The organism is Microbacterium sp. Ag1, from assembly GCF_001005635.1.
Taxonomy (GTDB): Bacteria; Actinomycetota; Actinomycetes; order Actinomycetales; family Microbacteriaceae; genus Microbacterium; species Microbacterium oxydans.
In genome coordinates, this window is sequence record NZ_LBCR01000033.1 from 280826 (window position 1) to 337930 (window position 57105).

Annotated in this window: 53 protein-coding genes (2 of these 53 only partly in view); 13 read left to right on the top strand and 40 right to left on the bottom strand. The window is 68.2% G+C overall.

Features of this window, described 5'->3' with window-relative positions; translation table 11 throughout:
* The 21 genes from AAY78_RS16250 to AAY78_RS16350 form a co-directional block, all read right to left on the bottom strand.
* On the bottom strand, positions 1-369 hold the 5' portion of the coding sequence (locus AAY78_RS16250; protein WP_046749312.1) for an RNA polymerase sigma factor. Its footprint begins 222 nt before the window's first position; only the first 369 of its 591 coding nucleotides appear in the window; it begins with the start codon at positions 367-369; its stop codon lies off the left edge, out of view.
* A gap of 31 nt (positions 370-400) precedes the next feature.
* Positions 401-1000, bottom strand: a complete 600-nt coding sequence (locus AAY78_RS16255; protein WP_046749313.1) for a GNAT family N-acetyltransferase — start codon at positions 998-1000, stop codon at positions 401-403.
* A gap of 50 nt (positions 1001-1050) precedes the next feature.
* On the bottom strand, positions 1051-1971 hold the full coding sequence (locus AAY78_RS16260; protein WP_046749314.1) for an RluA family pseudouridine synthase: 921 nt from the start codon (positions 1969-1971) through the stop codon (positions 1051-1053).
* A 2-nt stretch (positions 1972-1973) separates the two neighbouring features.
* The gene (gene lspA / locus AAY78_RS16265) at positions 1974-2648 is read right to left on the bottom strand and encodes a signal peptidase II (RefSeq protein ID WP_046749315.1); all 675 of its coding nucleotides are present in this window, start codon (positions 2646-2648) and stop codon (positions 1974-1976) included.
* Between the two features lie 9 nt (positions 2649-2657).
* Positions 2658-3248, bottom strand: coding sequence for a DivIVA domain-containing protein (locus AAY78_RS16270; protein ID WP_046749316.1), 591 nt, complete (start codon positions 3246-3248; stop codon positions 2658-2660).
* Between the two features lie 181 nt (positions 3249-3429).
* The gene (locus AAY78_RS16275; protein WP_046749317.1) at positions 3430-3729 is read right to left on the bottom strand and encodes a YggT family protein; all 300 of its coding nucleotides are present in this window, start codon (positions 3727-3729) and stop codon (positions 3430-3432) included.
* A gap of 3 nt (positions 3730-3732) precedes the next feature.
* Entirely contained in the window at positions 3733-4206 is a 474-nt protein-coding gene (locus AAY78_RS16280; RefSeq protein ID WP_046749318.1) for a cell division protein SepF, read from the bottom strand.
* 43 nt (positions 4207-4249) lie between these two features.
* Positions 4250-4957 carry a YggS family pyridoxal phosphate-dependent enzyme gene (locus tag AAY78_RS16285; protein WP_082108726.1) on the bottom strand — a complete coding sequence of 236 codons (708 nt, stop codon included), beginning with the start codon at positions 4955-4957 and terminating at the stop codon, positions 4250-4252.
* Positions 4954-6096: a cell division protein FtsZ gene (gene ftsZ / locus AAY78_RS16290; protein ID WP_046749319.1), complete on the bottom strand. Its 1143-nt coding sequence runs from the start codon at positions 6094-6096 to the stop codon at positions 4954-4956. The genes AAY78_RS16285 and ftsZ overlap by 4 nt, the downstream gene beginning before the upstream one ends.
* A 164-nt stretch (positions 6097-6260) precedes the next feature.
* Positions 6261-7193 carry an FtsQ-type POTRA domain-containing protein gene (locus AAY78_RS16295; protein ID WP_046749320.1) on the bottom strand — a complete coding sequence of 311 codons (933 nt, stop codon included), beginning with the start codon at positions 7191-7193 and terminating at the stop codon, positions 6261-6263.
* A 3-nt stretch (positions 7194-7196) separates the two neighbouring features.
* Positions 7197-8597 carry a UDP-N-acetylmuramate--L-alanine ligase gene (gene murC, locus AAY78_RS16300; RefSeq protein WP_046749321.1) on the bottom strand — a complete coding sequence of 467 codons (1401 nt, stop codon included), beginning with the start codon at positions 8595-8597 and terminating at the stop codon, positions 7197-7199.
* A 39-nt stretch (positions 8598-8636) separates the two neighbouring features.
* Positions 8637-9713, bottom strand: coding sequence for a UDP-N-acetylglucosamine--N-acetylmuramyl-(pentapeptide) pyrophosphoryl-undecaprenol N-acetylglucosamine transferase (locus tag AAY78_RS16305; protein ID WP_046749322.1), 1077 nt, complete (start codon positions 9711-9713; stop codon positions 8637-8639).
* The gene (ftsW, locus tag AAY78_RS16310) at positions 9710-10915 is read right to left on the bottom strand and encodes a putative lipid II flippase FtsW (protein WP_046749429.1); all 1206 of its coding nucleotides are present in this window, start codon (positions 10913-10915) and stop codon (positions 9710-9712) included. Before ftsW ends, AAY78_RS16305 begins: the two co-directional genes overlap by 4 nt.
* On the bottom strand, positions 10884-12419 hold the full coding sequence (gene murD, locus AAY78_RS16315) for a UDP-N-acetylmuramoyl-L-alanine--D-glutamate ligase (protein ID WP_046749323.1): 1536 nt from the start codon (positions 12417-12419) through the stop codon (positions 10884-10886). Before murD ends, ftsW begins: the two co-directional genes overlap by 32 nt.
* Positions 12409-13515, bottom strand: a complete 1107-nt coding sequence (mraY, locus tag AAY78_RS16320) for a phospho-N-acetylmuramoyl-pentapeptide-transferase (protein WP_046749324.1) — start codon at positions 13513-13515, stop codon at positions 12409-12411. Before mraY ends, murD begins: the two co-directional genes overlap by 11 nt.
* On the bottom strand, positions 13512-14924 hold the full coding sequence (locus AAY78_RS16325; protein WP_046749325.1) for a UDP-N-acetylmuramoyl-tripeptide--D-alanyl-D-alanine ligase: 1413 nt from the start codon (positions 14922-14924) through the stop codon (positions 13512-13514). Before AAY78_RS16325 ends, mraY begins: the two co-directional genes overlap by 4 nt.
* A 27-nt stretch (positions 14925-14951) precedes the next feature.
* Entirely contained in the window at positions 14952-16721 is a 1770-nt protein-coding gene (locus tag AAY78_RS16330; RefSeq protein WP_046749326.1) for a peptidoglycan D,D-transpeptidase FtsI family protein, read from the bottom strand.
* Positions 16722-16746: 25 nt separating this feature from the next.
* Complete coding sequence (locus AAY78_RS16335; protein ID WP_046749327.1) at positions 16747-17313, bottom strand: hypothetical protein; 567 nt, start codon at positions 17311-17313, stop codon at positions 16747-16749.
* The gene (gene rsmH, locus AAY78_RS16340; RefSeq protein ID WP_046749328.1) at positions 17310-18248 is read right to left on the bottom strand and encodes a 16S rRNA (cytosine(1402)-N(4))-methyltransferase RsmH; all 939 of its coding nucleotides are present in this window, start codon (positions 18246-18248) and stop codon (positions 17310-17312) included. The genes AAY78_RS16335 and rsmH overlap by 4 nt, the downstream gene beginning before the upstream one ends.
* A gap of 102 nt (positions 18249-18350) precedes the next feature.
* Positions 18351-18782, bottom strand: coding sequence for a division/cell wall cluster transcriptional repressor MraZ (gene mraZ, locus AAY78_RS16345; RefSeq protein WP_017830220.1), 432 nt, complete (start codon positions 18780-18782; stop codon positions 18351-18353).
* A gap of 265 nt (positions 18783-19047) precedes the next feature.
* Complete coding sequence (locus AAY78_RS16350; protein ID WP_046749329.1) at positions 19048-19422, bottom strand: DUF3040 domain-containing protein; 375 nt, start codon at positions 19420-19422, stop codon at positions 19048-19050.
* A gap of 97 nt (positions 19423-19519) precedes the next feature.
* Here AAY78_RS16350 and AAY78_RS16355 point away from each other — a divergent pair, with 97 nt between their 5' ends.
* Positions 19520-20608, top strand: coding sequence for a polyprenyl synthetase family protein (locus tag AAY78_RS16355; protein WP_231589736.1), 1089 nt, complete (start codon positions 19520-19522; stop codon positions 20606-20608).
* A 4-nt stretch (positions 20609-20612) separates the two neighbouring features.
* Here AAY78_RS16355 and AAY78_RS16360 read toward each other — a convergent pair whose 3' ends face one another.
* Positions 20613-20975 (bottom strand): Rv2175c family DNA-binding protein, encoded by a 363-nt coding sequence (locus tag AAY78_RS16360; RefSeq protein ID WP_371861849.1) that lies wholly within the window; start codon positions 20973-20975, stop codon positions 20613-20615.
* Positions 20976-21099: 124 nt separating this feature from the next.
* Between AAY78_RS16360 and AAY78_RS16365 the strand changes: the two genes are divergently transcribed.
* Together AAY78_RS16365 and pknB are read left to right on the top strand one after the other, a co-directional pair.
* Complete coding sequence (locus AAY78_RS16365; protein ID WP_156172669.1) at positions 21100-22314, top strand: LysM peptidoglycan-binding domain-containing protein; 1215 nt, start codon at positions 21100-21102, stop codon at positions 22312-22314.
* A 78-nt stretch (positions 22315-22392) separates the two neighbouring features.
* Positions 22393-24339 (top strand): Stk1 family PASTA domain-containing Ser/Thr kinase, encoded by a 1947-nt coding sequence (gene pknB, locus AAY78_RS16370; RefSeq protein ID WP_046749331.1) that lies wholly within the window; start codon positions 22393-22395, stop codon positions 24337-24339.
* A 110-nt stretch (positions 24340-24449) separates the two neighbouring features.
* Here pknB and AAY78_RS16375 read toward each other — a convergent pair whose 3' ends face one another.
* Together AAY78_RS16375 and AAY78_RS16380 are read right to left on the bottom strand one after the other, a co-directional pair.
* A complete protein-coding gene (locus AAY78_RS16375) occupies positions 24450-25790 on the bottom strand; it encodes a class II 3-deoxy-7-phosphoheptulonate synthase (protein ID WP_046749332.1) in 1341 nt (446 codons plus the stop codon).
* Between the two features lie 47 nt (positions 25791-25837).
* A complete protein-coding gene (locus tag AAY78_RS16380; protein WP_046749333.1) occupies positions 25838-26527 on the bottom strand; it encodes a lysophospholipid acyltransferase family protein in 690 nt (229 codons plus the stop codon).
* 151 nt (positions 26528-26678) lie between these two features.
* Here AAY78_RS16380 and AAY78_RS16385 point away from each other — a divergent pair, with 151 nt between their 5' ends.
* The gene (locus AAY78_RS16385; RefSeq protein WP_046749334.1) at positions 26679-28511 is read left to right on the top strand and encodes an AMP-dependent synthetase/ligase; all 1833 of its coding nucleotides are present in this window, start codon (positions 26679-26681) and stop codon (positions 28509-28511) included.
* Positions 28512-28566: 55 nt separating this feature from the next.
* On the opposite strand, the gene def is transcribed toward AAY78_RS16385, so the two are convergent.
* From def to AAY78_RS16400, 3 genes are all read right to left on the bottom strand, one after another.
* Entirely contained in the window at positions 28567-29058 is a 492-nt protein-coding gene (def, locus tag AAY78_RS16390; protein ID WP_046749335.1) for a peptide deformylase, read from the bottom strand.
* Positions 29058-30734 (bottom strand): MinD/ParA family ATP-binding protein, encoded by a 1677-nt coding sequence (locus AAY78_RS16395; RefSeq protein WP_046749336.1) that lies wholly within the window; start codon positions 30732-30734, stop codon positions 29058-29060. Before AAY78_RS16395 ends, def begins: the two co-directional genes overlap by 1 nt.
* A gap of 65 nt (positions 30735-30799) precedes the next feature.
* On the bottom strand, positions 30800-34207 hold the full coding sequence (locus AAY78_RS16400) for a pyruvate carboxylase (RefSeq protein ID WP_046749337.1): 3408 nt from the start codon (positions 34205-34207) through the stop codon (positions 30800-30802).
* A 93-nt stretch (positions 34208-34300) separates the two neighbouring features.
* Here AAY78_RS16400 and AAY78_RS16405 point away from each other — a divergent pair, with 93 nt between their 5' ends.
* The gene (locus AAY78_RS16405) at positions 34301-35113 is read left to right on the top strand and encodes a ParA family protein (protein ID WP_046749338.1); all 813 of its coding nucleotides are present in this window, start codon (positions 34301-34303) and stop codon (positions 35111-35113) included.
* A gap of 75 nt (positions 35114-35188) precedes the next feature.
* On the opposite strand, the gene AAY78_RS16410 is transcribed toward AAY78_RS16405, so the two are convergent.
* The 3 genes from AAY78_RS16410 to AAY78_RS16420 all read right to left on the bottom strand — a co-directional run bounded on the left by AAY78_RS16410 (position 35189) and on the right by AAY78_RS16420 (position 37005).
* A complete protein-coding gene (locus AAY78_RS16410) occupies positions 35189-35734 on the bottom strand; it encodes a MerR family transcriptional regulator (protein WP_046749339.1) in 546 nt (181 codons plus the stop codon).
* 99 nt (positions 35735-35833) lie between these two features.
* Positions 35834-36520 carry a transcriptional regulator FtsR gene (ftsR, locus tag AAY78_RS16415; RefSeq protein WP_046749340.1) on the bottom strand — a complete coding sequence of 229 codons (687 nt, stop codon included), beginning with the start codon at positions 36518-36520 and terminating at the stop codon, positions 35834-35836.
* On the bottom strand, positions 36520-37005 hold the full coding sequence (locus AAY78_RS16420; protein WP_046749341.1) for an FHA domain-containing protein: 486 nt from the start codon (positions 37003-37005) through the stop codon (positions 36520-36522). The genes ftsR and AAY78_RS16420 overlap by 1 nt, the downstream gene beginning before the upstream one ends.
* A 100-nt stretch (positions 37006-37105) precedes the next feature.
* Here AAY78_RS16420 and AAY78_RS16425 point away from each other — a divergent pair, with 100 nt between their 5' ends.
* Positions 37106-37756 (top strand): copper resistance CopC family protein, encoded by a 651-nt coding sequence (locus AAY78_RS16425; RefSeq protein ID WP_046749342.1) that lies wholly within the window; start codon positions 37106-37108, stop codon positions 37754-37756.
* A gap of 9 nt (positions 37757-37765) precedes the next feature.
* Entirely contained in the window at positions 37766-39163 is a 1398-nt protein-coding gene (gene lpdA / locus AAY78_RS16430) for a dihydrolipoyl dehydrogenase (protein ID WP_046749343.1), read from the top strand.
* 67 nt (positions 39164-39230) lie between these two features.
* On the opposite strand, the gene AAY78_RS16435 is transcribed toward lpdA, so the two are convergent.
* From AAY78_RS16435 to AAY78_RS16460, 6 genes are all read right to left on the bottom strand, one after another.
* Entirely contained in the window at positions 39231-40349 is a 1119-nt protein-coding gene (locus AAY78_RS16435) for an FAD-dependent oxidoreductase (protein ID WP_046749344.1), read from the bottom strand.
* Positions 40336-41073, bottom strand: coding sequence for a methyltransferase domain-containing protein (locus AAY78_RS16440; RefSeq protein WP_046749345.1), 738 nt, complete (start codon positions 41071-41073; stop codon positions 40336-40338). The genes AAY78_RS16435 and AAY78_RS16440 overlap by 14 nt, the downstream gene beginning before the upstream one ends.
* Entirely contained in the window at positions 41070-42230 is a 1161-nt protein-coding gene (locus AAY78_RS16445) for a type III polyketide synthase (protein ID WP_046749346.1), read from the bottom strand. The genes AAY78_RS16440 and AAY78_RS16445 overlap by 4 nt, the downstream gene beginning before the upstream one ends.
* A gap of 62 nt (positions 42231-42292) precedes the next feature.
* Positions 42293-42907, bottom strand: a complete 615-nt coding sequence (locus tag AAY78_RS16450; RefSeq protein ID WP_046749347.1) for a CYTH domain-containing protein — start codon at positions 42905-42907, stop codon at positions 42293-42295.
* Entirely contained in the window at positions 42900-43112 is a 213-nt protein-coding gene (locus tag AAY78_RS16455; RefSeq protein WP_046749348.1) for a hypothetical protein, read from the bottom strand. The genes AAY78_RS16450 and AAY78_RS16455 overlap by 8 nt, the downstream gene beginning before the upstream one ends.
* Before the next feature lie 49 nt (positions 43113-43161).
* Positions 43162-43632: a prepilin peptidase gene (locus AAY78_RS16460; protein ID WP_046749349.1), complete on the bottom strand. Its 471-nt coding sequence runs from the start codon at positions 43630-43632 to the stop codon at positions 43162-43164.
* Between the two features lie 127 nt (positions 43633-43759).
* On the opposite strand from AAY78_RS16460, the gene AAY78_RS16465 reads away from it, so the two are divergent.
* The 3 genes from AAY78_RS16465 to AAY78_RS16475 are packed head-to-tail and all read left to right on the top strand — an operon-like array spanning position 43760 to position 49541.
* A complete protein-coding gene (locus tag AAY78_RS16465) occupies positions 43760-44548 on the top strand; it encodes a hypothetical protein (RefSeq protein WP_046749350.1) in 789 nt (262 codons plus the stop codon).
* Positions 44545-46083 (top strand): DNA polymerase Y family protein, encoded by a 1539-nt coding sequence (locus AAY78_RS16470; RefSeq protein WP_052748818.1) that lies wholly within the window; start codon positions 44545-44547, stop codon positions 46081-46083. The genes AAY78_RS16465 and AAY78_RS16470 overlap by 4 nt, the downstream gene beginning before the upstream one ends.
* Positions 46083-49541, top strand: coding sequence for an error-prone DNA polymerase (locus AAY78_RS16475; protein WP_046749352.1), 3459 nt, complete (start codon positions 46083-46085; stop codon positions 49539-49541). Before AAY78_RS16470 ends, AAY78_RS16475 begins: the two co-directional genes overlap by 1 nt.
* Before the next feature lie 15 nt (positions 49542-49556).
* Here the strand turns inward: AAY78_RS16475 and AAY78_RS16480 are convergent, their stop codons facing one another.
* Positions 49557-49940 (bottom strand): hypothetical protein, encoded by a 384-nt coding sequence (locus tag AAY78_RS16480; protein ID WP_046749353.1) that lies wholly within the window; start codon positions 49938-49940, stop codon positions 49557-49559.
* A 335-nt stretch (positions 49941-50275) separates the two neighbouring features.
* The gene (locus tag AAY78_RS16485) at positions 50276-50878 is read right to left on the bottom strand and encodes a TetR/AcrR family transcriptional regulator C-terminal domain-containing protein (RefSeq protein ID WP_046749354.1); all 603 of its coding nucleotides are present in this window, start codon (positions 50876-50878) and stop codon (positions 50276-50278) included.
* Between the two features lie 188 nt (positions 50879-51066).
* Here AAY78_RS16485 and AAY78_RS16490 point away from each other — a divergent pair, with 188 nt between their 5' ends.
* The 3 genes from AAY78_RS16490 to helR all read left to right on the top strand — a co-directional run bounded on the left by AAY78_RS16490 (position 51067) and on the right by helR (position 56158).
* Positions 51067-52302, top strand: a complete 1236-nt coding sequence (locus tag AAY78_RS16490) for a hypothetical protein (RefSeq protein WP_046749355.1) — start codon at positions 51067-51069, stop codon at positions 52300-52302.
* Positions 52299-53888, top strand: coding sequence for an amidohydrolase (locus AAY78_RS16495; RefSeq protein ID WP_046749356.1), 1590 nt, complete (start codon positions 52299-52301; stop codon positions 53886-53888). Before AAY78_RS16490 ends, AAY78_RS16495 begins: the two co-directional genes overlap by 4 nt.
* A gap of 125 nt (positions 53889-54013) precedes the next feature.
* Positions 54014-56158 carry an RNA polymerase recycling motor ATPase HelR gene (gene helR, locus AAY78_RS16500; RefSeq protein WP_046749357.1) on the top strand — a complete coding sequence of 715 codons (2145 nt, stop codon included), beginning with the start codon at positions 54014-54016 and terminating at the stop codon, positions 56156-56158.
* A 15-nt stretch (positions 56159-56173) separates the two neighbouring features.
* Here helR and AAY78_RS16505 read toward each other — a convergent pair whose 3' ends face one another.
* Both AAY78_RS16505 and AAY78_RS16510 read right to left on the bottom strand, forming a co-directional pair.
* Positions 56174-56998, bottom strand: a complete 825-nt coding sequence (locus tag AAY78_RS16505; protein WP_046749358.1) for an ABC transporter ATP-binding protein — start codon at positions 56996-56998, stop codon at positions 56174-56176.
* Positions 56998-57105 carry the 3' portion of a FadR/GntR family transcriptional regulator gene (locus AAY78_RS16510; RefSeq protein ID WP_046749359.1) on the bottom strand. 561 nt of this gene lie beyond the right edge of the window, so 108 of the gene's 669 nt are visible here — the last part of the coding sequence; the start codon falls outside the window, past its right edge; its stop codon occupies positions 56998-57000. Before AAY78_RS16510 ends, AAY78_RS16505 begins: the two co-directional genes overlap by 1 nt.

Consider the following 57105-nt stretch of genomic DNA (forward strand, 5'->3'; position numbering starts at 1 on the left):
GGTCTCGACCTCGCGCTCGGCGTCGACCCGCGACATCGCGTCGTCCAGACCTCCGAGCGACGAATGATCCTGCTGAGAGACGGACGCTGCGAAAGACCTCCAGTGTTTCGCTTCCACCGCACGATGGCGGCGGATCAAGCGCGAAGCTATGCCGAGGAGCCACGGCGCCGCCGACTCGACGTCTGTGTCGAAATCCGCTCGGCGGCGGAATGCGACGAGGAATGTCTCGCTCAGGACGTCTTCCGCCGCGTGCCGGCCGATGCGATACGTGGCGAAGGCGTTGACGGCGCGCGCGTGTCTGTCGAAGAGCTCGGCGAACACCGCCGGATGCTGAAGAGATCGCTGGATGATCTCGCTGTCTGTGGTCACGCTATGTATTGGCCGTGCGCCGCAGAGCGGTTCACGGTTTCTTCGACGACGTCGACGATGCTCCGAGTTCGAGCCGCATCAGGACTCGGGGGAACCCGTCCAGCACGGACCGGGTGTCGGCGGCCCTCTCGAAACCCGCGCTCTCGAACAGCGACCGAGTGCCGACGTATGCCATCGTCAGGTCCACCTTCTCGTCGCCGTTGTCGACGGGGTACCCCTCGATCGCCGGGGCTCCGCGCTCCCTCGCATAGGCGACTGCGCCCTCGACGAGCGCATGCGTGATCCCCTGCTTCCGGTACCCAGGGCGAACCCGGAAGCACCATAGCGACCAGACGTCGAGGTCGTCGACGTGCGGGATCAGCCGGTTTCGGGCGAAGCTCGTCTCACGACGCGGCTGGAGGGCCGCCCATCCGACCGGTTCCCCGTCCAGGTACGCGATCACTCCGGGAGGAGGATCTTGATGGCAGAGTTCACGCACGCGATCGGCACGAGCCTGACCCCTCAGCCCAGCGTTCTCCTTGCTTCCGATGCGATAGCTCAGGCAGAAGCACACGTTCGACGTCGGCTTCCTCGGCCCGACGAGTGTGGCGACGTCGTCGAAATCGGTCGCGGGACGAACCTCGATGGTCATGCGCCCAGTGTCGCGCACCTCACGGACACACGTCCGGCGAGACACGGGGATCATTCCCCGCGCAGCACATCCAGAGCGTGCTCGAAATCCGCGGGATAGGGAGACTCGAACTGTACCCAGTCACCCGTCGTCGGGTGCGCGAAGGCGAGCTGATGCGCATGCAGCCACTGGCGGGTGAGCCCCAGCCGCGCCGACAGCGTCGGGTCGGCGCCGTACAGGGGGTCGCCGACGCACGGGTGCCGGTGCGCAGCCATGTGCACGCGGATCTGATGCGTGCGGCCGGTCTCGAGGTGGATCTCGAGCAGCGATGCGCCGGGAAAAGCCTCGAGGGTCTCGTAGTGCGTGACGGACGGCTTCCCATCCGGGACGACGGCGAACTTCCAGGAGTGATTGGGGTGGCGCCCGATCGGAGCGTCGATCGTGCCGGCGAGCGGGTCCGGGTGCCCTTGGACGACGGCGTGATAGATCTTCTCGACCGTGCGGTCCTTGAACGCCTGCTTCAGCACCGTGTAGGCGTGCTCCGACTTCGCGACGACCATCAGGCCGCTCGTGCCCACGTCCAGCCGGTGCACCACGCCCTGGCGCTCCGGCGCTCCGCTGGTCGAGACACGGAAGCCCGCCGCGGCGAGGGCACCGACGACGGTGGGCCCCTCCCAGCCGAGGGAAGGATGAGCGGCGACGCCCGTCGGCTTGTCGACGACGACGATGTCGTCATCGTCGTAGACGATGCCGAGCTCCGGCACCGCGATCGGGACGATCTTCGGCGCCTCCTTCGGCTGCCATTCGATGTCGAGCCAGCCGCCTCCTCGCAAGCGATCGGACTTGTCGAGCGTGACGCCGTCGAGACGCACTCCCCCGGCGGCGGCGACGTCAGCAGCGAAGGTGCGGGAGAAACCCATCAGCTTCGCCAGGGCCGCATCGACACGCGAGCCGTCGAGACCGTCGGGTACAGGCAGTGACCGCGACTCCACGGTCAACGTCCCTCCGCTGCGGGTGCCGCGCCCTCCGAAGGCGTGTCGTCATCGACCTTTCGCACGGGCGCCGCGTCGGCTGCGTCGACCATGTCGTCATCGGTGTCGGTCGCCTCGACCGCCGCTGCGGCCTCGGCCTCGGCCTCGGTCTGCACGAGCTGGTGATCGCGTTCCCGCGTCCCGTCGAAGCGCAGGCCGACCACGACGAGCAGCGCCACGGAGATCATCCCCGTCACGATGAAGACGTCCGCGACGTTGAAGATCGCCGGCATCATCCACGGCATCGAGATCATGTCGACGACATGTCCCACAGGGAAGCCGGGCTCGCGGAAAAGACGGTCGCTGAGATTGCCGAGCACTCCGCCGAGGAGGCAACCGAGGACGACAGCCCACAGCCGGGACTTGAGCCCGAATGCCTTCCAGACGATCACGCCTGCCACGACCGCGAGGGCGATGGTGAAGATCCACGTGACTTCGGACCCGAGCGAGAAAGCAGCTCCGGGATTGCGCACGTAATACAGCTGAAGGAACTCGCCGAGCACGGGGACCGGCTCCTGATAGGGCAGGTTCTCGATGGTGAGGTACTTCACAAACTGATCGGCGGCCAGCACGAGCGCCGCGAGAATCGCAACGATCGCGCCGGCCGCCGACCGAGGAAGGGGACGGCGTCCTGACAAGAGGGCGCCTTACAGACCGATCGCGGAGACGGGGGTCGAGTCCGTGGAGGTCGACTTCTCGTCAAGCTCGCGGAGCTGGCCCTCGATGTAGCCGCGCAGCTGCGAGCGGTAGTCGCGCTCGAAGTTGCGGAGCTCGGTGATCCGAGCCTCGAGCGTGTTGCGCTCGCGCTCGAGGCGTGCGGTCTCTTCGCGCTGCTTGGCCTCGGCCTCGGTGCGGATGCGAGCGACCTCGGTCTCAGCCTCGGAGATGAGCTGGTTGCGCTTGGCCTCACCCTCGGCCACGTGCTCGTCGTGCAGACGCTGTGCGAGCTCGATGATGCCGGCGGTGGCGGTCGCGGATCCGGTCGGAGCCGGCTCTGCCGGAGCCTCGGCGACAGGAGCGGCGGCGGGGGCCTCGACAGCGGGAGCGGCGGCCTCAGGGGCAGCACCGGACTCGTACGCGGCCAGCTTGGCCTTCAGCTCGACGTTCTCCTCGAGAGCCTTGCGCCACTCGATGACGATCTCGTCGAGGAAGTCGTCCACCTCGTCCGGGTCGAAGCCGTCCTTGAAGCGGACGTGCTGGAACTGCTTGGTGACGACGTCATCCGGGGTAAGTGCCATGGGTGGCTCCTCTTTCGATGAGTTCGATTGCCAGTATCGATGTATGGCGTGGTCGTGATGTGGCGCGAACCCGGGGCGCGCACCTGGGTGCCAGCATAGCCCCCGCGCATCGGTGCCGCGATGTCACGACACTCAGAGAGCGGGAACTCACCGCAGCCGCAACACGGGACACGCCGGTGATTCAGCGGACGAACAGTCGGACGATGTTCATCAGAATCAGGACGATCAGCAGTGTGAGTGCAAACCCGAAGTCGAGCGACAGCGAGCCGATCCGCAGCGGCGGGATGATCCGTCGGAAGAACCGGATGGGGGGATCGGTGAGCGTGTAGACCGCTTCGGCGGCGACGAGGCCGAAGCCCTTGGGCCTCCATTCCCGATTGAACATCGGGATGTAGTCCAGGATCAGCCGCGCGAAGAGCACGATGACGTACAGGAGGAGCACCAGATGAACGATACTCGCGAGGACCGAGACCAGCTGCACGGGCTACGACTGGTCGAAGCTCGCAGACTCAGCGTCTGCGTGTGCGATGCCCCCGTGACCCGAGACCGCGATGTTCTCCGGCGACAGCAGGAACACCTTCGAGGTCACGCGCTCGATCCGGCCGTAGAGGCCGAGCGAGAGCCCACTCGCGAAGTCGATGAGGCGACGCGCATCGGCATCGCTCATCTGCGAGAGGTTGATGATGACCGGGACACCCTCGCGGAAGCTCTCCGCGATCAACTGGGCGTCACGGTACTGCTTCGGGTGGACGGTGAGGATCTCGTTCACGGCTCCTGCAGACGGCTGGCGGACGGCGACGGGGCGGCGAAGCGGCGTGACGGGGGCCGGTGCCGGCTCCTCGCGGTCACGATCGCGTTCGCGGTGAGCGCGGGCGGGCGCCTGCGCTTCTTCTTCGTAGACCTCTTCCTCGTCGGCGAGGCCGAGATACACCATGGTCTTCTTCAGTGGGTTACCCATCGTGTCCTCCGGTTCGAACGTGTCGGGCTGGTCTGTTCACAGGTTAACCCCGGTCAGGCCGGGGGCCGGTGATTGCGGAACCGATCCGCAGGTGTGTCGCGCCGGCGGCGATCGCCTCGACGAAGTCCCCCGTCATCCCGGCAGAGATCCACGATGCCGAAGGGTCGATCGCACGGACGCTCTCCGCGATGCCGTGCAATCGTGCGAAGGCGGAGGCAGGCTCCTCGTCGAGCGGCGCCACCGCCATCACGCCGCGCAGGCGCAACGACGGCAGCGAGAGGACGTGCTCCGCGAGAGCGACCGCCTGCGCCGGCACCGCTCCCCCGCGGCCGGGATCGTCGGTGAGGTTGATCTGCACCAGCACATCGAGCTGATCGTCATCATCGGCCGCGCGGTGCAGGGCGTCGGCGAAGCGGTCGCGATCGACCGAATGCACGACTGACGCGCTCCGTCGGATCGCACTCGCCTTGTTGGTCTGGCCCTGGCCGATGAAATGCCACCGCAGATCCAGCTCGGTGAGCTCGCTCTCCTTCGCCGACAGCTCCTGCTGACGGTTCTCGCCGACGTCGCGCACTCCGAGCTCGTGCAGATCACGCACCAGCGACGCCGGATGGAACTTCGTCACCACGATCCTGGTGATCTCGTCGTGATTGCGTCCCACGGCTTGCGCGGCTGCGGCGATCCTGTCATCGATCGCCGACAGCCGCGCAGCCAGAGGCGCGAGCCCAGGGCCGTCGACCGGAGAGGTCACTTCAGGAATTCAGGGATGTCGATGTCGTCGTCCGCGAAAGCCGGCTCGATGCTGGTGGTCGGAACGCGCTGCTGGATCGGCTCGGGCTTGACCGGCTCAGGCTTGTTGTCCGTCTCCTCGTCGAGCGCCACCTCGGGCAGCGGAGTCGTCGAGGGCCGGGAGACGACCATCGGGTCCAGCCGCAGCGAGGGCTCACCGCCGTCGAAGCCTGCTGCGATCACGGTCACGCGCACCTCGTCGCCGAGCGTGTCGTCGATGACGGTACCGAAGATGATGTTTGCCTCGGGGTGAGCGGCTTCCTTGACGAGGTCTGCCGCGTCATGGATCTCGAAGATACCGAGGTTGGAACCACCCTGGATCGACAGCAGAACGCCGTGCGCACCCTCGATGCTCGCTTCGAGGAGCGGGGACTCCACAGCCAGCTCTGCGGCCTTGATCGCGCGATCTGCACCGCGAGCGGAGCCGATGCCCATGAGCGCGGAGCCTGCTCCCTGCATCACGGACTTGACGTCGGCGAAGTCGAGGTTGATGAGACCGGGGGTCGTGATGAGATCCGTGATGCCCTGCACACCGGCGAGGAGTACCTGGTCGGCCGTGGCGAACGCCTCGATCATCGAGATACCGCGGTCGCTGATCTCGAGGAGACGGTCGTTCGGCACCACGATGAGGGTGTCGACCTCTTCCTTGAGCTTGGAGACGCCGGCCTCAGCCTGGCTCTGGCGACGGCGACCCTCGAAGGAGAACGGCTTGGTCACGACACCGATGGTGAGGGCGCCGATGGACTTCGCGATGCGCGCCACGACGGGCGCCCCGCCGGTTCCGGTACCGCCACCCTCTCCCGCCGTCACGAAGACCATGTCGGCCCCGGTCAGCGCCTGCTCGATCTCCTCGGCGTGGTCCTCGGCGGCACGACGCCCCACCTCGGGATCGGCACCTGCACCGAGACCGCGAGTGAGTTCACGACCGACGTCGAGCTTGACGTCGGCGTCGCTCATGAGCAGCGCCTGCGCATCGGTGTTCACGGCGATGAACTCGACTCCGCGGAGGCCGAGATCGATCATGCGGTTCACGGCGTTGACGCCGCCACCGCCGACGCCGACGACCTTGATCACGGCGAGGTAGTTCTGGTTCTGGCTCATGGCCGGCCTCCGATTATTCGAGCCTGGAAGTGGGTGAACCTTAAACCTCAACTAGAGGTGTAAAGTATTTCCCGGTATTGCGTTCTCTTTGATCGAAGGTAAGCGCCGCCCGGCCGTGCACGCGCGAAGACACGGGCGTGTCGCCTCATTCCCGACGAAAGCGCTCAGCCGACGACGGCGACTTCGGGAGACGTCACGTCGATCGAGCCCGCCGCCGGATTCGCCGCCATCGTCTTCGAGAGCACGACGGCCTTCAGCGCCGACTCCTCCGCACTCCCCCAGACCACCGTCAGCCCGCCGTTGAGGGTGAGGGTCACGTCGTCCGCCGTCGTCGCGCGGACACCGGTCAGAGCGGCGCGGACGTCCGCGGGAAGGGTGCGCACGACGAGGCCAGCGCTCCGGAACGCCGCCGATTCGACACCCCCGACGACGTCGAGCACCGGCTGCCCTGCCGGCTGATCGGAGGTGGTCGAAAGGACCACGCCGGCGGCGTCCACCAGTGTGTAACCGGCGTCGGAGCGGAGCACGCCGACGGGAGTGCGCTCGACTATCCGCACGGTGAGGTCATGCGGCGGGCGCGCTTCGAGGGCGTATGTCTCGATGAGAGGGAAGCCCAGCAACGCGGCCTTCACCTTGCTGGAGTCGACCAGTGCGAGTGGAGTGCCGAGCTGATCCCCCAGTGCCGCCTCGATCGCGGCGGGATCGAGACTCGTGGCACCTTCGACGGTGATCTTCTGCACGGCGAACAGCGGACTGTACGCTGCGGCGACGCTGCCCCCGACCAGCAGCAGTGCGGCGCCGATGCTGCTCAACCAGACGATCCTCCGCCGCCGCGACCTCTGCGTGAACCGCCGGATCTCCGCACGAAGAGCCTTCCGACGCGCACGTGCCGCGCGCCAGACATCCATCGTCGACGTCTGCTGCGGGTCGCCGACCGAGGTGCTGTCCGGCTCCTCGCCGGGTGCCGGGTCAGGAGTCGACGGAGTGTCCTGACCGGCTCCGGGATCGCGTCGCCGCCGACGGGACCTCTCCTCCGGCGCGGCGTCCTTCTCGTCCGGAGACTCCGGGCTGGTCGGAAGCGGTGCGGGCCGGCGCATCGGCTACTCCTCGTCGGTCCGGCGCAGAGAGTCCAGGACCTGCGGGATGATCTGGTAGACGTTGCCGCACCCGAGCGTGACGACGAAGTCGCCGTCTCGCGCGACCGAGGCGGTGTAGTCGGCGGCCTGCTGCCAGTCTGCGACATAGTGGACGCGCGACGGGTCACGGAAGGCACCGCTGACGAGCTCGCCCGTGACACCGGGCACGGGGTCTTCCCTGGCCCCGTAGACGTCGAGCATCACGGTGTGGTCGGCGAACTGCTCCAGGACGTCGGCGAACTCCTGGTACATGTGCTGCGTGCGCGAGTAGGTGTGAGGCTGCTGGATCGCGATGATCCGACCGGACCCGGCGATGCTGCGCATGGCTTCGAGCGCTGCTCGCACCTCCGTGGGGTGGTGCGAGTAGTCGTCGTACACGGTGACCCCACGCTCGACGCCGTGCTGCTCGAGGCGACGCACCGTACCGGCGAAGCCCTCCACCGCACGAACGGCGTCGCCGAGCGGATAGCCGAGGGCGCGGAGAACGGCGACGGCGCCGGCCGCATTGATCGCGTTGTGGATGCCGGGGACGGCGAGCTGCATCCGGGCATGCTCGTCGCCGTGCGTCAGCGTGGCGGCGACCGGTCCCGCAGCCACGATGTCGGTGACGCGCACATCCGCGCCGTCTGCCTGCCCGAAGGTGAGCACGTTCGGGTGCGACAGGCCCGCACCGACGCGCAGTGCGCCGGCGTCGTCGCTCGAAATCACCACGGCCTCGGTCGCGGCGTCCGCGAACTGCACGAACGCCTGATGGAAGGCTTCGTCGGAGCCGTAGTGGTCGAGGTGGTCGGGGTCGACGTTCGTGATGAGCGCCACAGCCGTGTCGTACAGGAGGAAGGTGCCATCGGACTCGTCTGCCTCGATGACGAAGAGGTCGCCGCTCCCGGTGGCGCTGGACACGCCGAGCTGCTCGATCACGCCGCCGTTGACGAAGTGCGGGTCGACGTCGAGGTCGCGCAACGCCGTGACGATCATGCCCGTCGAGGTGGTCTTGCCGTGCGCACCCGCCACCGAGACGAGGCGCCGCGTGCCGATCAGCCAGTGCAGAGCCTGGGACCGGTGGATGACGTGGAGGCCCCGCTCCTTGGCGGTGACGAACTCGGGATTCTCCGGCCAGATGGCGCCGGTGTGCACGACCGTGTCGGCATCACCGAGGTGGGCGGCATCATGACCGACGTGGACCGTCGCCCCCGCGGCGGCCAGCGCCCGCAGGTTGTCGCTGTCTGCGCGGTCGCTGCCGGACACGCGGATGCCCGCGTCGAGGAACATCTTGGCGAGTCCGCTCATCCCGGATCCACCGATGCCGATGAAGTGCGCGGAGGTGATCGTCTCGGGAATGGGGAGGGAGAGGTCGGGTCTGATCATGTCCGCTTCAGTCTACTTTTCTTCCGCTTCGTGGACGCGTCAGGCAGCCGCGAGCGCACGGTCGATGAGGGTGATGACGTTCTCGGTTCCTGCGCGGGTTCCGGCCGTCTGGGCAGCGGCAGCCATCTCCGCGATCCGCGCCGGGTCTTCGAGCAGCGGCACCACGATGCGCCGCACGGCATCGCCGTCGAAGGTCGCATCGTCGAGCAGCTCGGCAGCTCCGGCAGCGACGGCCGATGCGGCGTTCAGGCGCTGCTCGCCGTTTCCCACGGAGTACGGGACGTAGAGCGCGGGTATCCCCAGCGCGCTCACCTCGCTCACGGTCGCCGCACCGGAACGGGAGACGATCAGATCCGCGACGGCGAAGGCAAGATCCATGCGGTCGACGTAGCGGCGCAGCACGTAGCCGTCCGTACCGGGATCTGCCAGATCACTGCGCTCACCGGTCACGTGCAGCAGCTGCCATCCGGCGTCGAGGACGTCTCGCCATGAATCAGCGAGCGCCTCATTGAGTCGCTGCGCGCCCAGCGAGCCGCCGAAGACCAGGAGGACGGGCCGTTCGGGGTCGAGACCGAAGTAGTCCGCCGCTTCCGCGCGCGACGCCGCGCGGTCCAGAGCGATGACCTCTTGGCGCAGAGGCATGCCGACGACCTCGCCACCACGAAGCGGGGTCCCCTCGAACGCGACGCCGACGGCAGCTGCCCGCCGCGCACCGAGCACGTTCGCCAACCCCGGCTTGGCATTGGCCTCGTGCACGACGAACGGCACGCGCTCACGGCGAGCAGCGACATAGGCAGGCGCGGAAGCGTATCCCCCGAAGCCGACGACCACGTCGATGCCGTGCTGACGGATATGGGCGCGCACCTGGGAGACGGCGCGACGGAACCGTGCGGGGAACGACATCGCCTGCTTGTTCGGTCGGCGCGGGAACGGCACCTTGTCGACGATGAGGAGCTCGTAACCGCGTGCAGGGACCAGACGGGATTCGAGCCCCTCGGCAGTGCCGAGCACGAGAACGGTGGCCTCGGGATCGCGGGCGCGGAGGCCATCGGCGACCGCGAGCAGGGGATTGACGTGACCGGCGGTGCCACCGCCGGCGAGGAGATACGAAGTCACCTGGTGACCCTACCCCGCTCAGCTGGTCGCTTCTCGGTCACAGGGATCGTGCGCGCGAATGCGAGCAGCACACCGCACGCGATCAGCACGGCGAGCAGAGCGGTGCCGCCCTGCGACATGAATGGGAGCGGGACACCCATGACGGGGAAGACGCCGATGACGACGCCGACGTTCATGACGGCCTGGCCGACGATCCACACGGTGATGCCGCCGGCCGCCACCCGGATGAAGGGGTCGGAGGTCTTGCGGATGATGTGGAACGCGCCGATCGTGAAGAACGTGAAGAGGGCGAGAACGACGATGCACCCGATCAGTCCCAGCTCCTCGCCGACGATGGCGAAGATGAAGTCGTTGCCCGCCGCAGGGAGCCACCCGTACTTCTCCTGCGAGTTGCCGAGACCGAGACCGAAGATGCCACCGGTCGCCATTCCCCAGATCCCGTGGATCGACTGGTAGCAATCGGTGTAGTAGAGCGCCATGTTGTCGCACGTCGCGGTGATGCGCCGCATGCGATCCTCGCTGGACAGCGCATAGGCGAGCACGGCGACGACGCCGAGGATCAGCGGGATGATGAACAGCCGGAGCTTGACCCCCGAGAAGAACAGACAGCCGAGCAGGATGAGCACCAGGACCATCGCCGTGCCGAGGTCCTTCCCCGCGAGGACGGTGCCGATCGCCAGTGCCCCGACCGGGATCACCGGGATGAAGACGTGATGCCAGGTGCCGAGCATCGCGCGCTTGCGCAGCAGCACGGCCGCGATCCACAGGGCGAGAGCGAGCTTGAGGAACTCGGACGGCTGGAGCGTGAAGCCGGCGATCCGGATCCAGTTCCGGTTTCCGCCGTCTTCGATCCCGAGCGGGGTGAACACCAGCATCTGCAGGGCCACGGCGCCGAAGAGTGCCGGCCACGCCATCCGCTTGAGGAACTCGATCGGCAGGCGGCTGATCAGGAACATCAGCGGGATGCCGAGGAGTGCGAAAACCCCTTGACGAAGCACACCGTCCAGCGGATTGACGCCCTTGGACACGGCGGTGGCGCTGGTCGCCGACAACACCATCACGAGGCCGAACAGAGTGAGCAGCAGGGCGGTGGACGCGATCAGCAGGAACTCGGTCGACACCGGGGTGAACCGGCGTCCGAGCGAGACCCTGGCAGCGAGACCGCCGGCTTCAGAGCGCGGAGGGCGGGATACCTGTGTCATCGGCACTCCCCCGGTCGATCCAGTCCCGCACCGCCTCGGCGAAGCGATGGCCCCGTTCCGCGTAGCCGGAGAACTGATCGAAGGATGCCGCCGCCGGGGCCAGCAGGACTGTTCCCTCGTCGTCGACGATTCCCGCGGCGATCTCCACGACACGGTTCATGACCTGTCCAGTGTCACCAGCATCGACCTCGAACACCGGCACCCCGGGCGCGTGTCGCCGGAATGCCGTGACCACGGCAGAGCGCTCGACGCCGATCACGACGGCGGCCCGGGCTGTCGTCCCGACGTCGGCGACGAGGTCGGAGATGTCGACCCCCTTCAGATCCCCGCCGAGCACCCATACGGCTCCCGGGTACGCGCGCAATGATGACGCGGCCGCATGCGGGTTGGTGGCCTTGGAGTCGTCGATCCACGTGATGCCGCGATGCCGCGCGATCACCTGGATGCGGTGAGGATCGAGGCGGAAGGACTGCAGGGCCGTGTGGATGGCCTCGGGCTCGACGCCGAGCGACCGCGCCAAGGCGCTCGCTGCGAGGATGTTCTGCACGATATGGGGAGCGGCGAGACCCGCAGCCTCGAGGTCGGCGACGGTCGTCAGCTCGAGAGCGCTGCGAGACCGGTCGTCGAGGAAGGCCCTGTCGACGAGAAGGCCCTCCACCACGCCGAGGTCGCTCGGACCGGGGATCCCCAGGTCGAAGCCGATCGCCCTGGCGCCTTCGACGACCTCCGCCTCCTCGACCATCTGCCGTGTGGCCTCGTCCGCCTTGTTGTAGACGCACGCGATCCGGGTGTTGCGGTAGACCACGGCCTTCGCGTCGCGGTAGGCCCGAGCGCTCCCATGCCAGACGAGATGATCGTCGGCGAGGTTGAGGCACACGGACGCGTAGGGGAAGAGCTCCCCCTCGGCCCGCGACTGTCCCAGGTACCAGAGCTGATGGCTGGAGAGTTCGACCACGAGGACGTCGAACCCTGCGGGGTCGCGTACCGCGTCGAGCACCGGCACACCGATGTTGCCGCACGGAGCCGCACGCAGTCCTCCCTCGACGAGGAGGGTGGCTGTCAGCTGGGTCGTCGTGGTCTTGCCGTTCGTGCCCGTGATGAGCACCCAGTCCGCCGGTGTGCCGTCGGAGCGCAGGACCTTGTCACGGACGCGCCAGGCGAGTTCGACGTCTCCCCAGATCGCGACATCCGAATCCTGCGCCCATCGGATGACCGGGTGCGACGGCGAGAACCCCGGCGAGGCGACGATGACCTCGGGGGCGAACTCGACCAGCACGGCAGGGACTTCTGCAAGCGGACCCAGCTCGAGCCGGGCGCCGATGACAGGAAGCAGACGCTCGTACTCCTCTTCGGCGGCTTCGCTCAGCACGAGCACGTCCGCGCCGAGTTCGGCCAGCGTGTCGGCGACCGAGAACCCGGTCATGGAGAGGCCGAGCACGGCGACCCGCAGGCCGCTCCAGTCGGTATTCCAGCTGGTGAGGCCTGCCAGCCGATCAGTCGACACGGGTCAGCCATTCGACGTAGAACAGACCGACGGCAGAGACGGCGAGCAGCCCGGCGATGATCCACATGCGGACCACGATCGTGACCTCGGACCAGCCGCGCATCTCGAGGTGGTGGTGGAACGGGCTCATCAGGAACAGCCGCTTGCCGCGCGTGATCTTGAAGTATGCGCGCTGCAGGATGACCGAACCGGAGGACAGGACGAAGACACCGGCGATCACGAGCAGGAGCAGCTCGGTCCGGGTCAGGATGGCCATCGCGGTGATGACACCACCGATCGCCATGGATCCGACGTCGCCCATGAAGACCTTCGCCTTGGGGGCGTTCCACCACAGGAATCCGATCAGGCTGGCGGCGAAGGACGCGGCGATGATCGCCAGGTTGAACGGGTCGCGCACTTCGTAGCATCCGCCCAGGGCATCGGGGTCTCCGCCGATGCAGGGCTGCTTGAACTGCCAGAAGGCGATGAGGCTGTACGCGCCGACGACGATGACGCCGGCTCCGGCCGCGAGACCGTCGAGACCGTCGGTCAGGTTCACGCTGTTCGAGGTGGCGACCCCGATGATCGAGATCCACACGAGATAGAGGATCCACCCGAGGATCACGCCGAAGGCGAAGAGGTTGAGCCAGGTGATGTCGCGGAACAGGGAGATCGCGGAACTCGCCGGCGTCTGGCCCCATTTGTTCGGGAAGTTCAGCGCGACGATGCCGAAGGGGATCATGACCAGCAGCTGACCGATCACCTTGCGCCAGCCCGACAGTCCGAGACTGCGCTGGCTGCGCACCTTCATGTAGTCGTCAATGAACCCGACGGCACCGAAACCGACCATCAGCCAGATCACGAGCAGCGCCGAGAGCGCCGGCACCTCTCCGCTGACCAGAACACCGGTGAAGTAGCCCACCATCGAGCCGACGATGAAGATGACGCCGCCCATCGTCGGCGTTCCGCGTTTCGCTTCGTGGCTCGGGTTGTGGACGGACTCCGGGGTGCGGATCACCTGCCCCCAGCCCCACTTCCGGAAGAGCCGGAGGAAGACGGGGGTCAGGAACAGGGTGAAGGCGAGCGAGATCGCCGCCGACATGATGAGAGACCTCACGAGAACAATTCTCCCAGACGATCGCCGAGATGCCGGAGGCCCACGGAGTTGGATGACTTCACGAGCACGCGATCGCCGTCGCGGAGCTCGGTGCGCAGATACTCGAACGCCGCGTCCTGGTCGGGCAGATGCACAGCCTCGCTGTCCCACGAGCCCTCTCCGACGGCAGCGAGATACAGCCGTCGCGCCTCAGCGCCGACGACCACGATCCGCTGGATGTTCAGACGCACGGCGAGCAGCCCGATCCGGTCGTGCTCCTCCCCCGCGCTCTCCCCGAGCTCGCTCATGGCGCCGAGGACGGCGACCGTGCGCTCTTCGGGGCCGGTGATCTGCGCGAGAGTGCGCAAGGCAGCGGCCATGGAATCCGGGCTGGCGTTGTAGGCGTCGTTGATGATCCGCACGCGGTCGTTGCCCAGGGGCTGCATCCGCCACCGTTCGGCGATCTCGACGGCCTCCAGACGAGCCACGGCATCGACGGGCGCGACGCCGAGGACCAGCGCCGAAGCGATCGCTGCCAGAGCGTTGGAGATGTGGTGAGCCCCGAGGACCCGGAGCCGCAGGGGCAGGCTCTGCCCGCCGACCTCGACGATGCAGGCGGTGCCGGAGGCCGACACCTCGATGTCGCGGGCCCGCACATCGGCCGTCGGGCCCTGGCCGAAGCCGACCGTGCGCAACCCGCGGGAGTCCGCGAGCTCTCGCATCGCCGCGACTCTGGGGTCGTCGACGTTCAGGACGGCAGTCCCCGGCACCCGGGCCGCCGCGACGAGCTCGGCCTTGGCCTTCGCCGTCGCTTCGATTCCGCCGAAGCCGCCGGCGTGCGCCATGCCGACCATCAGCACCACGGCGATGTCGGGCTCCACGAGGCCGGCGAGGTGGGCGATGCTTCCCGGAGCCGCCGCTCCGAACTCGCTCACGAGGTACCGCGTGCTCTCCGTGACACGAAGCATGGTGACGGGAGCGCCGACTTCGTTGTTGAACGACTTCACCGGCGCGACGGTCTCGCCCTCGTCCTCGAGGATGCGTGCGAGGAAGTTCTTGGTGGTGGTCTTGCCGTTGGATCCCGTGATGCCGACGATGCGGAGCCGACCTGCGGCTCGGACCCGCGCGACGACATCTCTGGCGAGTGCGCCGAGTGCGGTGACGGCATCCGCGACGATGATCTGGCTCACCGCGATGTCGACGGGATGCTCGACGATGGCCAGCACGGCGCCCGCCTCGACGGCGGATCCGACGAATCGGTGGCCGTCGGTCTCGGCTCCGGGTTTGGCCACGAAGATCGAGCCGGGGCCCATCATCCGCGAATCCGTGTCGACCAGGCCATCGACCACGGTCTCGGGTGTGTCTGGTGCGACCACGCGAAGATCACCGCCGACTGCGGCGGCGATCTCAGCGAGCGTCAGGGCGATCATGTCATCTCCATGCGCGGCTCTCGCCGACTATCCGAACTTGGGGAGGAGCTCGTCCATCGGGACAGAGGACGGCATCACGCGATAGGTTTTCATCACCTGCGTCATCGCCTTCTGGAAGGCGGATGCGGTGGCCGCGGACGATACAACCTTAGTCGGCTCGTCGAGGGTGACCACGACGACGTACTGCGGATCGTCGACCGGTGCGAAGCCCACCATGCTGGTGTAGTACACCCCGGACTTGTATCCACCGTTGCCGTCGGAGACCTGGGCAGTACCCGTCTTGCTGGTCACGCGGTAGCCCGGCACCTGGATGCGCTCCGCATTGCCGCCCTGCACCGCGACGTTCTCCAGCATCCGGGTGAGCTCGCCTGCCGTCTGCTCCTTGATGATCTGCTCGTGCTTCGGATCTGCCGGTGTGGTGACCTTGCCGTCGGATCCCGTGCACGACTCGACGAGCGAGAGATCGATCTTCTCTCCGCCGTTGGCGATCGCCTGGTAGGCGCCGGCGAGCTGGGCTGCCGTCACCGTGAAGTACTGGCCGAACGTGGTCGTGTACAGCGACTGGCTGTCCCAGTCCTTGACGGGGTGCAGGATGCCGCCGACCTCGGACGGGAAGTCGAGCGTCTTGTCGCCGACCCCGAACCGCTCGAGGTAGTCGTAGCGGACCTCGGGACTCACCATGGTGCCGAACTTCGACAGTGCGACGTTCGACGAGTCGATGAGTCCGCCGGCGAGGGTGTAGTTGTAGGCGGGGTGGGTGAAGGCGTCGTTGACGACGGCGCCGTTCGGGAACTTCTCGCGAGAGGCCGCGCTGACGGTGCTGTAGGGGGTGAGGCCGGCGCCCTCGATGGCCGCGGCCGCGGTGATCGCCTTGAACGTCGAGCCCGGCTCGAAGTCCCTGTGGAAGATCTGGCTGGCCCTCGTCGCCGGTGTCGAAGCATCGAGATCGTTGGGGTCAAGCGCGGGCCATTCGGCCGCCGCCCTGATCTTGCCGGTCTTCACCTCGACCACCGTGACCGTGCCGCCCTTGGCGCCCTGGGTCTGCGCCTCCTCGGCGATCATCTGCTGCAGGTACCAGTTGAGATCGCTGTTGATGGTCAACTGCACGGAGCCGCCGTTCACGGCGTCGACCGTGCGCTCGCTCCCGGGGATCACGACCCCGTCCTTGCCGATGCGATAGCTCTCCTCGCCGTCGACGGGCGCGAGGCAGGAGTCGTCCAGCTGCTCCACGCCGGCCTGCGCCTCGCCGGAGCTGTCGAGGTAGCCGAGGAGGTTCCCGGCGACCGCGCCGTTCGGGTAGACCCGGGTCTCGCGCGCCTTGAGTGCGAGATAGGAGCCGACTCCCAAGTCCCTCAGCTTCATGTACTGCTCGGTGTTCAGCCCCTTCTTGAGGGGTGCGTACTGGCTGTTCGGGTTCTCGGCGAGGGCGTTCGACACCAGCGCACGCACTTCCTCCCCGGACTGCCCGGTGATGGCCGCGATCTTCTCGGAAGCCTCGGCCCACGGCAGCTTGGGGTCGTTCTCCTCCATGAGCATGATGACCTGGGGGCTGAGCTGAGCGTCGTAGACCATCACGCTGGAGGCGAGCACTGTCCCGGAGGAGTCGACGATCGATCCGCGCTGTCCGGAGATGGCCGAACTCGCCCCGATGTGCTCGAGAGAGTCGGAGACATGCTCGTCGGCGCTGACCACCTGGATGTCGACCAGCCGCACGACGAAGGCGCACAGCACCGAGAGGATGACGGCGAGGGCGACGACTGTGCGTCGCCGCGGTCCGCGGGTGGCTCGTGTCGTCATGGGATCTCTCCGTCGATCGTGGGTGTCAGTGCGTCGTGGGGCTCGGCAGGCCGTCGGTGATCGACGGCGGAAGCTCTTGTGTCGGCTGCTCGGTCGTCGCTGCGCCGTCCGTCTCCTGTGCAGGAGGAGGCGGCGGTTCCACGATGAGCGAGTTGCTCACGGCTCCGACGCCGTCAGGGTTGACCGTAGAGGTCCAATCGGCGCCGTCGCCGGTACCGAAGACGGCTCCATCACTGAGGCGCAGATACGACGGCGATCCGGCGACCACCATTCCGAGTCCGGCCGCGCTGCTCGCGAGCACCTGCGGGGAGCTGACCCCGGTCAGTTCCTCCTGGAGAGCGTGCGTCTTGAGGTTGAGTTCGCGCTGCTGCGACGAGAGACTGGCGAGGGTGAACGAGTCCTGGGTGATCGCGAGCGAGAGCGCGATCTGCGCGGCGCCGATCGCGAGCGCTCCCCCCAGCGCGACGAGCGCATAGGCGAGCTTGGGCTTGCGGCGGGCGGCGGGATGCGTGACCGGCTGCAGCTTCCGCTGCGGAGTCTTCTCCGGCGCGACCGGCTGTACCGGCTTCCGGACGACGGCGTTCAGGCTCATGCGCTCTCCCGCAGCTTCTCGGCGGCGCGCAGACGCACCGGGATCGCCCGCGGGTTGCGCGCGCGCTCATCATCGTCGGCGAGTTCTGCGCCCTTGGTCAGGATGCGGAATCGCGGGGCGTGTTCGGGGAGTTCGACCGGAAGACCGGCAGGTGCGGATGAGGCGGCCGCGGCGGCGAACGCCTGCTTCACGAGGCGGTCTTCGAGCGACTGATACGACATCACGACGATGCGTCCTCCGACGCTGAGCGCATCCATGGCCGAGGGGATCGCGTCGGCCAGCACATTGAGTTCCGTGTTGACCTCGATGCGCAGCGCCTGGAAGACGCGCTTGGCGGGGTGCCCCGCTCGTTGCGCGGCAGCGGGAGTGGCCGCGATGAGGATGTCGACGAGCTCGCCCGACCGCGTGATGGGCTGCTTCTGACGTGCCTCGATGATGAAGCGGGCGTAACGGCCGGCGAGCTTCTCCTCGCCGTAGCGCTCGAAGATGCGACGGAGGTTGCCTTCGCTGTACGTGGCGATGACATCGGCGGCGGTGACGCCCTTGGTCTGGTCCATCCGCATGTCGAGGGGAGCGTCCTTGGAGTACGCGAAGCCGCGCTCGGCCTCGTCGAGCTGCAGGGAGGACACCCCGAGATCGAACAGGATGCCGGACGCGCCCTGCGCATGCAGGCCGATCTCGTCATACACCGTGTGTACGAGAGTCACACGGTCTCGGAATCGTGCCAGTCGCTCCCCCGCGATGCGCAGCGCATCGGTGTCTCGGTCGAGCCCGACCAGACGGATGTTCGGGAAGCGTTCGAGCAGCGCCTCCGAGTGGCCGCCCATGCCGAGGGTGGCGTCGACGAGGACCGCACCGTCCGCGTGAAGGGAAGGAGCGAGCAGCTCGACACAGCGGTCGAGCAGGACGGGGGTGTGGATGTCTCGGAGGTTCATGATCTTTCTCGGGGTGACCTTCGGCTCTGATCCCCCTCCGCTTCTCGACCCGGCACCGGGGAAGTGTGTCGGGGCGGGAGCGGCGGGGCATCACAGCCGTGGTCAGAAGAGTCCCGGAATCACCTCCTGCTCGAGGTCGGAGTAGGTCTCCTCGCCGGCGGCGAGGTAGGCGTTCCAGCTCTCCGCGTCCCAGATCTCGGCGTGGGCGCCGACTCCGGTGACGATGAGTTCCTTCTGCAGACCTGCGTACTGACGCAGGTGCGCCGGGATGGTGATGCGGTTCTGGCTGTCTGGCATCTCCGCGCTGGCTCCGGAGAGGAACAGGCGCATGAAGTCACGCGCCTGCTTGTTGGCGAGCGGTGCCTGCCGGATCCGCTCGTGCATCGCCTCGAACTCGGCCGTGCTGAACACGTAGAGGCACCGTTCCTGCCCTCGGGTGACGACGATGCCGCCGCCGAGGTCTTCGCGGAACTTCGCAGGAAGGATGACCCGTCCTTTGTCGTCCAGCTTCGGAGAGTGCGTACCCAGCAACATCGGCCACCACCCCCTCTGCGTCCGGCCAACTCGAGGTGCGCCCCACTTTACTCCACTTTCCTCCACATACCTACGACCAATCCGCAGACGATCGCGGTCAGCGCGAGCGGGCATGCCAAAAAACCGCGAGATTCCGCGGTGGAGGAAGGTGGAGGATGAGTGGAGGGATCTCCCGGGTCAGCGGCCGACCCTCCCCCGCCCGGCGTTAACGACCGAAGCCCGGATGCTGAGCATCCGGGCTTCGGTGGTGAAGATGTGAGAGAGGTCAGTGACCGTCTTGGCGTCGATCCCATCGATCGTTCATACGATCCATGAACGACGCGGATTCCTGTCGCTTCGGTGCGGAGTGCTCTCGCGGTGCCGTCGCGGTCGTCCGCCGAACGGGCGTCACGGCCACCATGACTCCGGCGAGCATCGCCGCGAAACCGACGACGCCGACGACGATTCCCCAGACACCGCCGAGGATGACGCCGGCGACCAGACCACCGACACCGGCGAGCAGCAGGAGCGCACCGTAGACGAGATTTCGGTAGCTCAGAGCTCGGTCACCGGACGGCGCGGTCACGACGTCGGCATCATTGTGAAGGAGATGGCGTTCCATCTCGTCGAGCAGACGCTGCTCCTGTTCGGAGAGTGGCATTTCGTCCCCCTCGGGTATCGTGCCTTCCATTCTACGCGCGCGAAGGCGTCCGGGGCTAGCAGTTCGACCCACCCTTGCTTTACGTATGCTGGGAGTCGTGCCGTCCTCCTCCCCCGTCCCCGACGCCGTCGCCGCACACCTCGACCACTTCCTCTCGCGGATGCGGGACGAAGCGACGGACTACGGTCCGGACGCGGCGGCGTTCCTCGACGCGGCCGCCGGCACCCTCGACGGCGGCAAACGCCTGCGTGCGCGCTTCTGCCATGCGGGTTGGCGTGCCGTCTCGGCTTTCAGAGACCGCGACGCGACAGAGCCCGACGCGCTGTGGGACATCTGCACCGCGCTGGAGATCTTCCAGTCCGCGGCGCTCGTCCACGATGACCTGATCGACAACTCGGACACACGCCGTGGCCGCCCGGCCGCGCACCGTGCCCTCGAGGCCTCCCACCGCGCCGCGGGATGGGCGGGCGACGCAGACGCCTTCGGCCGCGCCTCAGCGATCCTCCTCGGCGATCTCCTCGTCGCCTGGAGCGATGACCTGCTGGAATCGGCCCTCGACGGGCAGCCGCACGCACGCGCCGTGCGTTCCGAGTACGCGAGGATGCGGAGGGATGTCACGACCGGTCAGTTCCTCGACATCGCCGAGGAATCGGCGTGGAGCGTGAACGACGGGAGCCTGCACGCGGAACGGGCGTTGCGCGTGGCATCGCTCAAGTCCGCGAGGTACAGCATCGAGCAACCTCTGGTTCTCGGCGGCGCGTTCGCCGGGGCCGAGCCTGATCAGACGGAGGCGCTGCGCCGCTTCGGACATCCCGTCGGCATGGCCTTCCAGCTGCGCGACGATGTGCTCGGAGTGTTCGGCGACCCGTCCGTCACGGGCAAGCCGACCGGGGACGACCTCCGGGAGGGCAAGCGAACCGTCCTGATCGCTCTCACCAGGCAGACGCTGGACGCGTCCGCGCGGAACCTGCTGGACGAGATGCTGGGCGACCCGGAGCTCACGCCGCAGCAGGTGACGTTCCTCCAGGCCACCATCCGCGACTCGGGGGCCGTGGATCAGCTGGAGGCGATGATCACCGGCTATGCCCGCGACGCCGATCGCGCCCTGTCAGGCGCCCGACTGGACAACGCCGCGGTCGGTGAGCTGCGTGATCTCGCACGAGCGGCGACGGTGCGCTCGGCCTGACGGATCAGGCGAGCGTGCGCGCCAAGCGCCGCACGGAACTCTTGTGCCCGGCCAGCAGGGCGTCGATCGGGGAACGCCCCAGGCTCTCCTCCTCCGCGAGAAGCCAGTCGATCAGCTCGTCGTCGGTGAACCCGGCGTCCTGAAGCACGATCACGGTGCCACGCAGTGAGCTCAGCGGGTGTCCGTCGACGATGAAGACGGACGGCACCGCGAATGCTCCGTTGCGACGAGAGCCGACGAGATAGTGCTCATCGATCAGACGGCGCACACGGCCGAGGGGTTCGTCGAGCACCTCGACGAGGTCGGGCATCGTCAGCCACTCGACGGCGGCAGGGGTTCCGGCAACGTTCTCAGACACGTCGCCCACTATCTCACCTCCGGATGATCTGCGCATGTCGGCACTCCAGTCACACTGTTCACTTGCGTCACTTCTGTTGACTTCTGTTTACATCCGTGTCAGCGTGAAAAGCTCGAAAAAAAGGGGGCAGACCTTGATTCTGAAGACCGCCACACGGCGAACGCGACACCTGCAGATCGGAGTGCCTGCAGCGATGCTCGGAGCACTGGCGACCACTCTCACCGCTGCGCCGGCCGGAGCGACTGTGCACGCGGACACGACTGCCGTCGAGCGGCCTCGCCTTCTTCCGGCAGGCGTCGCACCCGCCGAGGCCGCACCATCGACCTACCGCGTCCAGCCCGGCGACACAGTTTCGGCGATCGCCTCGCGCTTCGGATTGCGCACGGTCGATGTCCTGACCTGGAACGGACTCTCCTGGCGCTCGGTGATCCACCCCGGCCAGACACTCACGCTCGCGCCCTCGCCCGCGCCGGCAGCCCCTGCGACGCCCCAAGCCTCCGCTCCCGCGGCCGCCGCGACGCATCAGGTCGTCTCCGGCGACACCGTGTACGCCATCGCCCGGAAGTACGGGACCTCCGTCGATGCCGTCCTCGCGGCAAACGGGCTCACACGCGCCTCGGTGATCTACCCCGGCCAGAACCTCGTCATCAGCGGCTCGGTCGGCGCGCCGACTGCTGCCGCTCCCATAGCGGCCGCGGCGCCGACCCCGGCTCCGGCCCCGGCGTCCGCCGCGTCCCATACCGTCGTCGCAGGCGACACCCTGTTCGGCATCGCGCAGAAATACGGCACCACCACGCAGGCGCTGTACGCCGCGAACGGTCTCGGGCCGTCGTCGATCATCTACCCGGGCCAGGCCCTCTCCCTCCAGGGCACGCCGCCGACAGCGCCTGCACCGGCCCCGTCGGCGACCCCCTCGGCGGCGAGTGGCCCGCAGACAGCGGTGCTGACGGCCGAGCAGGCCTCGAACGCCGCGCTCATCATCCGCGTCGGCCGCGAGATCGGGGTGTCCGATCGGGCGATCTCGATCGCTCTCGCCACCGGCATGGTCGAGTCGGGTCTGCGAAATCTCGACTGGGGCGACCGCGACTCACTCGGCATCTTCCAGCAGCGTCCGAGCACCGGCTGGGGAACGCCGGCCCAGATTATGGACGCCGATCGGAGCACTCGCGTGTTCTACGGAGGGCAGAGCGACCCCAACGGCCAGGTGACCCGCGGGCTTCTCGACATCCCCGGCTGGGAGAACATGGCCTTCACCGACGCTGCTCAGGCGGTCCAGATCTCGGCCTATCCCGAGAGGTACGGACAGTGGGAGGCGCAGGCATATGCCTGGCTCGCGCTCCACGGTTGACGACATCCGGGAAAACCCGCAGGTGCGAGGGGTGAGCCGCTCCCCTGTCTTTCAGGCAGTTCTCCATAGAATTCTGACGTGACGACCAATCAGCAGGCCGACCCCCTCATCGGGCGGCTTGTCGACGGCCGGTACCGCGTCCGCGCTCGCATCGCTCGGGGTGGCATGGCGACGGTGTACGTCGCGACCGACCTCCGCCTCGAACGACGCATCGCTCTCAAGGTGATGCACGCGCACCTCAGCGACGACTCCGCTTTCCAGAGCCGCTTCATCCAGGAGGCGAGAGCCGCTGCCCGCCTGGCCGACCCCCATGTCGTGAATGTGTTCGACCAGGGGCAGGATGGCGAACTCGCCTATCTCGTGATGGAGTACCTCCCCGGCATCACGCTGCGTGAGCTCCTCCGCGAGCAGAAACGTCTGACGATCCCGCAGACCATCACGATCATGGACGCGATCCTGGCGGGCCTCTCTGCGGCACACCGCGCGGGGATCGTGCATCGCGATGTGAAGCCGGAGAACGTCCTCCTCGCGGAAGACGGTCGCATCAAGATCGGCGACTTCGGATTGGCACGGGCGACCACCGCGAACACCGCGACCGGACAGCAGCTGCTCGGGACGATCGCCTACCTCGCCCCCGAACTCGTCACGCGCGGCACCGCCGATGCCCGCAGCGACATCTACGCCCTCGGCATCATGCTCTACGAGATGCTGGTCGGCGAACAGCCGTACAAGGGCGAGCAGCCGATGCAGATCGCGTTCCAGCACGCCACGGAATCGGTACCGCGTCCCAGCGTGCGCAATCCTGCCGTGCCGGAGCAGCTCGACGAGCTCGTGCTCTGGGCCACCGAGAAGTCACCGGACGATCGACCGGACGATGCCCAGCAGATGCTCGAGCGCCTGCGGGAGATCGAGCGCGACCTCGGCATCGCCCCGACCGCGGCCAGAGCCACCGCCCCGCAGCACAGCCACGGTGATTCCGGAGACCTCACCAAGGTGATGCCGGGCACCATGCCCCCCGCCGACCCTACGGCTCCCGTCCCTGCGACACTGGACAACGCGACGCTCCTGCGCAGACGCGCATCCAAACGTCGCGCCCGCGGTGCCTTCCTGCTCGCTCTCGTCCTGCTGCTCGCGGTGCTCGCCGGCGGGGTCGGCTGGTGGTTCGGTTCCGGCCCTGGTTCGCTCATCGCCGTACCAGCCGTCGCCGGCGGCACGTACGACGCGGCAGCAGCAACCCTGACCGAAGCCGGGTTCGTCCCCACGCAGAAGGACGAGTTCTCCATCGACATCCCCGCCGGAACGGTGATCGAGACCGATCCGGCCGAGGGCGTGCGCCTCGACAAGGGCGCCTCGGTCTCCGTGATCGTTTCCGCAGGACCGGCGTCCCACACCCTCGATCCGCTGAACGGACGCGCCGAGCAGGATGCGCGCGACTACCTGGCCGGACTCAACGTCAATGTCACGGACACCTCGCTCCTGCTCTTCTCCGACGCCGACGCCGGCATCGTCATCAACGCCTCCGTCACGCCCAGGGCGGGCGGGGAGTCATACATCTGCGGCGACGGGTGCGAGATCTTCGAGGACGACACCGTCGAGCTGTTCGTCTCGGCCGGCGAGTTCCCCGACGTCGCCGGCATGTCGGTCGACAAGGCGACCTCCACCCTCACGGACAAGGGACTCACCGTCACCGCCGACCCGCAGTACGTCTTCAGCGACAGCGTGTCCAAGGATGTGGTGATCGGGGTCGCCGATCGCGCAGAAGAGGGCAACTGGCGGCCGGGAGACAGCGTGCAGCTGATCGTCTCGAAGGGCCCGGAGCTCTTCCCCGTGCCCGACGTCTCGGGCAAGACCCTGAACGAGGCGAAGAAGATCCTCTCGGACAAGGGTTTCAAGTCGACCTACGCCGCCTGGGGAGACCTGCCCGGTTTCGCCGAGATGGCCAAGGTCACGGGCCAGGATCCGGGCTCGGACAAGTCCCTCCCGCGTGGCGGCACCGTGAACCTCTCGATTCAGCTCAGCGGCTGAGAGGCCCTACCCGTTCGGTCGAGCGCTCGCATGTGCGACGAAGAACGAAAAGGAGCCGCCCTCCCCGATGGTCTCGGGGAGGGCGGCTCCTTTTCGTCCCGTGTGGGAGGTCAGCGCTTCTCGAGCTCCTCCGCCACCAGGAAGGCGAGCTCGAGCGACTGCATGTGATTCAGACGCGGGTCGCACAGGCTCTCGTAGCGAGTGGCCAGGGCCGCCTCGTCGATCTGCTCGGACCCACCGAGGCACTCGGTGACGTCGTCGCCGGTCAGCTCGACGTGGATGCCGCCGGGGAACGTGCCGACCGCGCGGTGCGCTTCGAAGAAGCCCCGCACCTCGTCGACGACGTCGTCGAAGCGACGCGTCTTGTAGCCGGTCGGCGTGGTGATGCCGTTGCCGTGCATCGGGTCGGTGACCCACAACGGCTGGGCGCCGGAGTCACGGACCGCTTCGAGCAGCGGCGGCAGGGCGTCGCGGATCTTGCCCGCTCCCATGCGCGTGATGAAGGTCAGGCGCCCGGGCTCGCGCTCGGGGTCGAGCTTGTCGATCAGCGCGAGGGCGGTCTCGGGCGACGTGGTCGGTCCGAGCTTCACCCCGATGGGATTGCGGATCTTGGAGAAGTAGTCAACGTGCGCACCGTCGAGCTCACGCGTGCGCTCTCCGATCCAGAGGAAGTGGGCGGAGGTGTTGTACGGCGTGTCCGTGCGCGAGTCGATGCGCGTCATCGGACGCTCGTAGTCCATCAGCAGACCCTCGTGCCCCGTGAAGAACTCGACGCGCTTGAGTTCGTCGAAGTCGGCTCCCGCCGCTTCCATGAACTTGATCGCGCGGTCGATCTCCGCCGCCATGCGCTCGTACCGCTGGTTGGCCGGGTTCTGCGCGAAGCCCTTGTTCCAGGAGTGCACCTCGCGGAGATCGGCGAACCCGCCCTGCGTGAAGGCACGGATCAGGTTCAGCGTCGATGCCGCCGTGTGGTAGCCCTGCAGCAGTCGACCGGGATCGGCCGTGCGGGAGCCCTCGGTGAAGTCGTAGCCGTTCACGATGTCGCCGCGGTACGCGGGCAGCGTGACGTCGCCACGGGTCTCGGAGTCGCTCGAGCGCGGCTTCGCGAACTGCCCCGCCATGCGGCCCATCTTGACGATGGGCATCGAGGCGCCGTACGTGAGCACGACCGCCATCTGCAGCACCGTCTTGATGCGGTTCCGGATCTGCTCGGCGGTCGCTCCGGCGAAGGTCTCGGCGCAGTCGCCGCCCTGGAGCAGGAACGCCTGGCCGGACGCCGCGCGCGCGAGCCGGTCGCGAAGGTTGTCGACCTCGCCGGCGAAGACCAGCGGCGGGAGGGTCGCGATCTGCTGGGAGACGTCGGCGACGCGGTCCGCGTCGGGCCACTGCGGCTGCTGCTTGATGGGAAGCGAGCGCCATGCATCAAGGGCTTCGATGTGGTGCGGGAGCATGCGTTCCAGCCTAGTGGTCGCCGGTACCACCGAGATCCGCGTCGGGCCTATGTGACGCGGGTCGGGATCCGGTCCTTGACCGTCGACGCGTAGACGTCTTCGTACTTCTGCTCACCGAGACGCTGGAGCGCCACCATGATCTCGTCCGTGACCGAGCGGAGGATGTACCGATCGTTCTCCATGCCGGCGTATCGGGAGAAGTCGAGCGGCTCCCCGATCACGATTCCGACCCGCACGATGCGGGGCAGTCGCCTTCCGATGGGCATCGCTGTGTCGGTGTCGACCATGATCACCGGCACGACGGGGACCTTCGCCTCGAGCGCCATCCTGGCGATGCCGGTCCGGCCCCGGTACAGCTTGCCGTCGGGGCTACGCGTCCCCTCGGGGTAGATCCCGAGCAGATCGCCCCCGCCCAGCACCTGGAGCCCCGTGTTGAGTGACGCCTCGGAAGCCTTGCCACCCGATCGGTCGATGGGGATCTGCCCGGTGGCCTTCATGAAGAACTTCGTCGCCCACCCTTTGAGGCCCCGACCGGTGAAGTAGTCGCTCTTGGCGAGGAAGGACATCGACCGGTCGATGACCAGTGGAAGGAAGATGGAGTCTGCGAACGAGAGATGATTGCTCGCCAGGATCGCCGCCCCGTTCGCGGGCACGTTGTTCCTCCCCACGATCCACGGGCGGAACACCGCCTTGACCACGGGGCCGATCACCACGTACTTCATCAGCCAGTAGAACATCGTGGTGAAGTCTAGCGCCGCGCCCGGGCTCCGACCGAGCGGTCTCTTCGGCTCTCCCGCTTCCGCGACCCAGTTCCACCTGGAGAGCGACTGGGTTCCATGCCCTAGACTCGATGGAAGTCCGTGCCCGACCGGTACCGAAGGAGCTGCCGTGGTCCAGTTTGAAGTCCCCGCGATCGTCCCCGCCGATCCCGACGCGAACGTCGCCGACCTCCTGGTGAAGCGCGTGGAGGCGACGCCGGATCGGGCGTTGTTCTCCGTCCCGGAGGGAGACGGGTGGCGCGACATCTCCGCCGCCGACTTCCAGACCGCGGTGATCGCGCTCGCGAAGGGCTTCGCCGCAGCAGGCATCCAGCCCGGAGAGAAGGTCGGCTTCCTGGCGCGCACCACATACGAGTGGACCCTCGTCGACTTCGCGTTGTTCTACACCGGCGCCGTGATGGTGCCGATCTATGAGACCAGCTCCCCCTCGCAGATCCAGTGGATCCTCGAAGACTCCGGTGCGATCGCGCTCATCGTGGAGTCGCCGGAGCATTTCGCCCGCGTCGACGAGGTGCGCGGCGACCTGCCGCTGCTCCGCGAAGTCTGGCAGCTGCACCTCGGAGCGATCGACACTCTGACGGCCCAGGGCGCGTCGGTGAGCGACTCCGAGATCGAGCGCCGGCGAAACCTCGCTGTCGGTTCCGACATCGCGACGCTCATCTACACCTCGGGGTCCACAGGCCGCCCGAAGGGATGCGTCCTCACGCACAGCAACTTCGTCGAGCTGTCGCGCAACTCGGCGAAGGCACTGGACGAAGTCGTCCAGACGCCCGGCGCATCCACACTCCTCTTCATCACCACCGCGCACGTGTTCGCGCGATTCATCTCGGTCCTCGATGTCCACGCCGGAGTGCGCACCGGGCACCAGCCCGACACGCGCCAGCTCCTGCCTGCACTCGGGTCGTTCAAGCCGACCTTCCTCCTCGCCGTGCCGCGCGTCTTCGAGAAGGTCTACAACTCGGCGGAGCAGAAGGCGGAAGCCGGGGGCAAGGGGAAGATCTTCCGCGCCGCCGCCGAGGTCGCGATCGAGCACTCGAAGCTGCTCGAGGAAGGCAAGCCGATCCCGTTCGGCATGAAGCTCAAGTTCGCGCTGTTCAACAAGCTCGTCTACAGCAAGCTCCGTGAGGCCATGGGCGGCAACGTCGTCTACGCGGTGTCCGGCTCCGCTCCTCTGGGCTCACGACTCGGACACTTCTTCCACAGCCTCGGTGTGGTGATCCTCGAGGGCTACGGCCTGACGGAGACGACGGCCCCCGCGACGGTGAACCTGGCGGACAAGTCGAAGATCGGCACCGTCGGTCCCGCTCTCCCCGGCGTCGGTGTGCGTCTCGCCGACGACGGCGAGATCGAGGTCCGCGGCATCAACGTGTTCAAGGAGTACTGGAACAACCCGGAGGCGACGGCCGACGCCTTCAGCGAAGGCGGCTGGTTCCACACGGGCGACATCGGCAGCTTCGACTCCGAGGGATTCCTGACGATCACCGGCCGCAAGAAGGAGATCATCGTCACCGCCGGCGGCAAGAACGTCGCACCCGCCGCGCTCGAGGACCCGATCCGCGCGAACCCGATCATCGGGCAGGTCGTCGTGGTCGGCGACCAGCGTCCGTTCATCTCGGCCCTGGTGACGCTCGACCCGGAGATGCTCCCGACATGGCTCGCGAACAACGGACTCGAGGGCACGATGTCGCTCGCCGATGCTTCGAAGAACGCGGCGGTGCGCGCGGAGGTGCAGCGTGCGGTCGATGCCGCGAACGGCCGTGTCTCGCGCGCGGAGTCGATCCGCAAGTTCACGATCCTCGACTCCGAGTGGACGGAAGCCTCCGGTCACCTGACGCCGAAGCTCTCGATCAAGCGCAACATCATCATGAACGACTTCGCCGACGAGATCGCCGCGATCTATGACGAGCCCGTCGCCACCACGAACGTGCCGATCGGCGGCTGACCCTGAGGACACGAAGAAGGGCCCCGCAGGTGCGGGGCCCTTCTTCGTGTGCTCATCAGAACCAGGAACTCTCCCGCACCTCCCGCATCGCGATCTTGCGCGTCTCCGGGTCGAGGCGAGTCAGGAAGAGCTTGCCGTCCAGGTGATCGGTCTCGTGCTGCAGAGCCTGGGCGAGGAGGCCCTCGCCTTCGAGGACCACCGGGTTGCCGTCGAGGTCGATTCCCTCCACGCGTGCCCATGGATGGCGCTGCGCGTCGTGCCACAGGCCGGGGACCGAGAGGCAGCCCTCCCCCGTCGGCTCGGGCTCGCCGCGGACTTCGGTCAGCACGGGGTTGAGGACATATCCGATGTCACCGTCGATGTTGTAGCTGAACGCGCGCAGGGCGACGCCGATCTGAGGCGCGGCCACGCCTGCGCGCCCGGGGAGCTCGACGGTATCGACCAGGTCTGCGACGAGGGCGCGCACTCCGTCGTCGATCTCCTCGATCGGGGCGCAGACCGTGCGCAGGACGGGGTCGCCGAAGATGCGGATCTCACGGACGGCCATCAGGCGGCCTTCGCCCGGAGGCCCTCGACGAGCAACGCGGCGAGTTCGCGGGCGGCGATCCGTGTCTCCGGCAGGAGGTTGGCGAACACGATCGCCCCTCCCCCGGCGATCTGCGGGTCGTACGGCACGCGGACGACACTCCGGGCCCGCGTGGCGAAGTGCGCCTGCAGTTCGTTCAGACGCACGAGCGGAGCGCCCGGCGTGGACTGATTGAGGACGACGATCGCCTCCCGCGCCTGCTCCGCGTACCCGTTGGTCTCGAGCCACGTGAGCGTCTCGGATGCGAGTCTCGCCTCGTCCACGCTGAGCCCCGAGACGATGACGATCTGATCCGCCAGGTCGAGGGTCGCCGACATCACCGAGTGGACGATCCCCGTCCCCGTGTCGGTGAGGACGAGCGAGTAGTAGTGAACGGCGACGTCCGCGACGTCGCGGTAGTCGCTGTCGCTGAAGGCCTCAGCGATGCGCGGGTCGGCATCGGAGGCCAGGACGTCGAGGCGTGTCGCGTCACGCGCAACGATCGCGGAGATGTCGTGGTAACCCCTGATGTCGTCGTGAATCCGGACGAGGTCGCGCACCGACTTGCTGTGGTTCGGTCGCACGATCCGCTCCGCGAGCGTGCCACGGTCGGGGTTCGCGTCGACCGCGATCACCCGGTCCTCACGCGCATCGGCCAGGGCCATGCCCAGGAGCGCGGTGATCGTGGTCTTGCCCACCCCTCCCTTGCGGGAGAGCACCGGCACGAAGCGCGCTCCGCCCGCGATCGGCGCCGCGATCCGCGCGGAGAGGGCTTTGCGCTCCCGCGCGCGGCGCCCGTCGCCGATGTTGATCCGCCGGCCGGAGACCGCGTACAGCAGATGACTCCACGCTCCCTCAGGCTCGGGCTTGGTGATCTGATGCGGATCGAGCAGTCGGTCTGCCGTCAGCAGATCAGCGGATTCGCGTGAGGATTCGCCCAGCTCATCCAGGCGCTTCGACGCGAGTGTCACGTCCGCGCGACCCGCCGGGCGTGCCGGCTGGGCCACGACGGGCCTCTCTTCGGGGATGGACACGGTGGTCTCCTTCTCAGCGGGTGTCCGCACGGCGGGTGCCGGTGCAGATGCCGTCGTCTCGGTCCGGGCCTGAGCGAGGAAACGCGCCGCAGCCTCTTCCTCGGCAGCCTCTTCCTCGGCAGCCGCTTCCTCGGCAGCACGCTCACGAACGGCGTCGGGATCGTCGGCGATCGAGTCGCCGGGCTCCTCGTCATCGACGATCACGGCATCGATGACGGCGTCCGCATGCGGACGCGAACCGATCGCTGTCGCATCGATCGCGATCGGCTCGATCACGGGCGAATCGATCACACCGGTGACGACATCGGGCTCTGCGGGCGGCTCCTCCGCCGACGCCGCATCGATCGAGGGTGCCTCGGGCAACGGCTTCGTCTTCGTCTTCGTCTTCGCCGGAAACGCCGTCTCCTGTTCGACGGCAGGCACCGGATCGATCACGAGGTCTCCGATGACCTCGCCGTCGATCACCTCGTCGTCGGCGAGATCGTCGTCCTCGTTCATGGGCAGGGTCACACGGACCTGGGCCGTCCCGCCGAGGATGCCGATACCGGCCGTGTCGAGAGACGCGGCTTCGTCGAGCACCCCCAGCGAGTCGTCCTCGGGGTCGGTGGTGTTCTTCGGTGTCACGATGTCGCTCCAAGCCTGCGCGAGCCCCGGGTGCGCACGGATGCGCGGCCCTCGCCCGCACAAGATTAGTGCGCCGGGCGGATCACGACCAAAAGATCTCCGGCGTCCACCTGCTGCGTCTCGGCGATGGCGTGCCGCTCGATGACACCGTCGACGGGTGCGGTGATGGCCGCCTCCATCTTCATCGCCTCGATGGATGCGACCGGTTCACCGGCGTGCACGGTGGCCCCCACCTCGGCCTTCAACGTGACGACACCGGAGAACGGTGCGGCGACCTGGCCGGGAACCGAGGTGTCCGCCTTCTCCACCTCGATCGCATCGACCTTGACCGCGCGATCACGGACGAACACCGGACGAAGCTGCCCGTTGAGGGTGGTCATGACCGTGCGCATGCCCTTGTCATCCGCGTCGCCGATGGCCTCGAGTCCCACGTAGAGCCGCACGCCCCGGTCGATCTCGACCTGATGCTCCTGGCCGGCGACGAGGCCATAGAGGTAGTCGCTGGTGTCGAGCACCGAGAGGTCGCCGAACAGTTCACGGCGCTCGGCGAACTCCGCACTCGGCGCAGGGAACAGCAGGGTGTTGAGCCGCGCTCTGCGCTCAGAGCTGGTGCCGCCGAGCGCTGCTTCATCGTCCGCGGTGATCGCCGTGATCCCGGTGCGCACCGACCGTCCTGCGAGGACCTTGGTACGGAACGGCTCTGGCCATCCGCCGGGAAGGTCGCCGAGTTCACCCGCCATGAATCCGACGACCGAGTCCGGCACGTCGTACTTCTCGGGGTTGGCCTCGAAGTCGGCCGGATCGGCTTTCACCGCCGCGAGATGGAGCGCGAGGTCTCCGACGACCTTCGACGACGGCGTGACCTTGGGCACCCGCCCGAGGATGCGGTCCGCGGCGGCGTACATGTCCTCGATGAGTTCGAAGTCGTCGGCCAGACCGAGTGCCTTCGCCTGCTGCCGGAGGTTGGAGAGCTGGCCGCCGGGGATCTCGTGGTGGTAGACACGGCCCGTGGGTCCGGGCAGTCCCGACTCGAAAGGCGCATACTGGCGACGGACCGCCTCCCAGTACGGCTCCAGGTCGGAGACCGCCCCCAGGGAGATGCCGCTGTCGCGCTCCGTGTGGGAGAGCGCAGCCACCAGGGACGACAGCGAGGGCTGGCTCGTGCTCCCCGAGAGGGGTGCCGATGCGGCGTCCACCGCGTCGACGCCGGCCGCGCTGGCGGCGAGAAGCGTGGCGAGCTGGCCTCCGGGGGTGTCGTGCGTGTGCAGATGCACGGGCAGGTCGAAGCGCTCGCGCAGCGCCGTCACCAGCTTGGCCGCCGCCGCGGGTCGCAGCAGACCAGCCATGTCCTTGATGGCGATGATGTGCGCGCCAGCTTCGACGATCTGATCCGCCAGGCGCAGGTAGTAGTCGAGCGTGTAGAGGTCTTCTGCCGGATCGAGCAGGTCACCGGTGTAGCAGAGCGCGACCTCGGCGACGGCGGTCCCCGTGTTGCGGACGGCCTCGATCGCCGGACGCATCTGCTCGACGTCGTTGAGGGCGTCGAAGATGCGGAAGATGTCCACCCCGCTGGCGGCCGCCTCGGCGACGAACGCCTCGGTCACCGCGGTGGGGTACGGGGTGTATCCGACCGTGTTGCGCCCGCGCAGCAGCATCTGGATCGCCACGTTCGGGAGCGCGGCCCTGAGCTTGTCGAGTCTCTCCCAGGGGTCTTCGCCGAGGAAGCGCAGCGCGACGTCGTATGTCGCCCCTCCCCACGCCTCGACCGACAGCAACTCGGGAGTCAGCCGTGCGAGATAAGGAGCCGCGGCGACGAGGTCCTTCGTGCGCACACGCGTGGCGAGGAGGGACTGATGCGCGTCGCGGAAGGTGGTGTCGGTGATCGCCAGCGCCGTCTGCGCACGGAGACTGCGGGCGAAACCCTCCGGTCCCCGTTCGAGAAGCCTCTGGCGAGAGCCAGGAGCAGGCTCGGTCGTCAGATCGACGGAAGGAAGCTTGGCGACCGGATCGATGACGCCGGGGTGCGCACCGTGCGGCTTGTTCACCGTGACGTCGACCAGCCAGTTGAGCAGCTTCGTTCCACGGTCCTTCGAAACCCGGCCACGCAGCAGCTCTGGACGCTCATCGATGAAGGACGTGCTGACGTCACCAGCGATGAACGCGTCATCTTCCAGGAGAGCCTGGAGGAAGGGGATGTTGGTGGAGACACCCCGGATGCGGAACTCCGCGAGCGCTCGACGTGCGCGGGCGACCGCCGCAGGGAAGTCACGACCGCGGCACGTGAGCTTCGCGAGCATCGAGTCGAAGTGAGGGCTGATCTGTGCGCCCTGGTGCACCGTGCCGCCGTCGAGACGGATGCCGGCGCCTCCCGGCGAGCGGTAGGTGGTGATCTTGCCGGTGTCAGGACGGAATCCCTGAGTGGGATCCTCCGTCGTGATCCGGCATTGGAGCGCCGCTCCGCGCAGGTGCAGATTCTGCTGCTGCAGACCGAGGTCGGCGAGGGTCTGGCCGGAGGCGATGCGCATCTGGCTCTGCACGAGGTCGACGTCGGTGACCTCCTCTGTGACCGTGTGCTCGACCTGGATGCGCGGATTCATCTCGATGAAGACGACCTCGCCCGTGCGCTCCCCCGCGGTCTCCAGCAGGAACTCGACGGTTCCCGCGTTCTCGTAGCCGATCGACCGGGCGAAGGCCACGGCGTAGCCGTGCAGCGCCGTCCGCACGCTGTCGTCGAGGTTCGGCGCCGGAGCGATCTCCACGACCTTCTGGTGGCGCCGCTGCACCGAGCAGTCGCGCTCGAACAGGTGGACCGTCTCACCCGTCTTGTCGGCGAGGATCTGCACCTCGATGTGCCGAGGGCGCACGACCGCCTGCTCGAGGAACATCCGGGCGTCGCCGAATGCGCTCGCAGCTTCCCGCATGGCCTCCGCGAGAGCGGGCGCGAGATCACCTGCCGTCTCGACACGACGCATCCCGCGGCCTCCACCACCGGCCACGGCCTTGGCGAACAGCGGGAAGCCGATCTCCGCCGACTGGGCGACGAGTGCATCGACGTCGTCGGAGGCTTCTGTGGATCGCAGCACCGGCACTCCGGCCTCGACCGCGTGCCGCTTCGCCTCGACCTTGTTCCCCGCCATCTCGAGCACATTCGAGGGTGGGCCGATGAACACGATGCCGTTCGCTGCGGCCTTCTCGGCGAGCTCCGGGTTCTCGGAGAGGAACCCGTACCCGGGGTAGATCGCATCGGCGCCGGACTCCAGCGCGACCCGGATGATCTCGTCGACATCGAGGTAAGCACGGACGGGGTGACCGCGTTCGCCGATCTCATAGGCCTCATCGGCCTTCAGCCGATGCACGGAGCCGCGATCTTCGTAGGGGAACACCGCGACGGTGCGCGCTCCCACTTCGACTGCCGCACGGAAGGCACGGATCGCGATCTCGCCGCGATTCGCCACAAGGATCTTCTGGAACATGCACACCTCTGGAAGCTCGATGCGCAGCTTTTTCGATGCGCATGGGGCGGGGCTGAGTGTTCCCCCAGCCTAGGGGAAGGTAACGTTGTCTCCGTGCACGTACTCAGCGTCAGCTCTCTCAAGGGAGGCGTCGGCAAGACGACCGTGACACTCGGGCTGGCCTCAGCGGCTTTCGCCCGAGGAGTCCGGACGCTCGTCGTCGACCTCGACCCGCAGTCCGACGTCTCCACCGGGATGGACATCCAGGTGGCCGGACGACTCAACATCGCCGATGTCCTGGCGAACCCGAAGGAGAAGGTCGTCCGTCAGGCGATCACGTCCAGCGGGTGGGCGAAGGTGCACCCCGGGACGATCGATGTCCTCATCGGCAGCCCCTCCGCGATCAATTTCGACGGCCCGCACCCGAGCGTGCGCGACGTGTGGAAGCTGGAAGAGGCTCTCGCATCCGTCGAGTCCGAGTACGACCTCGTGCTCGTCGACTGCGCACCGTCGCTGAACGCCCTGACCCGCACGGCGTGGGCGGCGAGCGACCGCGTCATGGTCGTCACCGAGCCCGGCCTCTTCTCCGTCGCCGCAGCCGACCGTGCCCTCCGCGCGATCGAGGAGATCCGCCGCGGTCTCTCGCCGCGACTCCAGCCGCTCGGCATCGTGGTGAACCGCGTGCGTCCGCAGTCCATCGAGCACCAGTTCCGCATCAAGGAGCTCCGCGACATGTTCGGCCCTCTCGTGCTCTCCCCCCAGCTTCCGGAACGCACGTCTCTGCAGCAGGCGCAGGGCGCCGCCAAGCCCCTACACATCTGGCCGGGCGACTCCGCTCAGGAACTCGCCGCCGACTTCGACCAGCTGCTCGACCGCATCATCCGCACCGGACGCATCGCCGTGCCCGAGAGCGGTCAGCAGAGCTGACACCTCCGACGCATACAGCGAAACGGCCACCCTCTTCGAGGACGGCCGTTTTCTGTCTGTGGGTGAGGCGCTGTATCACGCCGAGCGCTTGGTCCGGCGAGCCGACAGCTCGTCGACGGGGTCGGGCGCCGTCGCGTCGAAGGAGACGAGCGTCGACTCCACCTCGCGGAGGACCTTGCCGACGGCGATGCCGAACACACCCTGCCCGCGGCTGACGAGGTCGATGACCTCGTCGTTCGACGTGCAGAGGTAGACCGAGGCTCCGTCGCTCATGAGCGTGGTTCCGGCCAGGTCGCGGATACCGGCACGCCGGAGCTCTTCGACGGCCGTGCGGATCTGCTGCAGCGAGATGCCGGTGTCGAGAAGGCTCTTCACCAGCTTGAGGACGAGGATGTCACGGAAGCCGTAGAGACGCTGCGAGCCGGAGCCGTTCGCGCCGCGCACGGTGGGCTCGACCAGCTCGGTGCGCGCCCAGTAGTCGAGCTGACGGTAGGTGATACCGGCGGCACGCGCTGCGACCGCACCACGGTAGCCGACCTCGTCATCCATGGCCGGGAGTCCGTCGGTGAAGAGGAGTTCGGGTACGAACCGCGGGTCGCCTGCGAGCTCATCCGCATTCATCTGAAATCCTCTCTGGAACGGTTTCTTCCACGGTAGAGCAGTGCCAGGGCACCGGCAATCACATCCGTGTGGCCGCGAAGGTGTGTCGCAATCAGTTCGTTACGAAAGCACGCGCGAGAGCGCATCCTTGACGAAGAGCGATCGCACCTCGTCGATGCGCGAGGCCAGTTCGGGGGCGAGTTCGCTGGCCTTCGCCCGTGACGCGGCGTCGGTCCGGCGCAGCAGCGCGGACATGGCGGATTCGATCAGGGCGACCTCACGTTCGGCGCCCTGACGCAGCGAGCGCAGGTGCCGTGGCTCGATGCCGTGGCGGTCGAGCGCGACCAGGCCGCGCAGCAGCGTCACGGTCGCCTCGGGATAGCTCTCCTGCGCGGTGATGACCCCTGTGCTGATCGCGTCGTTGAGAAGCTGCGGTCCCGCTCCCGCCGCGGCGAGGAGTTCGTCTCGGCGATAGCGACGGGGCGACGGGGCGATGGACGGCGGTGGCAGCAGCGGGGTCGAGTCCCCGGCGGCATCGGCCTCGTCGAGTTGCTCGCGGATCACGCTCAACGGAAGGTAGTGATCGCGCTGCAGGGTGAGCCCGAGACGGAGACGCTCGATGTCGGACGCCGAGAACTTCCGGTAGCCGGAGTCCGTGCGAGAAGGACTGACGATGCCCTGCACCTCGAGGAACCGCAGTTTGCTGGAGGTCAGGTCGGGAAACTCCGGGGTGAGCCTCGCGAGCACCTGACCGATACTCAGCAGGCCCGCGGACGCAGAGCGTTCGCGGGCGGGAGAGGCCGCCATCAGGCGTTCGCCGCCTGGCGGTCCTGCGGGGAGGCGAAGAAGTTCAGACGGAACTTGCCGACGCGGAGTTCGGAGCCGTCAGCCAGAGTGCTGCGGTCGACGCGCTCACCGTTGACATAGGTGCCGTTGAGCGAGCGCTGGTCGATGATCTCGAACGTCGATCCCGTGCGGGTGATCTCCGCATGCCGACGGGAGACGGTCACATCGTCGAAGAAGATGTCGGCCTCGGGGTGGCGACCCACGGTCGTCACATCGGTGTCGAGGAGGTACCGTGCCCCGGCGAGAGCGCCGGAACGGACCAGCAGAAGAGCCGATCCTGCAGGCAGCGCGGCGATGGCCGTCTGCTCGACGTCGGTGAGCTCCACACCGAACGGCACGAAGGACAGATCGGAATCGTGTCCGAACGTCTGCGTCACGTCGTGTCTCTGCTCACCGGAACGGTGGATCGCGGCTTCTCCGGCCGGTCGGCTGTCGCTGTCAGTCACTGTGCCCTCCTGGTTGTCCAGACTAACGGATGCCGAGGGGCTCGCGGGAGGGCGCATCCACACTCAGCCGTCCCATACCGAGGATTCATAGGCTGTACTCGTGAAGACCAAAGCTCTGAGCCGCTCGGCCGCACCGATCGCCCTCGCCGCGACCCTGCTCGCCGCCTTCCTCGTGTTCCTCTCCCCGCTGTCGGCCTCGGCGCACGACGCGCTCGTCTCGTCGTCACCGGCAGCCGACGAGTCGGTCGAGACGGTCCCCGACACGCTGACCCTCACCTTCAGCGCGAAGCTGATCGGCGGCGAGGGCGCGACCGAGGTCGTCGTGACCGACCCCGCGGGGAGCCCGATCACGGACGGGCCGGCGACGGTCGACGGTGCGATCGTCACGCAGCCCCTGCAGGGCGCGGGACCGGCCGGTGCCTATCATGTGATCTGGAAGGTGGTGTCGAGCGACGGGCACCCCACCTCCGGCGAGTACTCCTTCACCGTGACCGTGGGGGACGAAGGAGCCGCCACGGAGGAGCCCAGCGCCGCACCGACGACGGCCGCGCCGACCGCGGAGCAGACGGCATCCCCCGAGGTGACGAGCACGCCGACCGCGAACGCGGATGACGAGGCGGGTGGATCGGCGGCGATCTGGATCGTCGCGATCCTCGCTGTGCTCGTGGTCGCCGGCGTGGTCGTCTGGATCGTCATGAGCCGCCGCCGAGGCGCGGCCGCGACCGATTCCGACACCCCCTCGGAGCGATAGGCTTAAGGCATGCCACACTACGACGTCGTCATCCTTGGTGCAGGTCCTGGCGGATACGTCGCTGCGGTTCGCAGCGCGCAGCTCGGTCTCTCCACCGCCATCATCGAGGAGAAGTACTGGGGTGGTGTCTGCCTCAACGTCGGCTGCATCCCTTCCAAGGCGCTCCTGAAGAACGCGGAGCTCGCGCACACCCTGAACCACAAGGCCGACTTCTTCGGGATCTCCGGTGAGTTCACGATCGACTTCGGCAAGGCGTTCGACCGCAGCCGCGAGGTCGCGGAGGGTCGCGTCAAGGGCATCCACTTCCTGATGAAGAAGAACAAGGTGACCGAGTACAACGGTCGCGGCACCTTCACCGGCCCCAAGGCGATCTCGGTCGCCAAGGCCGACGGCTCCACCGAAGAGGTCACGTTCGACAACGTGATCATCGCCACCGGCTCCAAGGTGCGTCTGCTCCCCGGTGTCACGCTCAGCGAGAACGTCGTCACCTACGAAGAGCAGATCATGACCCGGGACCTGCCCGAGTCGATCGTCATCGTCGGCGCCGGCGCCATCGGCATGGAGTTCGCCTACGTCCTGACGAACTACGGCGTCAAGGTGACCATCATCGAGTTCCTCGACCGCGCACTCCCCAACGAGGATGCGGACGTGTCGAAGGAGATCACGAAGCAGTACAAGAACTACGGCGTCGACATCCTCACCTCGACCAAGGTCGAGTCGGTCGTCGACAACGGCTCGTCCGTCACCGTCACCTACACCGGCAAGGACGGACAGCAGTCGTCGATCGAGGCCGGCAAGGTTCTCATGTCGGTCGGGTTCGCCCCGAACATCGAGGGCTTCGGCCTGGAGAAGACCGGCGTGAAGCTGACCGAGCGCGGCGCGATCGACATCGACGACCACATGCGCACCAATGTGGAGGGCATCTACGCGATCGGCGATGTGACCGCCAAGCTGCAGCTCGCCCACGTGGCCGAGGCCCAGGGTGTGGTCGCGGCCGAGACCATCGGCGGCGCCGAGACCCAGACGCTGGGCGACTACCGCATGATGCCGCGTGCGACGTTCTGCTCCCCGCAGGTCGCCTCGTTCGGCCTCACCGAGCAGCAGGCCAAGGACGAGGGACGCGAGATCAAGGTCGCGACCTTCCCGTTCATGGCGAACGGCAAGGCACACGGCCTCGGCGAGCCGGTCGGCTTCGTCAAGCTGATCGCCGACGCCGAGCACCTCGAGCTCATCGGCGCGCACATGATCGGCCCCGATGTGTCGGAGCTCCTCCCCGAGCTGACGCTCGCACAGAAGTGGGACCTCACGGCTCTCGAGCTGGCCCGCAACGTGCACACGCACCCGACGCTGTCGGAGGCGCTGCAGGAGGGCTTCCACGGCCTCGCTGGCCACATGATCAACTTCTGATCGAGACTCCGCAGAAGGCCCGGTCCGCGCACAGCGGACCGGGCCTTCTGCATCCCCGGAGCCGGCGTCAGATCCCGCGCATCGTGAGCAGACCCGTCGTCCAGCCCCGCAACGGCGCCGAACCGAGGGCGCGCATCACCAGCTCCCTGCCCCGCACGACCGCAGCCGGCGCCGGCGCGCCCATCGACATGTAGAACCTCGAGCGTCGTCCGGCCATGGCGGCAGCCCGGCGCACGCGATGGTCGTAGGCGGCGAGGTCGGGAACCCGTGTCGGGAGGGAACGGACGAGCTGCTCGGCGAGGCGCACGGCGTCGGCCCACCCCAGGTTCATCCCCTGCCCTCCGATCGGGCTGACCTCGTGCGCGGCATCGCCCAGGAGCACGGCCCTCCCCCGATGCACCCGTGTGGCCATGTGCTGCGCGGCGACGAACGACGCCGGTTGCGCGCCCACCGGGAGCTCGAGGTCGATTCCGGTGCGCTGCCGGACGGCCGTGCGGAAGCCCGCTGCGGAACCGACCCCCTCGTCCCCCTCCCTCACCACCCATCGGCGCCGCCCACCCGGCAGCGGGAAGCACTCGACGAGTCCATCCGGCTCGCAGTGCAGGATCGCGCGGTCACCCGGAGTCTCGTCGTGCACGTCGAGCATCGAATACGACCCGCGCCCCGGCCGAGGACGCCAGCCGATCCGCAGGTCACCGCGCAGTCGGCTCCGCACCCCGTCGGCGACCACCACCATCGATGCGGTGACCTCGCGTGATCCTTCGATCGTCTCCGTCGCGACGACGACCTCGTCATTGGTCTGGCGCACCTCGCGCACCTCGCAGCCGACGACCAGAGCGTCGGGAGCGAGCGCGCGCAGACGGGCGCGCAGCACCGCATCCGTGTGAGGTTGCGGAAGCACCAGGACCGGGCGGTCGCGGTCGAAGGTCAGCGTCGCCAGAGTCCGCCGACGGCTACGCACCTCGCCGCCCGCGAGTCGCAGCGCCTCCGCCCGCACCTCGCCGCCGACCCCTGCCGCGTCCAGGGCATCCAGGCCGGGACGGTGGATGCCGATGGCTCTGGTCCGGTCGTCGGTCCCCGTCCGCCGCTCGCAGATCGTCACCCGCAGCCCCTCCTGCGCCAACAGACAGGCCAGCAGCAGACCGACAGGACCCGCACCGACGATCAGGACGTCATGTTCGGGCATGCGCTCCCACCCACCGCAGCTCCAGTCGAGAGGGCACGCCGCCGCGGACGACCCATCCGGGAGGAGCGATCGCCCTGAGCTCGGCCGTCGTGTACGAGCGGCGGATGCTGATGAGACCGTCCTCACGGATGAACGAGTCCGCGAGGAGGGTGCTCGAGATCGTCCAGGTGGCTGCGGAGAACAGCGCATGAGCAGTGCGGCTCCGAGCGATGTCACGGTGCGAGACCATCCCGCCGGGAGCGACGAGCCGCACGGAGTCGTCGAGCACCGTCCGCAGCTCGGCATCGTCGAGATGATGCAGCACGTGATTGGACAGCACCATGTCGTAGATCTCTCCCGCAGCCACCAGCTCGGTCGTGAGGGCACGACGGTAGCGGATGCCCGCGCCGCGATCGTGCGCCGATGCCCAGCGGATCGCCCGCACGTCGGCGTCGAGCGCGGTGACCTCTGCATCGAAGCCGTCCCGACGCAGTCTCCAGGCGAGCAGCCGACAGAGATCTCCCCCACCCGCACCGATGTCGAGGATACGCAAGGCGCGCGACTGCTCCCTGGCGTGCGCGGCCCGTGGCCGGACGTCACGCCGGTAGAGGCTACCCGGGCGGGAGACCAGAGCGTTCACGAACCCGAACCGCCCATAGGTCCGGGCCAGCATCCGTGCATCGGCGTCCGGGACGTCCATCAACTCGCGGGTGTCGACGTCCCGCGTCGCGAGAGGCCGGGTCATGAACGAGGCGGTGCCACGACGGTCATCAGCGCGCTCTCGGCGGTCAGCCCCGGCCCGAAAGCCATCGCGGAGACGCGGTCACCGGCACGGGCACCCTCCTCCTCGAGGATCCGTTTCAGGATGAACAGCACGGTCGCGCTGGACATGTTGCCGTTGTTCCGCAGCACCTCCCTGGCCGGGTGCAGTTGAGCGTCGCTGAGGTTCAGCCGCTCCTGAACCTTGTCGAGGATGCTGCGTCCGCCCGGATGGATGGCCCAATGCTGCACGGCTTCCCCCACGCCGCCGCCTTCGAAGGCCTGCCCGAGGTCCTCTTCCGGACTGTACAGCGGCCGGAGCGCACCGATGATGGTCTCGCCGATGATCTGCGGGACGGCCGTGGAGAGGATCATCTCGAAACCGGTGTCTCCGATCGTCCAGGCCATGTCCTTCTCGCCCTCCGGCGCGATCGCGGTGTGGAAGCGATCCAGGCGCAGTGCGGGAACCGGGGAGGGAAGGTCGCGTGCCGTGACGATTCCGGCGGCCGCACCGTCGGCGAACAGCGAAGACGCGACGATCGTGTCGGGGTTCTCCGAGGTGCGAAGGTGAAGGGTGCACAGTTCGACGCTCACGACCAGGACGACCGCGTTCTCGTCCGCGGCGCAGAACTGACTCGCGGCCCGGAGCGCCGGCATCGACGCATAGCAGCCCATGAATCCGAAGTGGAAGCGCTGCACGGCATCGGAGAGGCCGAGCGCGCGCACGATCTCGTACTCGGGACCAGGGGCGTGGAACCCGGTGCAGGAGACCGTGATGACGTGTGTCACATCGGCGGGGCGGAGGTCGGGGTCGGCGTCGATCGCCCGCCGCGCGGCCTCGACGAAGAGCACGGTGGCCTCACGGGTGTAGAAGTCGTTGCGCGCTTTCGTGCCCGGAGCGAGCAGCATGCCCGTTCGGCGGTCGAAGAAGACGGGGTCGGTGACGTCCGAATCGGGTGACAGCTCATCGATCACCGTGTGGCGGGTGTCGATGCCCGAGACGTTGAACGAGGTCGTGACGATCCGTTGCGCGAGTCTTCCCAGGTCGGGCTGCTGTGCGAAGACGTCACGCACCTGCTCCTGCACGAGAACGGTGTCGGGGACGATCGTCTGCAGCGATCGAAGCACAGGCGTTCGGCTCATGGTGTCACTCAAGCACTGCGCACCGCTCGGGGGGAAGGGGTTGCGCCCGAGCGCTGTCCGCCCTAGACGCCGAGAGCTCTGGCGAGCTTCGACCCCGACGCCGACTCCGTGCCTCCGGCAGCAGCCACCGCCTGCTCCACCGCGTCGAAGAACGCGGTGCGTCCCGCCTCATCGGAGGGCGCGGCTGGACCGAGTTCCATCTCCCACTCACGCCATTCGCGCGTCACGTTCCCGCGCAGATCGGTCGCTCGCACCCGATCGTCGACGAACTCGGCGACCACCCCGTGCGGGCCGCTGAGCAGATAGGCGGTGCGGTCGTTCTCGATCCGGGCGAGCGGGGTGAGCGGAGCTGTCGTCCATTCGGAGATGGTCTCGGCCACGGCGGGAGGGAGCGTGTCGCCCTCTCCCAGCGGCCAGCCGAGTTCGAGTCGACCGTCTCCCTGTCGCGACCCCTTCACGTGCCAGCCCTCGTCGGGGCCGCCGGTGCGACGACGCAGCGCCACTCCGGCACGCGAGAGAGTGCCCTCAGCGGTGTCGAAGTACCGGGCGTCCAGGGCGCGGACCTCTCCGGTGCTGACCGCCTCGACGCCGGGGATCCTCTCCCACCGGGGCAACGGGGTCTCGAGGTCGACGTCGTACTTGCGCTCGACCTCGACCGTGCGGGACGGCTCAGTCATCCTCGAGGGTGAGGTCCTCGAGCGACTCCTCGAACCAGTAGTCGACCTCGGTGGGACCGTCGCCCTCTCCAGTGTTCTGCGGTTCGCCGCGGCGGTTGTACACCACCTGCGTCTCGCTGTAGGGGACGATCAGCTTGTCGTCCGCGTCGCCGAGGGGGATGATCTGCCCGTCGAGCGGGCCGCCGTGAAGTCGTGCGAGTGCCATGTGCTCAGGGTAGCCCCGTCGTCGCAGAATGCGGGCGAGGCGTGCAGGTTCAGCCGAAGGCGACTCCGAGCAGGGCGCCGGCGATCATCCAGGGCCCGAAGGCGATGCGGGTCGCTCCGTCGGCTCTGCGCAGCAGGATGAGCACCAGCGCATAGAGCGCGCCCAGCACGAATGCCGAGGCCGCCCCGATCATCAGCGCCTGCCAGCCGTGCCATCCCAGCACCAGGCCGATGACGGCGGCGAGCTTCACGTCTCCCCCGCCCATCCCCGCGCGGCTGACCATCCGCAGCACGGCATAGAAACCACCGAGGAGCACAAGGCCGATAGCGGCGCGCACGGACGACGCCCACTGCCCTGCGGCGAGAGCATCGATCGACACGAGCACCAGGAGGACACCGAGCGTCGGCAGCACGATCCGATCGGGGAGACGGTGAGTGCGGGCGTCGATCACGATGAGCCAGCCTCCGACACCGATCAAGGCAGCATGCACGAGCGCGATGAGCGTGAGCCGGATGTCCATCCCGGCAGGTTAGGAGATCGAGGGAGCACTCTCCGACAGCCTGTGGACAACCCCCTGGCGAATGTCCGATGTACGAACTATCGTCGATCAGACGACTTGTTATATTAGAATATATCTTCGAGAAAGGATGCAGGTGATCGGGCTCGACGCAATCGCCTCGCTCTCCCCCGCGGGCGACTCCCGTGCGGGAGAAGTGCTGCGGCTGCGTCGCGAGATCAGCCGGATGCAACGACGGCGCAGCGAACAGGCGCTGCTGCCCCTCGACCCTGCTTTCGCCTCACTCCTTCCGGAAGGGGGACTGCAGACCGGCACCTCCTACTCCGTGTCCCCTTCACCGAGCCTCGTCCTCGCGCTGCTCGGCGCCGCGTCGCAGAAGGGGCTGTGGTGCGCCGTGGTCGGCATGCCGACCCTCGGCGTGGAAGCCGCAGCCGCATTCGGCATCGACCTCGCCCGCCTGATCCTCGTACCGACGCCGGGAGATCGCTGGCTCGCCGCGACATCCGCTCTGGCCGAGGTCGTGCCCCTGATCGTCGTCTCCCCCGGCTCACGCGCACGAGACGCCGATGTCGCCCGGTTGAGCGCTCGTCTGCGCGATCGCGGTTGCACACTCCTCGTCACCGAGACACCGGGGGCGGAGCGCTGGCCACAGAGCGAAGGAACCATACGCCTGCATGACCCGCACTGGCACGGACTCGGCGCCGGATGGGGACTGCTCTCGGACTGCACGGTCACGGTGACCGCCCGGACACGGCACAGCCCTCGTCCGTCGAGCGTGCGCGTGCAGCTGCCAGGAGGACATGGTGCGGTCGAGACCGTCGGAGCCGAGCTCACCGCGCTGCCGGCGCTCGCTCCGGAGACCGCCATATCGAGCGGATCCCCGCCACCTGAACTCCTGCGATGGGCGGAAGCCGGATGAACAGCCCGCTCCGTGTGCTGGTGCTGTGGTTCCCCGATTGGCCGATGCGGGCGGCGCTCGGCATCGCTCCCCCGCACCCGCCCACCGCCCTGGTGCAGGCGAACACGATCGTCGCCTGCACCGCGTCCGCCAGGGAGCACGGTGTGCGCACCGGTCAGCGCCGCAGGATCGCGCAGGGGCACCTCGCCTCTTTGCGCGTGCTCCCCCACGATCCCGACCGCGACGAGCGGGCCTTCCTGCCGGTGCTGCACCTGATCGAGAAGCATGCGCCAGGGGTCACGCTGCTGCGACCGGGACTCGCGATCCTCCGCGCCAGAGGCATCTCCCGCTATCACGGAGGAGAGACGGAAGCCGCCGAAGCCCTCACCGCCGTCCTGGCCGATGCAGGGTTCCCCGAGGTGCGGGTCGGCGTCGCCGACGGCCCGTTCACGGCTGAGATCGCGGCGCGCGGCACCGCGCCCTGCACTGTGGTGCCGCAGGGGGCGTCCGGAGAGTTCCTGGCACCGTATCCCGTCCAGGTGCTGCGCGACGAGCAGATCGCCGGACTCCTCGTCAGGCTCGGCGTGCGCACGCTCGGTGAATTCGCATCCCTCACCGCGCTCGACGTGCGCGACCGTTTCGGCGAGCACGGCGCCCGCTTGCACGCCCTCGCCGCCGGTGCCGACTCCCGTCCGCTGACGCCGCGCCCGCCCGATCCGGAGCTGGTGCGGGCCATCGAGTTCGACTTCCCGCTGGGGGGAACGGACCAGGTGGCCTTCGCGGTGCGTCAGACGGCGGACGCGGTGATGCTCGCTCTGGGCGACGCCTCCCTCGTCTGCACGGAGGTGCGGATCGATCTGACCGACGACAACGGTGCCGTCTTCTCCCGGTCCTGGCTGCATCCGACCTGTTTCGACGCCTCCGACCTCGTCGACCGGGTGCGCTGGCAGCTGGAATCCCTGGCCGCGCAGTCCGCGAAGGAGCCGGTCGACGAGGCGCGGGCGTTCGGCGGCATCGTGGCGGTGCGGATCGTTCCCGCGGCCGTGGACGATGCCGCGCACCACCAGCCGGGGCTCTTCGGCTCCGGCACGGATGAACGTCTGCACCATGCGGTCTCGCGCGTGCAGACCATGCTGGGCCATCAGGGCGTGGTCACCGCCGCCGTCGCCGGTGGTCGCTGGCTCGCGGATCGCCAGGTGCTCACCCCGTGGGGAGAGCGCACCGTCCCGCCCCGCGACCCCGGCTCCCCGTGGCCGGGGAGCCTTCCCGACCCCCTGCCGGCCGAGGTCTTCCGACCGCCGAGACCCATCGGCGTGGTCGCTGCGGACGAGAGCACCATCAGCGTCGATGAGCGGGGTTCGCTCTCGAACGACCCTGCCCGCATCGACGGATCCGCCGTGCAGGCCTGGGCAGGACCCTGGCCCGTGCACGAACGACGCTGGGCGCCAGGGGGCGGGAAGCGGGGACACCGGCTCCAGATCGTCGACGACGACGACCGTGCGTGGTTGGTGTTCTGCACCGGCGAGCGCTGGTGGGCCGAGGGGAGGTACCGCTGATGGGCTGGCACAATCCGCCCCTGTCCTGGAACGATCTGGAGCGCACCCTCAGCGGCGAGGAGTCGCGCCCCCCGGTCGCCGAGCCACGAGGGCAGCGGACGGATCCGGGACCGGTGAGCCGCCGGCGCAAGCGCACTCCCCCCGTCGCCGTCCCCCGTCCCGCGGACGCGGTCCCCTACGCCGAGTTGCATGCTCATTCGTCGTACTCGTTCCTCGACGGGGCGTCGTCCCCCGAAGACCTCCTCGCAGAGGCCGAGCGACTCGGCCTGACCGCTCTCGCCCTCACCGACCACGACGGCTTCTACGGAGCCGCGCGCTTCGCCGAGGTGGCCGATCTCATGGAGAGCCCGCTGCAGACGGTGTTCGGGGCAGAGCTGTCGCTCGACCTGCCGGCGCCGCAACGGGGTTCCGCGGATCCCGCAGGCGAGCACCTGCTGGTCCTCGCACGAGGCATGGAGGGATATCACCGACTCTCGGGGGCGATCACTTCTGCGCAGCTGCGGGGAGGTGAGAAGGGGCGCCCGGTCTACGACCTGGACGATCTCGTGGCACGCGCGGACGGGCACTGGACGATCCTGACCGGATGCCGGAAGGGCGCCGTGCGTCGCGGACTCGAAGCGGGGGACGCGGGCACGCCGCTGCGGTCGCTCGTCGACCTGTTCGGAAGCGACAACGTCGTCGTCGAGCTCTTCGATCACGGCGACCCCCTCGACACTCGACGCAACGACGCTCTCGCCGACCTGGCGCGTCGGATGCGGCTGCCGGTGGTCGCGACCAACAACGTGCACTACGCCACACCGGCACAGGCGCCGCTCGCCGAGGCCGTGGCCGCGGTCCGCGCGGTGCGCAGCATGGACGAGCTCGACGGCTGGCTGCCCGCGCACGGAGGGGCGCATCTGCGCAGCGGTGCGGAGATGTCGGCGCGCTTCCAGCGGCACCCCGGGGCGATCTCGTACGGGCTCGAGCTGGCCGCGGCCTCGGCCTTCCCGCTTCGCCTGGCTCGACCGGCCCTGCCGCAGCAGAAGGTTCCGGAGGGGCACACTCCGATGACCTGGCTGCGTCACCTGGTGTGGGAGGCCGTGCCGTCGAAGTATCCACGACTGGACGATGACGGCCGGCACCGGATCGCCCGCGAGCTCGACGTGATCGAGGAGAAGGACTTCCCCGGGTACTTCCTGATCGTGCACGGCATCGTCGCGGAGGCCCGGAGGCGCGGCATCCTCTGCCAGGGCAGGGGGTCGGCTGCGGCGAGCGCGGTCTGCTACCTGCTGGGCATCACCGCGGTCGATCCGATCCTCTACCGTCTGCCCTTCGAGCGGTTCCTCGCGACCACGCGGACGGAGGAGCCGGACATCGACGTCGACTTCGACTCCGACCGCCGTGAGGAGATCATCCAGTGGGTGTACGCGGAGTACGGGAGGGAGCGGGCTGCCCAGGTGGCGAACGTCATCCAGTACCGCCCCAAGAATGCGGTGCGCGACATGGCCAGGGCTCTCGGGCACTCCCCGGGCCAGCAGGATGCCTGGTCCCGCCAGGTCGACGGCTGGGGAGCGGGACTGGAACCCGCAGAGGGGCACGACATCCCCGAGAACGTGCTCGCCTACGCCGGAGAGCTGCTGAAGGCGCCACGACATCTCGGCATCCACTCCGGGGGCATGGTGCTCACCGCGCGCCCCGTCGGAGAGGTCGTTCCTGTGGAGCACGCCCGCATGGAGAACCGCACGGTCATCCAGTGGGACAAGGACGATGCCGCCTTCATGGGGTTGGTGAAGTTCGATCTGCTGGGACTCGGGATGCTCGCCGCCCTCCAGCACTGCTTCGACCTGATCCGGGAGACCACGGGTGAGGAGTGGACGCTCGAGACGATCCCGAAGGAGGAGGCCGGCGTCTACGACATGCTCTGCCGCGCGGACTCGATCGGCGTCTTCCAGGTGGAATCCCGCGCACAGATAGGGTTGCTCCCCCGCCTGCAACCGCGGAGCTTCTACGACCTCGCCATCCAGATCGCCCTCATCCGGCCCGGCCCCATCCAGGGCGGGGCCGTGCACCCGTTCGTCCGGCGCAAGATGGCGAAGGACCGCGTCGACGAGGAGAACCGGGAACGGGTGTCGCGGGGGGAACCGCCGGCGGAGTTCACCATCCCCTACCCGCACAGCGATCTGGAGGACATCCTGAAGCGCACGCTGGGCATCCCGATCTTCCAGGAACAGCTCATCCAGATGGCCACCGCCGTGGGCGACTGCACAGCGGACGAAGCCGATCTGCTGCGCCGGGCCATGGGCTCCAAACGAGGCCTCGAGAAGATCGAGAAGGTCAGGGACAAGCTGTATGCGGGGATGGCGAGGCGCGGGCTCGTCGACGAGGCGGCGGATCGCATCTATGCGCAGATCCAGGCGTTCTCCAACTTCGGTTTCGCCGAATCGCACTCGCTGTCGTTCGCACTCCTCGTCTATGCCAGCTCCTGGTTGAAGCTGCACTACCCCGCCGCGTTCCTCGCGGGACTCCTGCGCTCGCAGCCCATGGGCTTCTACTCCGCCGCGACCCTGACCGCGGATGCCCGACGGCACGGAGTGGAAGTGCGCCGCCCCGATCTGCATCTCTCCGGTGCGATGGAGCTGCTGGAGCCGCTCTCCTCGGACACCCCGAGAGGGCCGACCGGCCAGGTTCCGTGCCTGAGCGTCCCTCAGCCGCCGGTCCTGCGCTTCGACAGGTCTGCCGCGGATGAATCCGCCGCGCACCGCAGAGACAGCGGGTCCGCTGTGCGGCTGGGGCTCGGCGGCATCCGTGGGATCGGCATGGCGATGGCCGAGAAGATCGTCGCCGAGCGCGAAGCGAACGGCCTCTATCGGGACCTGAACGACCTGGTCAGACGCACGGATGCCACGGCCGCCCAGCTGGAGGCACTCGCCACCGCCGGGGCCTTCGACTGTCTGGGCCTGGAACGCCGGGAGGCCATCTGGATGGCGGGAGCCGCCGCCGAGGATCGCTCCCGTTTCCTCCCCGGGACCACGGTCGCGGTGCAGCCGCCCCTGTTCGCCGATCAGAGCAGCTACGAGCGACTCTCCGCCGACCTGTGGGCGACCGGGGTGTCGACCGACGACCATCCCCTGACGCACTTCCGGGAGGCTCTGCGCGCTCGCGGCGTGCTGACAGCGGTCGACCTGCAGAGGCACGAGGCGGGTCGACGCATCGAGGTCGCCGGGCTCGTCACCCATCGTCAACGACCGGCCACGGCTTCCGGGATCACCTTCGTGAACCTCGAGGACGAGAGCGGGCTGGTGAACGTCGTCTGCTCGGCCGGGGTCTGGAACCGCTACCGCCGCGTGGCCCGAGACTCACCGGCGCTCATCATCCGCGGCATCCTGGAACGATCGGCCGAGGGCGTGGTCAATGTGCTGGCCGATGGGTTCGAGGATCTGCGCACCGGTCTCACGCATCGCTCCAGAGACTTCCGGTGACGATGCGTGCCGGGTTCACCAGAAGCGCTCCGGCTCCTCTGCCGGCGGGCGATCGGCTCCGCCCCACCGGTCCGCTTCGGCCTTGGCGGCATCGGCAGCGGCATCGGCTTCGTGGAGAGCCACCTTGGCACCGGTGTACCCGGGACCGAGGGGATCGACGAGCAGAGTGGTGTGCGCTCCTGCGCCCCCGATGGTGACCGTGCACCTCAGCACCCGCCCGATCCAGCGGGAGAAGTCGCCACTCGGGTCCTCTTCGCGTCGGTAGCGGATGCCGGTGTCGAGGTCGACGATGGCGAGGACCACCGGCTCATCGGTGAGCGGATCGACCTGCTCCGTCACGTCGATGCGATGGCCGTGGGGGATGGCGACCTGAGCGGTGAGCACGAGCAGTCTGTCCATGAGTCCACCCTAGAGAAGCGCCAGAGGAAGACAACAGCGAGTCCCCGCTACCCGAATTCGAAAATTTCTTTGTCCCCCAAATGGCGGACAAGCCGATTAAGCGATATTCTGCTCTCGTAGCGGGGGCTACGAGGCTGATGACCTGGGGAAATCAGCCGTGAGCGCAGCGAGATCTTCGCCGCCTCCCCTACCGTCCGGGAAGGGCGGTGAGCCCTCTCGGCGGCACCGTCTGGGGCGGGTCATCGAGAGGGCAAATCTCCCCATTGCACTGCACTGGACTGGACTCGATCCACGGCCTCCTTCGCATCGCCTCGGCGATCGTGCACCTCCGGCGATCAGCGCGCAAGTCGTGTGCGCAGGGATTCCAGGAGAAGGTCAGCCCCGAGCTCGAAGGTGCGATCGGAGCGGGCACTCCCCCGCTCGGCCCCGTCGATGAGGCGTCCGAGCGTGCGGGTCGGCTCCCCCGGCTGCCAGATCTCGTCAGGCGACGCGAGATCGAGACCGAAGCCGATCGCGAAGGCGTCGATGACGGCGATCACCGAAAGCACCTCGTCCTCGGGGAAACCGCCGTCGACGAGCGCCGAGGCGAGGTCGTCGTATGCGGCGATGACGGCCGGATGCGTGATCGTCTTCCCCACGAGCAATGGAACGAGCTGCGGATGGTCGGCATACATCCGGCGCTGGGTTCGCAGCACCGCGAGCACGAAGACATCCCAGGGTTCGCCGTCCCACTGCACGAGGTATCCCTGCACGAGCTGCCCGCGGATGAGTTCGAGTATCCCGTCCATGCCGTCGACATGGTTGTACAGCGACGAGGGGCGCACGCCGAGCTCGCGGGCTATGGCATTGACCCCGAAGGGCCGGTCGCCTCTCGCGAGAGCGAGGCCCGCGGCGCCGATGATCTCCGGAGACAGGAGTGGTGTGGAGGGCCTCGGCATCGGGGGCTCGCTTTCTCCGGCGGACCGGTCGTGAGTTCGGGGGTTCCGCAAGAACCCCCTCCTGTGCATAATAATGAACACCATTCGTTTACGAACACCATTCGTTTATGAACTCGTGCCCCATCCGACGCACACCCGTTGTCTCCCCTCCCCGCGCACAATGCCGTGCCGACTCCCCTTGGAGCTCCATGACCACGCTCGATCTCCGCACCAGAATCCCTCTCCGCTTCCCGACAGCGGCCGCGACCTTCGCGATCGGCATCGCCGGGTACCTGGGCGTCAACCTGTCGCCGTACATGATCACGGCCGCCCAGACCGGCCTCGGCCTCGACGTGCTCGCCGCCAGCTGGCTCGTGACCGCGACACTCCTGCTCACCGCCGTGACCGGACTGGCGATCGCTCCGCTGTGCGCCGGCACGCATCGCCGAACCGTGGCCCGCGCGGGACTAGGTCTCGCCGTCGTCGGCTTCGCGACCGCCGCACTCGCACCCGCCGCCATGCTCCCCGGCCTCCTCCTCGGCGGCGCCGGAGCGGGCGGAGCGGTCGCCGCGTCGGGCGCAGCGCTCGCCGCGTTCCGCAACCCGGACCGGGTCGCCGGCTTCAACGGACTCGCGAACCGGGGCGTCATCACCGTGGTGCTCGCCGTCATCCCCCTGATCGGCCTCGCGCCGATCGATGTGTTCGGCGCGCTCGCCCTGTTCTCCCTGATCGGGCTCGTCGCCACCGCCTGGCTGCCCGCCGCCCCCGTCGTCGCCCCGCAGGCCGGAGCAGCCGTCGCCGAGGCGATGCCGATCGAGGTGCCGCCGACTGGGACGGTCAGGACGTCCCCCACCCGCACACGGACCGTCACCGCGGCCGGCGTCGGCCTCCTGCTGGTGTTCGCGCTGTGGGCGGCCAGCGAGGACTCGCTGTGGGCCATGGCGGGCGTGATGGGTGCGGAACAGGCCGGATTGACGCCGGAGGGACTCGGCATCGCGCTGAGCGGCGCGACGGCCGGCGGACTGCTCGGTTCGCTGCTCCTCATGATCGTGGGGGCACGTCTCGGGCGCGCGGTACCGCTCGTGATCCTGCTCGTCGCCGGCGGCGCGCTCAAGATCGTGGAGGGCTTCGTGACCGATCCCACCACGTTCATCGTGATCTTCATCGCCTGGAACTCGGTGTACGCGATCGCCTTCATGTACTTCGTGTCGACATCGGCGGCCCTGGATGCCGACGGCCGCTGGTCGGGCCCCCTGCTCGCGGTGTACCTCGTCGGGTCGGCCCTCACCCCCGTCATCGGCGCAGCCCTCGTCGGCGTTCTCGGCTATCAGGGATTCGCGGTCGCCCTCGGCATCGCGAGCTTCGTCCTCGCCGTACCCGCCGGGGCGATCGCCCTCCTATCGACGCGTCCGGAACGCATGACCTCTCAGGAGACCACCGCATGACCCGCACCCTCTATCGCAACGCCCGGATCTTCACGGGAGACGAGTCCCGCTGGGCGGAGGCCATCGTCGTCGACGGCGAGGAGTTCATCCACGTGGGCTCCGAGGCGGAAGCCCCGCACGCCGACGCGGAGGTCGATCTCGGAGGACGCGTCGTCCTTCCGGGGTTCACCGACGCGCACACCCACCTGCTCATGATGGGCGAGGCGCTCGGACAGGTCGGACTCACCGACGCCGCATCGCTCGAGGAGATCCAACGCCGGTTGGACGAGGCCCGCCGCACCACGTCGGGAGTACTGCGCGGACGCGGCTGGCTGTTCGACGCGATCCCCGACGGGGAGCCGACCGCGACGATGATCGATGCCGTCGTCGCCGACATCCCCGTCTACCTCGATGCCAACGACTACCACTCCTGTTGGGTGAACACGGCGGCGCTGCGCGAGCTGGGGATCACGCGGGACACCCCCGACCCGCTCGGCGGACGCATCGCCCGCGACGCGTCCGGCGAGCCGACGGGGATGCTCTATGAGACCGCCGCACAGCAGTACGCGTGGGCGCAGCGCGACGCCTCCACGACGGACGCTCAGCGGGATGCGGCAGTCGCACGGGTCGTGTCCGCCTACCTCTCCGCCGGCGTGACGGGGGCCGTCGACATGGCGTTCGACGAGCTCGGACTCGCTGCGCTCGAAAGGGCAGCCGAACGCGGCGAGCTGCCCCTGCGCGTCGCCGCGCACTGGTTCGTCGCGAACAGCGGAGACGATGCGGCGAACCTCGCGCAGGTCGCTCAGGCGTCGGCGCACGCATCGGCGTCGACGGCGGGTGTTCGCGTCGTCGGGATAAAACTCGTGCTCGACGGCACGATCGACGCGTGCACTGCCGCCATGGGAGCTGCCTACGCCGACGGCTCGAACGCCGAGCCGATCTGGCCGGCCGCGCGGCTGCTGCCGGTGGTCGCGGCGGCGGACGCGGCGGGACTTCAGATCGCGATGCACGCGATCGGCGACGCCGCGAGCGCACTCGCCCTCGATGCGATCGAGCACGCCGTCGCGGTGAACGGCGACCGCCCACGTCGGCACCGCATCGAGCACCTCGAGTACGCCGCGCCGGGAACCGCCGGGCGGATGGCGCGGCTCGGGGTGACGGCCTCCATGCAGCCCGTGCACGCCGACCCCGCGATCTTCGCGAACTGGGCGGCGCAGATCGGCGACGATCGCGTCGCCCGCGCGTTCGCGTGGTCGGAGTACGACGAAGCAGGAGCACTCCTCGCCTTCTCGACCGATGCGCCGACCGCCCCCTACGAGGCGCTCGCGAACATGTACGTCGCCGCCACACGTGCCTCGGCGCTGGTTCCGGGTGTGCCGGCCGTCGACCCGACTCAGGCACTTCCGCTGGAACGGGCCATCGCGCACGCCACCAGGGACGCCGCGGCATCGATCGGCGACGGCACCTGGCGCGGCCGCATCGCGGTCGGATACGCCGCTGACTTCGTGGTGATCGACACCGACCCGTTCGCGGGCGATCCTGCCCTCCTGCTGGGGACACGCATATCGCAGACCGTGATCGCCGGACGCACCGTGTACGAGAGCTAGGGCGAAGAGCACCTCTCCTGCGCATTTCCAGGATATCGCCGAGGTAGGGGCTTGCCGCAAGGCCCCCACCCTGGGGCAGAATCGACCCTCGCTCGTGCGAATGACGCCCGGCGTGAAGGAGATCCATGCCTTTCGACCCGTTCCACCTCGCGGATGATCTGCGCGCGAAAGCCGCTCCGGAACTGATCGCCGATGACCGCGAGCATCTCCGGAGGATCGCCGACGCTCTCGAGCTGCAGCGCGCAGATGTGATCTCGCGACTGACGCAAGCGCGCCGCCGGGAAGCGGACCTCGGAGATGCCGTCGTCGACCGGGACCTGGAGATCCGCCGACTGAGCGGACGCCTTCGCGTGCTCGAGCGCTTCGGCCTCGACATCTGCCTCGGCCGGATGACCCTCGACGATGGCGAACATCGGTACATCGGCCGCACCGGCCTCGCGGACGCGGACGGGTCCCGGCTCCTCATCGACTGGCGTACTCCTGCCGCAGAGCCGTACTTCGCGGCGACCCTCGAGCATCCGCGCGGTGTGATCTCCCGACGTCGCTACCGCTGGACCGACGGACGCATCCGTGACTACTGGGATGAGGCGCTGAGCGACGCGGCGTTCGACGGCGCGGCCTCCCTCGACGATCAATCCGCGTTCATCGCCAGCCTCGGAACTCATCGCACGGCCAGGATGCGCGACGTGCTCGCGACTATCCAGGCCGACCAGGATGCGATCATCCGCACCTCGTCCAGGGGAGCTCTCGTCGTCGACGGCGGCCCGGGCACGGGCAAGACCGTCGTGGCACTGCACCGCGCCGCCCAACTCCTCTACGCGGAGCCGCGCCTCACGCAGAGTGCGGGCGGCATGCTGCTGATCGGCCCTCATGCGCACTATCTCGCATACGTCGAGGACGTGCTTCCCAGCCTCGGCGAGGACACCGTGCGACTGGCGACCATCCGCGACCTCGTCCCGGAGGGAGCCTCGGCCTCCGACGAGCGGAGCGCCGAACACGACGCCCGAGTGGCGCGGCTGAAGGGCACGCTCGACCCCGTCTCGCTGCTCGACGCTGCCGCGAGGTGGTTCGAGCGCCCGCCGCATCACGCCATGCGTCTGGAATCGCCGTGGGCCGACCTGTGGCTGAGTCGCGACGAATGGGCTGAACTGTTCTCGAACGCCGACCCTGCCATCTCGCACAACGAGGCACGCGACGAGGTGTGGGAGGAGATCCTCGAGCTGCTGACGGACCAGGTGGACGACGAGGATGCGCCGCCCCACATGGTGCGGAGGTGGCTGCGTCAGGACGAGGAACTCACCGGGACGTTCATGCGCGCCTGGCCGATGCTGTCCCCGACATCGGTCGTCGCACGACTGTGGAGCTCACCCGAATTCCTGCGGCATTGTGCGCCGGAGCTGTCACCGGAGGAGATAGCACTCCTGCAGCGGGACGAGTCGACGGCCTGGACCGTGTCGGACCTCCCGTTCCTGGACGCCGCGCGCCGCCGCATCGGCGACCCCGATACCGTCCGCGAGGAGCACCGACGCCAGGCCGTGATCGCTTCCGCCCAGGAACAGATCTCCCACGTGGTCGACCACCTCATCGAGGACGACGACAGCGAGATGAAGGTGATGTCGATCCTGCGGGGCCAGGACGCACGGAATGTGCTGCTCGGTGTCGACGCTCCCCCCGCGCTGCGACCCGACGAGCTGTCCGGGCCGTTCGGACACATCGTCGTCGACGAGGCACAGGAGCTCACCGACGCGGAGTGGCGGATGCTCATCGCCCGCTGCCCTTCGAGGAGCTTCACGATCGTGGGAGACCGCGCGCAGGCACGTCACGGATTCACCGAGAGCTGGGAGGCCCGACTCGCCCGCGTCGGACTCCGCGACGTCAGGATCTCTCATCTGGGGGTGAACTACCGGACGCCGACCGAGGTGATGGAGGCCGCTGCTCCGGAGATCCTCGCGGCGATCCCCGACGCGAACGTCCCGTCCTCGGTGCGCGAGAGCGGAATGCCGGTGCGTCATGACGTCGTCGCCGCACTCCCACGCCTGCTGGAGGCTTGGGTCGACGCGCATCCGGACGGCGTGGCGTGCGTGATCGGCGACCCCGACTTCGCCCCGACCGCGCGCGTGCGATCCCTGACGCCCGAGGGTGCGAAGGGCCTGGAGTTCGACCTGGTCGTGCTGGTCCATCCCGATCAGTTAGGACGCAACGTGACCGGCGCCGTGGACCGCTACGTGTCCATGACCCGATCCACCAGCGAGCTCATCGTGCTCCGGTGAAGCGACGCTCCGACCTCACCCGACGAGGACGCGACCGGTGAGGGCCTGCCAGCGCTCCTCGCGCCGCTCGATCCGTATGGGGTATGCGAACGCCGCCGTCACCAGGGGTGTCGTGAGCACGGCGTCGGCCTGCCCCATGGCAACGATCTCCCCCTTCGCGATCAGTGCCGCATGCGTGGTCGACCGGGGCAGCTCCTCCAGGTGATGCGTCACGAGGACGGTGGCGAGTTCGGGCTGCGTGCTGTGCAGCAGATCGAGCGTCTCGAGGAACTGCTCCCTCGCCGCGACGTCCAGACCCGTCGAGGGCTCGTCGAGGAGAAGGAGGGCGGGGTCGGCAAGCAACGCGCGAGCGATGAGGGCTCTTCCGCGCTCTCCCTGGGACATGGTGGGCCACGTTGCGGCCTCGATCGCCTCGAGACCCAGTAGCGCCATGAGGTGCTCGACGCGCGCCAGGATCGCCGGGGAGGGCTCCCATCTGTTCATCATCTCCGTGGTCCCCGTCGCTCCGGTGAGCACGACCTCTCGCACCGTCAGCGGCGAGCGCAGCGGGTGACGCGGATTCACGTGACCGATGGACTCCCGCAGCTGTCGGATCTCGACGCGTCCGAGCTGCTGTCCGAGCACGTGGACCGAACCTCTGGTCGGGTGCGCCTGCGCACCGCACATGCTCAGGATCGTGCTCTTACCCGCTCCGTTCGGCCCGATGACGGCCCAGTGCTCGCCCTGCCTGACGGTGAGGTCTATGCCGGTCAGGATCTGCCGCGCGTTGCGGACGACGTCGACGCCCCTCAGCGCGAGGACGTCGCGGGGGACGGAGCCGTCGAGACCCTTCGCCGACATCACGACAGCGCCTCGCGAAGGGTGAGGAGATGAGCCCGACTACGTTCGGCTGCGGCAGCTTCGTCGTGGTCGGCGATGGCTTCCACCTGCTCGGCGTGCGCGTCCTG

Bases quoted from the DNA above. Each gene is read 5' to 3' on its own strand.
- AAY78_RS16255 (WP_046749313.1), bottom strand. From the start codon at position 1,000: ATGACCATCGAGGTTCGTCCCGCGACCGATTTCGACGACGTCGCCACA.
- AAY78_RS16270 (WP_046749316.1), bottom strand. From the start codon at position 3,248: ATGGCACTTACCCCGGATGACGTCGTCACCAAGCAGTTCCAGCACGTC.
- AAY78_RS16280 (WP_046749318.1), bottom strand. From the start codon at position 4,206: ATGGGTAACCCACTGAAGAAGACCATGGTGTATCTCGGCCTCGCCGAC.
- ftsZ (WP_046749319.1), bottom strand. From the start codon at position 6,096: ATGAGCCAGAACCAGAACTACCTCGCCGTGATCAAGGTCGTCGGCGTC.
- AAY78_RS16295 (WP_046749320.1), bottom strand. From the start codon at position 7,193: ATGCGCCGGCCCGCACCGCTTCCGACCAGCCCGGAGTCTCCGGACGAG.
- murC (WP_046749321.1), bottom strand. From the start codon at position 8,597: ATGATCAGACCCGACCTCTCCCTCCCCATTCCCGAGACGATCACCTCC.
- ftsW (WP_046749429.1), bottom strand. From the start codon at position 10,915: ATGACACAGGTATCCCGCCCTCCGCGCTCTGAAGCCGGCGGTCTCGCT.
- AAY78_RS16325 (WP_046749325.1), bottom strand. From the start codon at position 14,924: ATGATCGCCCTGACGCTCGCTGAGATCGCCGCCGCAGTCGGCGGTGAT.
- AAY78_RS16330 (WP_046749326.1), bottom strand. From the start codon at position 16,721: ATGACGACACGAGCCACCCGCGGACCGCGGCGACGCACAGTCGTCGCC.
- AAY78_RS16335 (WP_046749327.1), bottom strand. From the start codon at position 17,313: ATGAGCCTGAACGCCGTCGTCCGGAAGCCGGTACAGCCGGTCGCGCCG.
- rsmH (WP_046749328.1), bottom strand. From the start codon at position 18,248: ATGAACCTCCGAGACATCCACACCCCCGTCCTGCTCGACCGCTGTGTC.
- mraZ (WP_017830220.1), bottom strand. From the start codon at position 18,782: ATGTTGCTGGGTACGCACTCTCCGAAGCTGGACGACAAAGGACGGGTC.
- AAY78_RS16350 (WP_046749329.1), bottom strand. From the start codon at position 19,422: ATGCCACTCTCCGAACAGGAGCAGCGTCTGCTCGACGAGATGGAACGC.
- AAY78_RS16375 (WP_046749332.1), bottom strand. From the start codon at position 25,790: ATGCTCCCGCACCACATCGAAGCCCTTGATGCATGGCGCTCGCTTCCC.
- AAY78_RS16380 (WP_046749333.1), bottom strand. From the start codon at position 26,527: ATGTTCTACTGGCTGATGAAGTACGTGGTGATCGGCCCCGTGGTCAAG.
- def (WP_046749335.1), bottom strand. From the start codon at position 29,058: ATGGCCGTCCGTGAGATCCGCATCTTCGGCGACCCCGTCCTGCGCACG.
- AAY78_RS16400 (WP_046749337.1), bottom strand. From the start codon at position 34,207: ATGTTCCAGAAGATCCTTGTGGCGAATCGCGGCGAGATCGCGATCCGT.
- AAY78_RS16410 (WP_046749339.1), bottom strand. From the start codon at position 35,734: ATGAATGCGGATGAGCTCGCAGGCGACCCGCGGTTCGTACCCGAACTC.
- ftsR (WP_046749340.1), bottom strand. From the start codon at position 36,520: ATGGCGGCCTCTCCCGCCCGCGAACGCTCTGCGTCCGCGGGCCTGCTG.
- lpdA (WP_046749343.1), top strand. From the start codon at position 37,766: ATGCCACACTACGACGTCGTCATCCTTGGTGCAGGTCCTGGCGGATAC.
- AAY78_RS16435 (WP_046749344.1), bottom strand. From the start codon at position 40,349: ATGCCCGAACATGACGTCCTGATCGTCGGTGCGGGTCCTGTCGGTCTG.
- AAY78_RS16440 (WP_046749345.1), bottom strand. From the start codon at position 41,073: ATGACCCGGCCTCTCGCGACGCGGGACGTCGACACCCGCGAGTTGATG.
- AAY78_RS16445 (WP_046749346.1), bottom strand. From the start codon at position 42,230: ATGAGCCGAACGCCTGTGCTTCGATCGCTGCAGACGATCGTCCCCGAC.
- AAY78_RS16450 (WP_046749347.1), bottom strand. From the start codon at position 42,907: ATGACTGAGCCGTCCCGCACGGTCGAGGTCGAGCGCAAGTACGACGTC.
- AAY78_RS16455 (WP_046749348.1), bottom strand. From the start codon at position 43,112: ATGGCACTCGCACGACTTCACGGCGGCCCGCTCGACGGGCAGATCATC.
- AAY78_RS16460 (WP_046749349.1), bottom strand. From the start codon at position 43,632: ATGGACATCCGGCTCACGCTCATCGCGCTCGTGCATGCTGCCTTGATC.
- AAY78_RS16465 (WP_046749350.1), top strand. From the start codon at position 43,760: ATGCAGGTGATCGGGCTCGACGCAATCGCCTCGCTCTCCCCCGCGGGC.
- AAY78_RS16470 (WP_052748818.1), top strand. From the start codon at position 44,545: ATGAACAGCCCGCTCCGTGTGCTGGTGCTGTGGTTCCCCGATTGGCCG.
- AAY78_RS16475 (WP_046749352.1), top strand. From the start codon at position 46,083: ATGGGCTGGCACAATCCGCCCCTGTCCTGGAACGATCTGGAGCGCACC.
- AAY78_RS16480 (WP_046749353.1), bottom strand. From the start codon at position 49,940: ATGGACAGACTGCTCGTGCTCACCGCTCAGGTCGCCATCCCCCACGGC.
- AAY78_RS16485 (WP_046749354.1), bottom strand. From the start codon at position 50,878: ATGCCGAGGCCCTCCACACCACTCCTGTCTCCGGAGATCATCGGCGCC.
- AAY78_RS16490 (WP_046749355.1), top strand. From the start codon at position 51,067: ATGACCACGCTCGATCTCCGCACCAGAATCCCTCTCCGCTTCCCGACA.
- AAY78_RS16495 (WP_046749356.1), top strand. From the start codon at position 52,299: ATGACCCGCACCCTCTATCGCAACGCCCGGATCTTCACGGGAGACGAG.
- helR (WP_046749357.1), top strand. From the start codon at position 54,014: ATGCCTTTCGACCCGTTCCACCTCGCGGATGATCTGCGCGCGAAAGCC.
- AAY78_RS16505 (WP_046749358.1), bottom strand. From the start codon at position 56,998: ATGTCGGCGAAGGGTCTCGACGGCTCCGTCCCCCGCGACGTCCTCGCG.